The organism is Bradyrhizobium guangdongense (assembly GCF_006483445.1).
Taxonomy (GTDB): Bacteria; Pseudomonadota; Alphaproteobacteria; order Rhizobiales; family Xanthobacteraceae; genus Bradyrhizobium; species Bradyrhizobium guangdongense_A.
In genome coordinates, this window is the sequence record NZ_PPPT01000084.1 from 1 (window position 1) to 40855 (window position 40855).

General features: G+C 64.3%; 37 protein-coding genes, 1 tRNA gene and 1 pseudogene. 17 read left to right on the plus strand and 22 right to left on the minus strand.

Annotated elements, in window-relative coordinates; translation table 11 throughout:
- Positions 1 to 92: 92 nt before the first annotated feature.
- From murA to rpsT, 10 genes are all read right to left on the minus strand, one after another.
- Positions 93 to 1388 carry a UDP-N-acetylglucosamine 1-carboxyvinyltransferase gene (gene murA, locus C2U70_RS11890; RefSeq protein WP_140978201.1) on the minus strand — a complete coding sequence of 432 codons (1296 nt, stop codon included), beginning with the start codon at positions 1386 to 1388 and terminating at the stop codon, positions 93 to 95.
- A 129-nt stretch (positions 1389 to 1517) separates the two neighbouring features.
- The gene (locus C2U70_RS11895; protein WP_140978202.1) at positions 1518 to 1985 is read right to left on the minus strand and encodes a hypothetical protein; all 468 of its coding nucleotides are present in this window, start codon (positions 1983 to 1985) and stop codon (positions 1518 to 1520) included.
- 111 nt (positions 1986 to 2096) lie between these two features.
- Positions 2097 to 4532, minus strand: a complete 2436-nt coding sequence (gene gyrB / locus C2U70_RS11900; protein WP_140978203.1) for a DNA topoisomerase (ATP-hydrolyzing) subunit B — start codon at positions 4530 to 4532, stop codon at positions 2097 to 2099.
- A 282-nt stretch (positions 4533 to 4814) separates the two neighbouring features.
- Complete coding sequence (locus C2U70_RS11905) at positions 4815 to 5345, minus strand: hypothetical protein (protein WP_349629570.1); 531 nt, start codon at positions 5343 to 5345, stop codon at positions 4815 to 4817.
- 184 nt (positions 5346 to 5529) lie between these two features.
- A complete protein-coding gene (locus tag C2U70_RS11910; RefSeq protein ID WP_140978205.1) occupies positions 5530 to 7680 on the minus strand; it encodes a hypothetical protein in 2151 nt (716 codons plus the stop codon).
- Positions 7681 to 7788: 108 nt separating this feature from the next.
- The gene (gene recF / locus C2U70_RS11915) at positions 7789 to 8925 is read right to left on the minus strand and encodes a DNA replication/repair protein RecF (protein ID WP_140978206.1); all 1137 of its coding nucleotides are present in this window, start codon (positions 8923 to 8925) and stop codon (positions 7789 to 7791) included.
- 91 nt (positions 8926 to 9016) lie between these two features.
- Complete coding sequence (locus C2U70_RS11920) at positions 9017 to 9382, minus strand: endonuclease domain-containing protein (protein ID WP_140978207.1); 366 nt, start codon at positions 9380 to 9382, stop codon at positions 9017 to 9019.
- 128 nt (positions 9383 to 9510) lie between these two features.
- Positions 9511 to 10629 carry a DNA polymerase III subunit beta gene (gene dnaN / locus C2U70_RS11925; protein ID WP_140978208.1) on the minus strand — a complete coding sequence of 373 codons (1119 nt, stop codon included), beginning with the start codon at positions 10627 to 10629 and terminating at the stop codon, positions 9511 to 9513.
- Positions 10630 to 10892: 263 nt separating this feature from the next.
- A complete protein-coding gene (dnaA, locus tag C2U70_RS11930; RefSeq protein ID WP_140978209.1) occupies positions 10893 to 12311 on the minus strand; it encodes a chromosomal replication initiator protein DnaA in 1419 nt (472 codons plus the stop codon).
- A gap of 1322 nt (positions 12312 to 13633) precedes the next feature.
- The gene (gene rpsT, locus C2U70_RS11940; protein ID WP_140978210.1) at positions 13634 to 13900 is read right to left on the minus strand and encodes a 30S ribosomal protein S20; all 267 of its coding nucleotides are present in this window, start codon (positions 13898 to 13900) and stop codon (positions 13634 to 13636) included.
- A gap of 387 nt (positions 13901 to 14287) precedes the next feature.
- On the opposite strand from rpsT, the gene C2U70_RS11945 reads away from it, so the two are divergent.
- From C2U70_RS11945 to C2U70_RS11960, 3 genes are all read left to right on the plus strand, one after another.
- Positions 14288 to 14605, plus strand: a complete 318-nt coding sequence (locus tag C2U70_RS11945; RefSeq protein WP_140978211.1) for a hypothetical protein — start codon at positions 14288 to 14290, stop codon at positions 14603 to 14605.
- Between the two features lie 215 nt (positions 14606 to 14820).
- Complete coding sequence (gene msrA, locus C2U70_RS11950; RefSeq protein ID WP_140978212.1) at positions 14821 to 15477, plus strand: peptide-methionine (S)-S-oxide reductase MsrA; 657 nt, start codon at positions 14821 to 14823, stop codon at positions 15475 to 15477.
- 273 nt (positions 15478 to 15750) lie between these two features.
- A complete protein-coding gene (locus tag C2U70_RS11960) occupies positions 15751 to 16497 on the plus strand; it encodes a polysaccharide biosynthesis/export family protein (RefSeq protein ID WP_140978214.1) in 747 nt (248 codons plus the stop codon).
- A 151-nt stretch (positions 16498 to 16648) separates the two neighbouring features.
- Here the strand turns inward: C2U70_RS11960 and C2U70_RS11965 are convergent, their stop codons facing one another.
- From C2U70_RS11965 to C2U70_RS11975, 3 genes are all read right to left on the minus strand, one after another.
- Entirely contained in the window at positions 16649 to 17323 is a 675-nt protein-coding gene (locus tag C2U70_RS11965; RefSeq protein ID WP_140978215.1) for a dienelactone hydrolase family protein, read from the minus strand.
- Positions 17324 to 17501: 178 nt separating this feature from the next.
- Positions 17502 to 17840 (minus strand): hypothetical protein, encoded by a 339-nt coding sequence (locus C2U70_RS11970; protein ID WP_140978216.1) that lies wholly within the window; start codon positions 17838 to 17840, stop codon positions 17502 to 17504.
- 23 nt (positions 17841 to 17863) lie between these two features.
- Positions 17864 to 18628, minus strand: a complete 765-nt coding sequence (locus C2U70_RS11975) for an alpha/beta fold hydrolase (protein WP_140978217.1) — start codon at positions 18626 to 18628, stop codon at positions 17864 to 17866.
- 322 nt (positions 18629 to 18950) lie between these two features.
- On the opposite strand from C2U70_RS11975, the gene C2U70_RS11980 reads away from it, so the two are divergent.
- Both C2U70_RS11980 and C2U70_RS11985 read left to right on the plus strand, forming a co-directional pair.
- Positions 18951 to 19439, plus strand: coding sequence for a (2Fe-2S)-binding protein (locus C2U70_RS11980; RefSeq protein WP_140978218.1), 489 nt, complete (start codon positions 18951 to 18953; stop codon positions 19437 to 19439).
- Positions 19436 to 21718, plus strand: a complete 2283-nt coding sequence (locus tag C2U70_RS11985) for a xanthine dehydrogenase family protein molybdopterin-binding subunit (RefSeq protein WP_140978219.1) — start codon at positions 19436 to 19438, stop codon at positions 21716 to 21718. The genes C2U70_RS11980 and C2U70_RS11985 overlap by 4 nt, the downstream gene beginning before the upstream one ends.
- 116 nt (positions 21719 to 21834) lie before the next feature.
- Here C2U70_RS11985 and C2U70_RS11990 read toward each other — a convergent pair whose 3' ends face one another.
- Positions 21835 to 24420, minus strand: a complete 2586-nt coding sequence (locus C2U70_RS11990) for an autotransporter outer membrane beta-barrel domain-containing protein (RefSeq protein WP_186294201.1) — start codon at positions 24418 to 24420, stop codon at positions 21835 to 21837.
- 337 nt (positions 24421 to 24757) lie between these two features.
- On the opposite strand from C2U70_RS11990, the gene C2U70_RS11995 reads away from it, so the two are divergent.
- Positions 24758 to 25852 (plus strand): HD-GYP domain-containing protein, encoded by a 1095-nt coding sequence (locus C2U70_RS11995; RefSeq protein WP_140978221.1) that lies wholly within the window; start codon positions 24758 to 24760, stop codon positions 25850 to 25852.
- Between the two features lie 147 nt (positions 25853 to 25999).
- Here the strand turns inward: C2U70_RS11995 and C2U70_RS12000 are convergent, their stop codons facing one another.
- Positions 26000 to 27580 carry an AMP-binding protein gene (locus C2U70_RS12000; protein ID WP_140978222.1) on the minus strand — a complete coding sequence of 527 codons (1581 nt, stop codon included), beginning with the start codon at positions 27578 to 27580 and terminating at the stop codon, positions 26000 to 26002.
- Between the two features lie 234 nt (positions 27581 to 27814).
- Here C2U70_RS12000 and C2U70_RS12005 point away from each other — a divergent pair, with 234 nt between their 5' ends.
- The 4 genes and pseudogenes from C2U70_RS12005 to C2U70_RS12020 all read left to right on the plus strand — a co-directional run bounded on the left by C2U70_RS12005 (position 27815) and on the right by C2U70_RS12020 (position 30490).
- On the plus strand, positions 27815 to 28789 hold the full coding sequence (locus tag C2U70_RS12005) for a Bug family tripartite tricarboxylate transporter substrate binding protein (protein ID WP_140978223.1): 975 nt from the start codon (positions 27815 to 27817) through the stop codon (positions 28787 to 28789).
- Positions 28790 to 28940: 151 nt separating this feature from the next.
- Complete coding sequence (locus C2U70_RS12010; RefSeq protein ID WP_186294202.1) at positions 28941 to 29390, plus strand: ArsR/SmtB family transcription factor; 450 nt, start codon at positions 28941 to 28943, stop codon at positions 29388 to 29390.
- An 11-nt stretch (positions 29391 to 29401) separates the two neighbouring features.
- Positions 29402 to 29734 (plus strand): annotated as a pseudogene (locus C2U70_RS12015) (SRPBCC family protein); the annotation flags it as partial.
- Positions 29735 to 29755: 21 nt separating this feature from the next.
- Complete coding sequence (locus C2U70_RS12020) at positions 29756 to 30490, plus strand: DUF899 domain-containing protein (protein WP_140978225.1); 735 nt, start codon at positions 29756 to 29758, stop codon at positions 30488 to 30490.
- Positions 30491 to 30640: 150 nt separating this feature from the next.
- Here C2U70_RS12020 and C2U70_RS12025 read toward each other — a convergent pair whose 3' ends face one another.
- A complete protein-coding gene (locus C2U70_RS12025) occupies positions 30641 to 31885 on the minus strand; it encodes a S1C family serine protease (protein ID WP_140978226.1) in 1245 nt (414 codons plus the stop codon).
- A 193-nt stretch (positions 31886 to 32078) separates the two neighbouring features.
- Between C2U70_RS12025 and C2U70_RS12030 the strand changes: the two genes are divergently transcribed.
- The 4 genes from C2U70_RS12030 (at position 32079) to C2U70_RS12045 (ending at position 34454) form a co-directional block, all read left to right on the plus strand.
- Positions 32079 to 32696 carry a hypothetical protein gene (locus tag C2U70_RS12030; RefSeq protein ID WP_140978227.1) on the plus strand — a complete coding sequence of 206 codons (618 nt, stop codon included), beginning with the start codon at positions 32079 to 32081 and terminating at the stop codon, positions 32694 to 32696.
- Positions 32683 to 33057, plus strand: a complete 375-nt coding sequence (locus C2U70_RS12035) for a transcriptional regulator (RefSeq protein WP_140978228.1) — start codon at positions 32683 to 32685, stop codon at positions 33055 to 33057. The genes C2U70_RS12030 and C2U70_RS12035 overlap by 14 nt, the downstream gene beginning before the upstream one ends.
- Positions 33058 to 33087: 30 nt before the next feature.
- Complete coding sequence (locus C2U70_RS12040; protein ID WP_140978229.1) at positions 33088 to 33831, plus strand: di-trans,poly-cis-decaprenylcistransferase; 744 nt, start codon at positions 33088 to 33090, stop codon at positions 33829 to 33831.
- Between the two features lie 137 nt (positions 33832 to 33968).
- Positions 33969 to 34454, plus strand: a complete 486-nt coding sequence (locus tag C2U70_RS12045) for a Crp/Fnr family transcriptional regulator (protein WP_140978230.1) — start codon at positions 33969 to 33971, stop codon at positions 34452 to 34454.
- Here the strand turns inward: C2U70_RS12045 and C2U70_RS12050 are convergent.
- Positions 34393 to 35220 carry a metallophosphoesterase family protein gene (locus C2U70_RS12050; RefSeq protein WP_140978231.1) on the minus strand — a complete coding sequence of 276 codons (828 nt, stop codon included), beginning with the start codon at positions 35218 to 35220 and terminating at the stop codon, positions 34393 to 34395. The genes C2U70_RS12045 and C2U70_RS12050 overlap by 62 nt on opposite strands.
- A gap of 188 nt (positions 35221 to 35408) precedes the next feature.
- On the opposite strand from C2U70_RS12050, the gene C2U70_RS12055 reads away from it, so the two are divergent.
- Entirely contained in the window at positions 35409 to 36101 is a 693-nt protein-coding gene (locus C2U70_RS12055; protein ID WP_140978232.1) for a DNA-3-methyladenine glycosylase I, read from the plus strand.
- A 25-nt stretch (positions 36102 to 36126) separates the two neighbouring features.
- Here the strand turns inward: C2U70_RS12055 and C2U70_RS12060 are convergent, their stop codons facing one another.
- A complete protein-coding gene (locus tag C2U70_RS12060) occupies positions 36127 to 36600 on the minus strand; it encodes an Lrp/AsnC family transcriptional regulator (RefSeq protein WP_140978233.1) in 474 nt (157 codons plus the stop codon).
- A 126-nt stretch (positions 36601 to 36726) separates the two neighbouring features.
- Here C2U70_RS12060 and C2U70_RS12065 point away from each other — a divergent pair, with 126 nt between their 5' ends.
- Positions 36727 to 36960 carry a DUF6356 family protein gene (locus C2U70_RS12065; RefSeq protein WP_140978234.1) on the plus strand — a complete coding sequence of 78 codons (234 nt, stop codon included), beginning with the start codon at positions 36727 to 36729 and terminating at the stop codon, positions 36958 to 36960.
- Positions 36961 to 36988: 28 nt separating this feature from the next.
- On the opposite strand, the gene C2U70_RS12070 is transcribed toward C2U70_RS12065, so the two are convergent.
- Positions 36989 to 37354, minus strand: a complete 366-nt coding sequence (locus C2U70_RS12070) for a ribbon-helix-helix domain-containing protein (RefSeq protein ID WP_140978235.1) — start codon at positions 37352 to 37354, stop codon at positions 36989 to 36991.
- A 322-nt stretch (positions 37355 to 37676) separates the two neighbouring features.
- Between C2U70_RS12070 and C2U70_RS12075 the strand changes: the two genes are divergently transcribed.
- A complete protein-coding gene (locus tag C2U70_RS12075) occupies positions 37677 to 38276 on the plus strand; it encodes a cysteine hydrolase (protein ID WP_140978236.1) in 600 nt (199 codons plus the stop codon).
- 153 nt (positions 38277 to 38429) lie between these two features.
- Here C2U70_RS12075 and C2U70_RS12080 read toward each other — a convergent pair.
- The 3 genes from C2U70_RS12080 to C2U70_RS12090 form a co-directional block, all read right to left on the minus strand.
- A tRNA-Arg gene (locus C2U70_RS12080) sits at positions 38430 to 38506 on the minus strand.
- A 61-nt stretch (positions 38507 to 38567) separates the two neighbouring features.
- Positions 38568 to 39617, minus strand: coding sequence for a sensor domain-containing diguanylate cyclase (locus C2U70_RS12085; RefSeq protein ID WP_140978237.1), 1050 nt, complete (start codon positions 39615 to 39617; stop codon positions 38568 to 38570).
- Positions 39618 to 39619: 2 nt separating this feature from the next.
- A partial coding sequence (locus C2U70_RS12090; protein WP_140978238.1) for a putative bifunctional diguanylate cyclase/phosphodiesterase occupies positions 39620 to 40855 on the minus strand: 1236 nt, incomplete at its 5' end.

Here is a 40855-nt window from a genome sequence, read left to right on the forward strand (position 1 = left end):
GTGGCAGTTGGACTCGCGGAGGCTCCCCCTCACCCGGGTTGCATTTTCGATGCAATCCGGCCTCTCCCCGCACGCGGGGAGAGGCGAAGACCTCAGCCCTTCCGCTCCGGCACGCGCTTGATCTTGGCGCCGAGCGCGTTCAGCCGTTCGTCAATCCGCTCATAGCCGCGCTCGATCTGGTCGGCGTTGTTGATCGTCGAGGTACCCTCGGCGCAGACGGCCGCGAGCAGCATCGCCATGCCGGCGCGGATGTCGGGCGAGATCATCGACGCGCCGCGCAGGCGGCTGGGGCCTGCGATGATGGCGCGGTGCGGATCGCACAGCACGATGCGCGCGCCCATCGCGATCAGCTTGTCGACGAAGAACATCCGGGATTCGAACATCTTCTCGAACATAAGGATCACGCCTTCGCATTGCGTGGCGGTGACGATCGCAATCGACATCAAGTCGGCGGGGAAGGCCGGCCATGGCTGGTCTTCCAGCTTCGGCACGTGACCGCCAAAATCGTCCTGGATCTTCAGCGTCTGGTTGGAGGGCACGATCAGGTCGTCGCCCTCGACCCGGCAGACGATGCCGAGCCGCTCAAAACCCATGCGGATAGAGCGCAGATGCTCGACGCCGGCGCGCGCGATACGCAGGGGCGAGCGCGTCACCGCGGCAAGCCCGATCAGCGAGCCGACCTCGATATGGTCGGGCTGGATCGCATAGGTCGTCGAGCCCAACGTTGCAGGGCCATGCACGATCATGGTGTTGGTGCCGATGCCCTCGATCTTCGCGCCGAGCGCGACGAGAAAATTGGCGAGATCCTGCACATGCGGCTCGGAGGCCGCGTTGCGCAAGTAAGTCGTGCCTTCAGCCGCAACCGCTGCGACCAGCGCATTCTCGGTCGCGGTGACGCTCGGCTCGTCCAGGAACACGTCGGCGCCGGTGAGTTTGGGGCAGCGGAATTCCAGCCGGTCGGTCGCGGTGACCTTTGCGCCCAATTGCTCGAGCGCGAGCACATGCGTGTCCAGCCTCCGGCGGCCGATGACGTCGCCGCCAGGCGGCGGCAGCATCACCTCGCCGCAGCGCGCGAGCAGCGGGCCTGCGAGCAGGATCGAGGCGCGGATGCGCACGCAGAGATCGGGATCGAGATCGGCGGCGCGGATCTCCTTGGCGTGGATCACGAGCGTGTTACGCGCAGTCCATTCGGCCGACGCACCGACCGAGCGGATCAGCTCGACCAGCGTCTCGGTGTCGCGGATGCGCGGCACGTTCTGCAGCGTGACCGGGTGCGCGGTCAAAAGCGCGGCTGCGATAATCGGCAGTGCCGAGTTCTTGTTGCCGGAGGGCTCGATCGTGCCCGAGAGCCGGTGACCGCCCTCGACGATGTACTGAATGGGCGCCACGCGCTGTTCTCGCTGTTCTGTTCCGGTTGGGTCGGGCCGTTTCGGGGCGGAAACTAGCGAGAATCGGCCGCAGTATCAATTCTGCACTTCCCGGTGGTGCCGGCCATTTCGGGCTCGAAAAACGAGCCTTTAGAACCAATCGAAGATGTGCACGACCGCATAGATGATCGCGATCAGGATCAGCGCGCCGATCACGAAGAAGGAGAATTCGAAGGCGATGGCGGCGATACCGAGCGTGGCCGAGACGCCGGCCAACAGCTTCTCTTCGCGGCGGATCAGCGAAAACACCGAGAACGCGATGGCAAACAGCCCGAGCGCGATCGCGCCTGCGGCCAATTCACTGCTCAGCTGGGCGCCGGCCGACTTTTCCTGAATCGGGGCCTGATACTCGACGCCCTTGGCGCGTGCAATCAGGCGGTCCTTGAGGCGATGGCCGGTGTCGACGATGACCTTGTCCACTGGAGGTGGCGGATAGATCATCGGCAGCACCCAATGCGGCAACACGGCCGCGGTCAGGGCCAAGAGGCCGATGATGCTGCCGATGATGCCAAAATGGCGTGATCGGACCGCAGGCCTTGTCGTCGCAGATGCTGACATGACATGACGCTTCCCGGCCCCAATTGGCCGCAGGATTTACGTCACTTCGTCGCGGCGGGGGCCAGCGGGGTTCACCGGGTGCGCCAGCGCGCCACAGGCCGGTGTGGTGCGTTAAGTATCGATCGTCGCGCTGAGCGAATGTTCCTGGATGAAGTCGCGGCGCGGCTCCACCACGTCGCCCATCAGCTTGGTGAAGATGTCGTCGGCCTCGTCGACCTCCTTGACCTTCACCTGCAGCAGCGAGCGGACGTTTATGTCCAGCGTCGTTTCCCAGAGCTGCTCCGGGTTCATCTCGCCCAGGCCTTTGTAACGCTGCAGCGTAATGCCCTTGCGGCCGGCTTCGGTGACCGCGTCGAACAGCTCCACCGGGCCGTGGACCCCGTGCTCGGTATCCTTGCGCCGCAGCTTGCCGGGACGGGCATAGACGTCCTGAAGCTTCAGCGTGTACTCGTCGAGCTTGCGAGCCTCGGCGGAGCCGAGGAACGCGTCGTCGATGACGGCGGCTTCCTTGACGCCGCGCACGGTACGCTCGAACTGAAAGCCCTGGCCTTCCACGTAATGACCGATCCAGCCGCGCTCGACCTCTTCGGCTTGCGCGTCAAGACGTCCGGCGATGTATTGCGCCGCCGCACCGGCTTTCTCGGGATCGCCGTAGATCGCCTTGTTCAGCACGCCGGTGATGGCGGCCTGCTCGATGACCTTGCGATTGTAACGGCTGTGCAGGTTGCGCAGGACGCTGCGGATGGTGCGGGCATCGTCCACCAGCGCACGCAGGTCGCGGCCCGAACGTTCGCCGCCGGTTCCGGGCGTGAAGACGCAGTCGTCGAGGCCGGCGTCGATCAGATAGTCTTCCAGCGCGCGCTCGTCCTTCAGATACTGCTCGGACTTGCCGCGCGAAACCTTATAGAGCGGGGGCTGGGCGATATAGAGATAGCCGCCGTCGATGATGTCGCGCATCTGCCGGTAGAAGAAGGTCAGCAGCAGCGTGCGGATATGGGCGCCGTCGACGTCGGCGTCCGTCATCACGATGATCTTGTGATAGCGCAGCTTCTCGACCGAGAAATCGTCGCTGATGCCGGTGCCGAGCGCGGTGATCAGCGTTCCGATCTGCTCGCTTCCCAGCATCTTGTCGGTGCGCACGCGCTCGACGTTCAGGATCTTGCCGCGGAGCGGCAGGACGGCCTGGAATTCGCGGTTGCGGCCCTGCTTGGCGCTGCCGCCTGCCGAGTCACCCTCAACGATGAACAGTTCCGATTTCGCCGGATCCTTCTCCTGGCAGTCGGCGAGCTTGCCGGGCAGCGAGGAGACCGACAGCGGGCTCTTGCGCGTCAGCTCGCGTGCTTTTCGCGCGGCTTCGCGGGCCGCAGCCGCCTGGATCACCTTGCCGACGATGACCTTGGCCTCGGAGGGGTGTTCCTCGAACCAGGCCTGCAGTGCTTCGTTGAGCACGTTCTCGACCACGGGGCGCACTTCCGAGGAGACCAGCTTGTCCTTGGTCTGCGACGAGAATTTTGGATCGGGCACTTTCACCGAGAGAACGGCGGTGAGGCCTTCGCGGCAGTCGTCGCCGGTGAGCGCGATCTTTTCCTTTTTTGCGTTGGCCTCGGCATAGCCGTTGACCTGGCGCGTCAGCGCGCCGCGGAAGCCGGCGAGATGGGTGCCGCCGTCACGCTGCGGGATGTTGTTGGTGAAGCACAGCACGTTCTCGTGGTAGCTGTCGTTCCACCACAACGCGGCCTCGACGCCGATGCCGTTCATCTCCGCGCGCACCATGATCGGCGCGGGCACGATCGCCTTCTTGTTGCGGTCGAGATATTTGACGAATTCCTCGACGCCGCCGGAATAGTGCATCTCCTCGCGCTTTTCGACCGCGTGACGCATGTCCGAGAGAGCGATGTTGACGCCGGAATTGAGGAAGGCGAGCTCGCGCAGGCGGTGCTCCAGCGTCGCGAAATCATATTCGATGTTCTTGAAGGTCTCACCCGACGCCAGAAACGTCACCTCGGTGCCGCGCCGGCCCGGCGCGTCGCCGACGACCTTGAGCGGTGCCACCGCATCGCCATGGGCGAACTCGATGTAGTGCTCCTTGTCGTCGCGCCAGATGCGCAAGCCGAGCTTGCTGGACAGCGCGTTGACCACGGAGACGCCGACGCCGTGCAGGCCGCCCGAAACCTTGTAGGAATTCTGGTCGAATTTGCCGCCGGCATGGAGCTGGGTCATGATGACCTCGGCCGCCGAGATGCCTTCGCCCTTGTGGATGTCGACGGGAATGCCGCGGCCGTCGTCGCGCACGGTCACCGAATTGTCCGCGTTGAGAATGACGTCGACGCGCGTGGCGTGGCCGGCGAGCGCTTCGTCGATCGCGTTGTCGACGACTTCGTAGACCATGTGATGCAGGCCGGAGCCGTCATCGGTATCGCCGATATACATGCCCGGACGCTTGCGAACGGCATCGAGACCCTTGAGCACGCGGATCGATTCCGCGCCGTACTCATTTGCGTTTGAGGGCTCGTTTTCGGCAATTGGTTGCCGAGCAGGTTCTGTCATTGAGAGGCCTTCGAGGATGTCCCGAATCAGCGGCGCACGAGGGCGCTGATGTCAGCTATTTGTGCCACGAAAGGGGACTTGCGCCTAGCGCAAAGTCGCCTCCCGCAACCCTTTGATCAGATAGGGATTTTTTACCAACTTTCAAGGCGCCGGAAGGCCGATTCTGGGCGCTGCAAAAAGCCCGATTCGAGGGCCCGTTTTCGAGCCTCCGGAGACGTGGTTTTCCCGGGTATCGCGAAGCCCCTTTCGAGGCGCTCCGGGCGCCCCGGAACGAGCCACGGATCAGTAGACCTGGGACGGCTTCCTGTCGTCGTGCAGAGACCAGGCCTCACCTGAGGCTATGGTGACGGTATCGGTGCGCACCGGCCGGCCCGACACCAGCAGCTCGTACGAATACGTGCCGGGCGGCAGATCCAGCATTTGGGGATGATTTTCGCCGCCCGCGATCTTGATGGTTCGATCGTTGATCACAAGCGAAGCCACGTCTGGCACGAGATAGCCGAACACCAGCCGCGCTTGTCCGGAAATAGGCAGGACGTTGGCCTTGGCCGCGGCCTCCGCATTCCGCTGCACCAGGCTGACCTCGGTCTTGCCGTTGGTCTCTTGCTTGGCTCGCTCGAGCGTCAGCAGGGCCGGCCCCTTCGGAGACGTGAAGGCGAGCCGGACGCGATCGGCGGTGACAACAGCGTCATCCGGCTTTTCCTGCCAGTTACGCTTTCCGAGCTCCGCGCGGTAGAAGGCGAGCACGTCGCTGAGGCTCGCCTTCACGGTGCCTTTGAGCTCGAACCGGACTGGGGCTTCGATGTCGCGCATGCGCGTGCTCGTGAAGCTCATAGAGCTCTGCCGCGGTGCCGGCAATTCGGCGTTGGGATCTGCCGTCAGCGGCTCTTGCGAGCAGCTTGTGAGAAGAGCGAGGCCGCACAGGAGCAGACGCCATCGTGCCGGACCGATGCTCCTCTGTTTGACCCTCGACATCATCAAATCTCCAGGAAGGACCTCAGTACATCTGCAGCGGCAAGACCTCGCCGGTCGGCCCCACCATGAGGCCCCAGGCGTCGCCAGCAGCGATTTCGATGCTCTCGGTGCGGGCGGGACGGCCGGGCACGCGCAGCGCGTACTGATACTTGCCGGGCGGCAGATCCAGCATCGGGCCCTTCGGCGATTGCGGGCTCCCGGTGCCGGCCGCGATCTTGATCGTCTGCTTGTTGATCGTGAGCGAGGCTTCCTTGGATCCGATATTGCCGAGCATCAGCCTGGCCTGACCGGGCTTTGGCATGATGTCCGCCTTGGTCGCGGCATCCGGATTCTTCTGCGCAAGGTTGACGGTGGTCTCGCCCTTGGCGCGGCCGAGTTTCAGCACCGCCGGTCCCTGCGGCGAGGTGAACGCGATCTGCGCCTGGTCCGCGGAGACGGTCGCGCCGTCAGCCTTTTCCTGCCAGCCGAGCTTTGTCAGCTCCGTGCGGTAGAAGGCGAGGACGTCGCTGAGCGGGGCAGGGATGCTGGCCTCGAGCTCCCTGCGGAACGGCGCGGTGCTGCCGGGCATCTTGGTCGATGCGAGCGAGGTCGATGAGCGCTGCGTCGGCACCGGCAGCTCGGAGTCGGAGTCCGGCTTGAGCGGCTCCGCAGCCTTGGCTTGCACCTCGGGGCCAGCCGCAGGTTTGGCCGCGGCCATGACCAGACCGGTGCCGTCGGCGCGAACGCTCACCTTCGGACCCATCTGCATCACCGTGAACGAGATCGCCTTGCCGCCCTTGGAAAACTCCATCACCGCCATGTTGGGCTGGTTGATGACGGAGGGCTGCTCCTTCCAGCCCGCGGTCTTCAGCGAGGCCCGATAGAACGCGGCGAGCGCTTTGACGCTCGAGGCGGAGGAGAATTCGAGCTGGCCCTCATTGCCGGCGTACTTCACGGCCTCGGCGTTTTCGGGCAGCGGGACCGGCGTCTTGCTGTCGGCGAGGGCGTTGAGCGGCGCATCCGACAATGCCGCCGCCTGCACCTTGCGGCGCGCTTCGTCGGCGGCGATGACCTGCTTTGCCATCGCCTCGGCGTCCCTCATGAACTTGTCGTCGGCTTCCTTCTTGGCCTTGATGCGGGCGGCGAGTGCCGCTTCCGTCAACTGCGCGGTCAGGCTGACCATGACGAGGTCGTATTTGCGGCCGAGCCGCAGCACGCCGGTTTCTTCCGCCGAGGAAACCTTGATCGCCATCTCGTCGCCGGGGCTGAGCGGCGCATTGCCGTTTTCCTGCCAGCCGCGTGCGGCGAGCTCGCGACGATAGAAGGCGAGCACGACGGGCAGTTCCGCCATCACGGCGGCCGACGTTTCGCGCTTGGCCGAGCTCGCGCTGCCTTTGCCCATGGCCGTCTTGATCGAACTCGGCCGCGGCAGGCCGGCCAGCTCGCCGTCGGCTTTCAGCTCGGCGGGAAGCGCGAATGGCGCAACGCGGATGTCGACATTGGTCCTGCCGTCGTCGCGGTGCGTCAGCGTCAGCATGACCGGCTTCTGCTGATAAAACCCGTTTCCGTCGTCGTGCGCGAAAAAGGCGCGCACGCCGTTCGGAACGGTCGCGTTCAAATCGGCGTTCGGCCAGCGTGCAGCGGTCTCCGGCGTGAGTTTTTTCCAGCCGATCGCGGCCATTTCCTTTGCGTAGAAATCCGATGCGGCGTCGAGCGCAACAGGTGCGATGCAGCCGAGATAGGGTCTCGTGCCGTCGAACACGAGGTCGCTCGCGTTGTCGGGGAATGGCACATTCCCGTAGATGCGGTCGGTCGTGTAGTAGACCATTGACTGGTCGGGCCGGCCGAGGGCTTGCGTGAAACTGACGGAAAGGCCCTGCCGCCCCTTCTTGAAACTCAGGCGATCGCTCTTCTCTTCCAGCGGTCGCACATAGGGCACCCAGCCGGCGGCGCTCAGCATCTTCTTGACCGCGGGCGACGTCACCGCCTCCGGCGTCGGCATGCGATATTCGACGCGATAGGGATCCGGCTTCGAGGTGTCTTCCACCGCGCCTTCGAGCTGCGGCAGCGCGTGAACGTCGACAATGCCCTCGTCATTGGTCGCCGCGAGCGCGGAGCCCGTCATCAGAATCAGGCCGCAGGCAAGCAGCCGCCATCGTGCCGGGACTTTCGTCCCGCGCCGGACGTTCGACATTGTCATTCTCCAGGATCTCGCGCAGCGTCAACTCGCGCGCGATTGCAATGGCAGCGACACCGTCGGCGCGGCCTCTGGACAACTAGTCGCGGCAGGAACCGGAGAGGTTCAACGACGGGCCGCCACGCGCCCGTTCTCGACGTCGAAGATCGCGCCCGAGGCTGCAATCTCGACAAAAGCGGCCGGGTCCGCGCCCGTCAGCCACACCTGGGCACCGAGCTTTGCGAGCTCGCCGAACAGGGCGGTGCGCCTGTTGGGATCGAGATGCGCCACCACCTCGTCGAGCAAGAGCAGCGGCACGATGCCGGTCATCTCGGCGACCAGCGTGGCATGCGCCAGCACCAGCCCGATCAGCAGCGCTTTCTGCTCGCCGGTCGAGGCATCGCGCGCGGGCATGCTCTTCGGCGCATAGATCACCTGGAGATCGGTGAGATGCGGACCGTCGGTGGTGCGGCCGGCGATCGCGTCGCGCGGACGGTTGTCGCGCAAAATCTGGCGATAGCGGTCTTCGACCGCGGTCGCCGTTTCGTTCAACAGCGCGTTCTCCATCCAGCCGTCGAGCGCGATCTGCGCGGCTGGAAATGCGGAGGCCTCGCCTCGCGTGCGCAGCATCTCGGCGAGTTTTGCCGCGGTCTGGCCGCGGCTGGCCGCAACCGCAACCGCTAGCTCGGCGGTCTCGCGCTCGATGGCGTCGCACCAATGGTCGTCATAATTGCGGGTCTCGAGCAGCCGGTTGCGCGAGCGCAGCGAACGGTCGAGTGCGGAGACGCGGCTGGAATGCTCGCTGTCGATCGCGAGCACCAGGCGATCGAAGAACCGCCGCCGCTCCGATGCGGCCCCCATGAACAGGGCGTCCATCGCCGGCGTCAGCCACACCATGCGGATGTGATCGCCGAAAGCTGTTGCGGAATTCACGGGCTCGCGGTCGATGCGGCAGCGCCGGCTCACCGTCGTGTCGGCGCGCGGCGGGTCGATGCCGGTGCCGAGCGTGGCGAGGCCCAGCGCACCCTCGACCTGCGCGGACACCGCCCAGGAGCCGTCACCCTCGTTGTCGGCGACGTCTTCCAGTGTCGCCCGCCTTAAGCCCCGGCCTGGCGAGAGAAACGAGATCGCCTCCAGGCAATTGGTCTTGCCGGCGCCATTATGCCCGACCAGCGCCACCATATCGGCCTGCGTCTCGATTCCCGCCGCCCGATAGTTCCGAAAATGCGTCAGCGTCAGCCGATGGATGCGGGAAGGGGTCATTCTCAACTCGTCATTGCCGGGCAGTGCCTTCCCTCCCCCCTTGTGGGGGAGGGTGGCGCCTCACGAAGTGAGGCGACGGGTGAGGGGTATCTTACCGCCCGGCAAGCTTTGCAAGGATATCCTCCAATACAGAAGCGGGCTGCTGTAGCACGTCATTGTTCCAGTAGCGCAAAGTCCAAAACCCTTCGGTGGCGAGCATGGCCTCACGAGTCGCGTCTTTCTGTGATTCTCCGTGTTGGCTGCCGTCGATCTCGATCACGAGAGATTGCTCGAAGCATACGAAGTCGAGAATGTAGTTCTTGAACGGCACCTGTCGGCGAAACTTGAATTTCGAGAGGCGCCGATCCCTTAGCAAGCGCCACATTGCCCGCTCTGCGTCGGTCGGAGCGTGCCGCATATTCTTCGCAAATTGGCGGAGACGTTTGGGGACTGGCCGATGGGACGGCTCTTGCGGCACTAACCCCTCACCCAATCGAGCCTGTATCCGCTAGCGGAGCTGCCCTCTCCCACAAGGGGAGAGGGCATAACAATGCGCAACGCGCTTGGATCGTAGGATGTTGTTTGGCGTTGCCGTGGGGCCACGCCTCACACCCGCATCGGCATCAGCACATACAGCGCGCTCTTGTCGTCGCGGTCCTGCACCAGCGTCGGCGAGCCGGGGTCGGCGAGCCTCAGCGTTGCGACTTCGCCCTCGATCTGGGCGGCGATGTCGAGCAGGTAGCGCGAGTTGAAGCCGATATCGAGCGCGTCGGAGGCGTATTCGACCTCGAGCTCTTCGGTCGCACTGCCGGAGTCCGGGTTGGTCACCGACAGCACCAGCTTACCCGGTGACAGCGACAGCTTCACGGCACGTCCGCGCTCGCTGGAGATGGTGGAGACACGGTCGACAGCGGCCTCAAAATCCTTCTTGTCGACCACCAGTTCCTTGTCGTTGTTCTGCGGAATGACGCGGCCGTAGTCGGGGAAGGTGCCGTCGATCAGTTTTGAGGTCAGCACCACATGGCCGATGGTAAAGCGGATTTTTGCCTGCGACAGCTCGATCGTGACTTCGGCCTCGCTGTCCTCGATCAGGCGCTGCACCTCGCCGACCGTTTTGCGCGGCACGATCACGCCGGGCATGCCGGACGCGCCCTTGGGCTGCACCAAATCGAGCTGGGCGAGGCGATGCCCGTCGGTGGCGACACCGCGCAGCGTTGCGGCTTTCGCTGTGCCGGCGGCGTGCAGATAGATGCCGTTGAGGTAGTAGCGGGTCTCTTCCGTCGAGATCGCAAATTGCGTGCGGTCGATCAGCCGCTTGACGTCTTTGGCGGCCAGCGAGAACGAATGCGACATGTCGCCGGCGGCGAGATCGGGAAAATCGTTCTCCGGCAGCGTCTGCAGCGTGAAGCGGGAGCGGCCGGCGCGGATCGCCAGCACCGAGCGGTCGCCGTCGCCTTCCAGCACGATCTGCGAGCCGTCGGGCAGCTTGCGCACGATGTCGTAGAACATGTGCGCCGGCACGGTGGTGGAACCGGCGGTCGCGGTCTCGGCGGCGAGCGTCTCCGTCACCTCGAGGTCGAGGTCGGTCGCCTTCAGCGACAATTTTGCGCCCTCGGCGCGGACCAGCACGTTGCCCAGGATCGGAATCGTGTTGCGGCGCTCGACCACGCGGTGGACATGGCCCAGCGATTTCAGGAGTTGCGCGCGTTCGACCGTAACCTTCATTGCACTACCCGCCCGATCCCAAGGTGGAAAGACGATTGGAAAAGCCGGGCAGCCTGAGAGGCGCCACGGACCCCGCGAACCCGAGAGGCCGGGTCATCGGACGCCGATATGACCAAAGCCTTTTGGGTCGCGCAAGGTGGCGCGGAAAGCCGGGGGATTCAAGGGATTGGGGCCCAGTTCCCCACGATTTACCGGCCAAAAATGCCAAATCGCCCCGGCGTGGCCGGGGCGATTGAAGCGCAGTTCTGGAGGCGTCTAGGCGTTTATTCCTGCAACTGACGCTTCAGCGACTCGACTTCCTCCGAGAGCGCCGTGTCCTTGCTGACCAGTGCCTCGATCTTGCGCACGGCATGCAGCACCGTGGTGTGGTCGCGTCCGCCGAAGCGGCGGCCGATCTCGGGCAGCGAGCGCAGCGTCAGCGTCTTGGCGAGGTACATCGCCACCTGCCGCGGCCGGACCACGTTGGCGGTGCGGCGCGAGGAGAGCAGGTCGGAGCGGCTGACATTATATTGCCGTGCCACCACGCGCTGGATGTCCTCGATCTTGATGCGCTTGGGTTCCTGCGGCCGGATCAGGTCGCGCACCTCGCGCTCGGCCATCTCCAGCGTCACCGGCTGGTTGTTGAGCTTGGAATGCGCCAGCAGCCTGTTGATCGCGCCTTCGAGATCCCTGCCGTTATGGGTGATGGTGCGCGCCAGATAGGTGAGCACCTCCTCAGGCACGTCGAAGCTCGCATGATGGGCGCGGGCCGCGGCAACGCGCGACTTGAGAATGCCGAGCCGAAGATCTTCGCCGAGCGAGCCCATCTCGACGACGAGACCACCGGCGAGCCGCGAGCGCACGCGATCGTCCAGGCTCTCGAGATCGGACGGTGGACGGTCGGCGGCGATCACCACCTGGCGGCCGGCGTCGATCAGCGCATTCAGCGTGTGACAGAACTCGGCCTGCGTCGACTTGCCCTGCAGGAACTGCAGGTCGTCGATCACGAGCACGTCGATGCCGCGCAGCGCTTCCTTGAAGGCGAGCGCCGTCTGCGTCTTCAGCGCGGCGACGAAGCCGTACATGAATTTTTCCGCGGTGAGATAGAGCACCTTGCGCTCGCTGCCGGAATTGCCGGCCCAGGTCACCGCCTGCAAGAGATGCGTCTTGCCGAGGCCAACGCCGGCATGGATATAGAGCGGGTTGAACATCACGGGGTCGCCGCGGCGGCCTTCCGCGACCTGTCGTGCGGCTGCGTGCGCAAGGGTGTTGGCGCGGCCGACGACGAAGCTTGCAAAGGTCAGGCGCGGATCGAGCGGCGAGCCGCCGAGCGCGTCATGCGTGGCGGAGACCGGCGCGGTCGCGGTCGAGCGCAGCTCCTGCGCGGGACGGCCGTCCATGCGGCGCACTTCCACAGGCGCGGCCACTTCCTTGGGCTGCGCGATGGGGCGCACCGCGGAGCGAACCGTGAGATCGATCCGATGCACTTCCGGCATCTCGGCCTGCCAGCACGACAGCACGCGCTCGGCGTAATGCGCCTGGATCCAGCTCTTCAGGAACCGGGTCGGAACCGAAAGCCGCACGCTCTCGTCCTGCACCGCTTCCAGGTCCATACGCGCAAACCAGCTCGTATAGACGTCCTCGCCGACGTTCGAGCGCAGCCGGCTCTTCACGCGTGACCAGCGATCCTGTTCCGATGTCATTGTCTGAAAACTTTTCTGAATGAGTAAGGTTGCGTTACGAATGCCGTTGCATCTTTCTTGCCACGACACGACCTCGAGCGAGCCGACCTGAAGACATGGCTCGACCGTCCGGCGGAAACGCCGTTGAACGGATCGACAGCTTCAGGAATGGAAGGTTCGCGAGGTCAGCGCGTACTCAGCGCTCCCACGCACGTCGGGGGCTTGTCGCTAGACGGCTCTGAAACGGTATCGCTGGAGAAATGGATTTGAAAAAATACCGCGCTGAGTCCGTTAGACATGATGCCTCCCCGTCCTGCCGTGATTGCTCACGACAAGGTCCTGCGTGTACTCCAAGGACGGCTGCGCTGGAATTGAATCTTCCGTCGCGACGTCCTGCCCGTCTTTACTTGCTGTTCGCCCGGCTCGGCCTTCCAACGTGTCGGGGTGCTCTGGTTTTCTCTCCCGCTTGTTGCGGGGGAAACGCGAATGCCCCTCTTGGAGACATTTCGACATAGAGCTACCGTTCCCACACCGCTGTGGGTTTTGAACCGACAATCGCTTGGTAAAGCGTCGCCAACGTGCACACCGCCGCCGATTTGCACGCTCGCCCCGTTTCTAAAACCGCGCTGGTCTCAAGATCGTGGGCGCCGCGAACGTCTTAAGAGATACAGCATGCGCAGAGACTCGCAAGGCATTTGATTCACAGTCGAGCGATCAAAAAACGTCATCTGCGTTAACGCCGCGCGGGAGTTGTTCACAGACTTGAGAGCAACAGGTTGAATCGGAATGCAGAATCGAAGGAGCCGCGCGTCATGTGACAATTCTCCGACGCCGACCAAAAAATTTTTACAAATCCGTCACGCGAATGCCGTGCGGGCAAGTTTTTCAAACGCTGTTCGTCACTATGTGGATAAGTGATTATCGACGCATCGTTTTTCGAGACTCTTTTTGCAGGGTAACTCCTGCCGATCGTCGCAATGCACGCGTTTCGTGGAAACTACGGTGTGCACAATTCGAAGCGAGCTGCGCGCGCATTTTGATGCCGCAGCACAAGGGCCTTCGCAACTGCAACGAAGTTTCCGGTGTGGCAAAACAACAAGCAAGTAAAACTACGGAACGAAGCTGACAGAGACGAAGAATTTTTCCAAGGACTCTTTCCAAGGACTCTTTCGATTGCCTCTTTCCAAGGCCTCTTTCCAGGATCTGTTTCGCGAGGCCGCTTGCGACGTTCGTCGAACGTCAGTGTCGATGACACTGATGCATGACGTGCACAGCGCGCAAAAAAAGAAGCCCGGCAAGTGCCGGGCTTCAACGACGTGCGATCGGATTGGGTGGCTGACGGCTTACTTGCCGAGCTTGGCGATCTGCGCGGTGAGCCGCGAGACTTTCCGGCTCGCATTGTTCTTGTGAATGATGTTGCGCTGCGCGGCACGCATCAAGGCGGGCTCGGCATTCGCCAGCGCCTTCAGCGCGGCGGTGCGATCGCCGGTCTTGATCGCTTCTTCGACAGTGCGTACGGCGCCACGCATCTGGGTGCGGCGCGACTTGTTGACGGCGGTGCGGCGGGCAATCTTGCGCGTCGCTTTCTTGGCGGAAGTCGTATTGGCCATGGTCTCAAATATCCTCTGCAGCGACCGGTCGCTGATCGATCGGGGTGCGCCGGCTGCTTGACCGCGAAATCGACGCTGGGTGTTAGGGTGTTCGGTTGCAAGGCTGGTCCTGGAACAAGCGCGACAACCTTGCGGATACCCGAAGGAGCCTGCACTGCTCAAAGAACAGCGGCGGCAGGATTGCGCCCGCCGCCAGTTGGCGCCCTTATAGAGGGGGGTTGCGGCACCGTCAACGTCCCGGAGTGCCCAAAAGTGAGCTACGGGCGGTCCCGGGGTGTCCGTAACGTACTGATGAGGTTGAATTTCCGCCACCACCCCGGTATTGGCTGGCGGCATTGCGACCGGCCTGGGACTGAGTCTCGGCCGGACGGCCATATAAGGTGATGCATGATCCGCGGCTTTTTCCGACTGATTGGCCTGTTGCTGCTGGCCGGCGGTTTCATCTTCATGGTCTATGACGGCGCCCGCTGGGTGGCCGACCAGACCCTGCGGTTCACCCGTTTCGGCCAGTTCTGGAACGATATTCATCAGGCGAGCCAGAGTGCGTTCCGGACCTGGGTCGAGGCGAAGGCGCCCTGGCTCTGGACAACCGTGATCCGGGTGATTTTGGACCAGCCGGTCTTCGCGGTCCTTGGCCTCGTCGGCATCGTGCTGATGATCCTGTTCCGGCCGCGCAAGCCGCTGATCGGCTATTCGCGCGACTAAAGCGCGACAAATCGCGCTCTGGTTCCTTGTTTTGAGCATGGAGACCGCTGCGCACTTTGCGCTAACGCGGCCCTCCGGGTCCGGACCATGCGCGTACGGGGCGGCGTAACAGGGCTGCCCCCGGCAACGTAAATGCCTATATTCAACTGGTATCGCGAGCACGCTGGCTGACGCGCCTTGCTTTGGCGGTCGTGGCTCGCTTCGGAGATGAGATCATGCTGTTCATGCGCAAGACCACCGCATTGCCGAGCGCAGCAGACGCGCTGCCCGGCCGTGCGCAACCGATCCCGACTGCATCAACGCACTTCGTCAACGGCCACCAGCTCAAGGCGCCTTATCCCGCAGGGCTCGAGCAGGCCGTGTTCGGGCTCGGCTGCTTCTGGGGCGCCGAGCGCAAATTCTGGGAGCTCGGCGACGGCGTGTACGTCACCGCCGTCGGCTATGCCGGCGGCCACACGCCCAATCCGACCTATGAAGAGACCTGCTCGGGCCGCACCGGCCACACCGAAGTGGTGCTGGTCGTGTTCGATCCGAAGAAGATCTCCTATGAGCGCCTCCTGAAAGCGTTCTGGGAGAACCACAACCCGACGCAGGGCATGCGCCAGGGCAACGACGTCGGCACGCAATATCGCAGCGCCATCTACACCTTTGGCGACGCGCAGAAGAAGGCGGCCGACGAATCCAGGGCGGTCTATCAGAGGGCGCTGGCCGCGAAGGGCCTAGGCGCGATCACCACCGAAATCGCGCCGGCCGGCGAGTTCTATTTTGCCGAAGACTACCACCAGCAATATCTGGCCAAGAATCCGGCCGGCTATTGCGGTCTCGGCGGCACCGGCGTGTCGTGCCCGATCGGGGTGGGCGTCAGCGCGTAATCTTCGCCACAGGCGCGCTGCGACTCTTACCCTCCCCTGGAGGGGGAGGGTCGCTGCGCACGGAGCGAAGCTTAGTGCGGAGCGGGGTGGGGTGACGGTCTCTCCGCATCGAACACTGTTCGTATTGAGAGATCACCCCACCCCGCTCGCGCTGCGCGCGATCGACCCTCCCCCTCCAGGGGAGGGTGGGACACCCCGCCTACCACCCGAAACGCTTTATTAACCATAACCAGTGCAAGACTGGAGCCGTCTCGTTTCAAGGGATGGGCACCAGTGCGGGTAGCGCGCGCGTATCGATTGTCGGTCTTGGCGGCTTCTGCCGCGCTCGCCCTTGGCGGGTGCATGCAGACGGCCGGCCCGGTCGCCGTCGTCGCCCCGCCCCGCAGCGATCTCGACTACATGGCCTATGGCGCGCCCGGCGCGCCGCCCCCTGTGGTCGTTGCCGACACCTCCGGCGGCGGCGCCATCAGCGCGCTCCGCAGTTCCTTTGCCGCGGCGCCCGCGCCCATGCCGGTCGGCTATGCCGCACCGATGCCGATGCCGGTCGCGGCGCGCCATGACGCCTCCTACCGTCTCGATGCCGGCGACAAGCTGCGCGTCGTCGTCTACGGCCAGGAAGGTCTCACCAACACCTACGCGATCGATGCCGGCGGCTCGATCACGCTGCCGCTGATCGGCGCGGTGCCGGCCCGCGGCCGCACCACCGCAGGCCTCGCCGCCGACATCGCCGCACGGCTGCGCAACGGCTATATCCGCGAGCCCTCGGTGGCGGTCGAGATCGAGTCCTATCGCCCGTTCTTCATCCTGGGCGAAGTCACCGCGCCCGGCCAATACCCCTATGTGCCGAACATGACGGTCGAGAGCGCGGTCGCCATTGCCGGCGGCTTCTCGCCGCGCGCCAAGCGCGACGTGGTCACGATCACCCACAACGATGCCGGCGGCTCCATGCGCATGGTCGTGCCGCTCGGCACGCCGGTCGGCCCCGGCGATACCGTGTTCGTCGGCGAACGCTGGTTTTAGCGAAAGCTCAATCTCTCCTCCTCGTCATTCCGGGGCGCAACGAAGTTGCGAGCCCGGAATCCATTGCGCCACCAACTCCGCGGCCCGATGGATTCCGGGCCTGCGCCCTGTCGGGCGCATCCCGGAATGACGATGAGGAGAGAGTGGCGCGCTATTTCACAAGGTGCTTCGCAAAGAACGCCATGCTGCGCGGCCATGCGATGTCAGCGCTTGCCTTGTCGTAGCTCGCGCGTTCGTCGCAGTGAAAACCGTGCTGCGCGCCCGGATAGACGAACACCTCGACGTCCGGCCGCTTGCTCCTGATGGTCTCGACGTCGGTCAGGGGAATGCCGGCATCCTTCTCGCCAAAATGCAGTTGCGTCGGCACCTTTGGCGTCTCGTCGGCAAAGCGCACGACGGCGCCGCCGTAATAACCGATCGCGGCCTTCAGGCCCGACAGCCGTGTCGCCGCGACGAAGGCGATGCTGCCCCCGAGGCAGAAGCCGATGATGCCGACCGGGCCGACCGCCTTCACCGCATCGATCGCGGCTTGCGTGTCGCGCAGCATCGCGGCCCAATCGGGATTGGCAACGAACTTGCGCGCTTCCGCGATCTCGTCCGGCGTATAGCCCGACTGGAAGTTCGGCGTGGTGCGATCGAAGATCGACGGCGCGATCGCGACATAACCCTCGCCTGCGAGCCGGTCGCACACCGAGCGAATGTGGTGATTGACGCCAAAGATCTCCTGGATCACCACGACCGCGCCCTTCGGGTGGCCTGCGGGATCCGCGCGGTAGGCACTGAGCTGAAAATTGTCTGACGCGGAGAGTCTGATGTCTTGTCCCACGGGGATGATCCTTTGTTGTCCGTTGTTAATTCCGGGCCATCAATCTCACATCCAGTGCCGTAGCCCGGATGGAGCGTAGCGTAATCCGGGAAAAGCGTGCGCCGGATCAAGACTGATCCCGGGTTTCGCTCCGCTCCACCCGGGCTACGATCTTTGTTGTTTCAGCGAACAGCGCACGTCACTCCCACATCCAGTTCTCGCCATAGTCCTCTTTCCACCCGGCGAGCCGGCCGTGGCGGAATTGCAGGAACAGGCGGTGGCGATTGGACACCAGTCTGCTGCCGCCGATGTTGCGAAGTGCGAGAAAGGTCTCGTTGCCCGGGCGTCCCCGGACATATTGCAGCGGTTGCCCAAGTGCCTGCGCCGTTTCCTCGACATTCATGCCGAAGGCCAGCGGTGTGGTGTTGGAAAGCGTCGCGACAAAGGGCAGGCGCGGCGGGGCCGGTTGCTGGGCGAGCGCCGGGGCCGACATCGCCGCCAGCGCGATCAGTCCACCCGTCAGCATCGATCCCGTCATCGCCTCTCTCGTCCCTGTCCCGCCTATCGCGGCAAGTTCTTCAGGAAAGGCACGACCGCGTCAACAAAAGCCTGCGGCTGGTCGATGTTGACGGCGTGTCCGGCCGCCGGGATCACGGCCTTTTGTGCGCCCGGGATCTTTGCCGCCATGTAGTCGGACGCGGCGAGGAAGGGCGTGTCGTCGGCGCCGACCACGACCAGGCTGGGCACCTTGATGTCGGGCAGGCACTCGATCACCTCAGCATCGCGCTGGGTCAGCATGCCGCGCGCGGCGAGCGCGAGCCCCTTGGCGTTGCGATGGCTGACGCTGGAGCGTTCGCGGCTCGCCGATTTCAGCACGTCGAGCCCCTCGCGCTCGAACCGGTCGCCGGTGTCGTGCGCGCGCTTGTTCCAGACCTCGCGCGCGTCGTCCTTCTTGAAGCCCGGGCCGGTGTCGACGATCAGCAGCGCGCGCACGCGCTCTGGGTGCGTGCGGTAGAACGCCAGCGACATGTAGCCGCCGAGCGAGAGACCGCCGATGATGGCGCGCTTCGCACCGACGGTGTCGAGGATCGCGGCCATGTCGCCGACGGTCAGCGCTTCGCTATAGGCCTTGGGATCGTCAGGGTAGTCGGATTGGCCATGGCCGCGCATGTCCCACAGCACCAGTTGGTGATCTCTCGAGAGCGCATCGACCTGGCCGTGCCACATCGCCGAGGTCGAGGAGTAGCCATGCGTCAGCAGCAGCGTCGGGCCATTGCCATGCACCTCGTAATAGATGGCAACTCCGTCCCGATTGATCTTCGGCATCGCGCTCCCCCTGTTCGTTTCGTTCGACCTGTTCGCTTGTCGAACACCTTAGCGTCGCTGGTTACTTGGTGGAAACTGCCTGCCGACGATGGCTCGCATGCTTCAATCGCAGGCAATTATTCCACTGCGCGGTTGTGACAGCGCTCTTGTCGCAACGCACAACGGTTCGTCGTCGCGATTGTTTCGATCGATTCCAAATTGCAATTGCCTCTGTGCGCGAACGCGATCATTCTTGATCCCAAGGTTGACGCCAGCCCGGTGGGCGTCGGCCAGACAAGTTGCCGCCGTAAGCGGCTTCATGCACCGGCAGGGGAAGAAACCTATGCCTACTCTCAACATCAACGGGCGGAGTATGTCCGTGGATGCGGCAAACGATTCGCCGCTCCTATGGGCGATCCGCGAGCAATTGCAGATGACCGGCACCAAATTCGGCTGTGGCGCCGGATTGTGCGGAGCCTGTACGGTCCACGTCAACGGCGAAGCCGTGCGTTCGTGCCAGACCATGGTCGGCGATGTCGCCGGCAAGAAGATCACCACCATCGAAGGTCTCTCCGCCAAGGGTGACCATCCCTTGCAGAAGGCGTGGGTTGCCGAGCAGGTCCCGCAATGCGGGTACTGCCAGTCCGGGCAGATCATGCAGGCGGCATCGCTGCTTGCGAAGAATCCCAACCCGACCAAGGAAGAGGTCACGGCGCATATGGACGGCAACCTCTGCCGTTGCATGACCTATTCGCGGATCCAGAAGGCGATCCTGCGGGCCGCATCCGAGATGCGTACCGCATCCGCCGGCAACGAGCGGAGGGCCACATGAATAAGCACGTGAACAACGTCACTCCCGAAGCAACCGACCTCAGCCGCCGCTCCTTCCTGGTCGGCACGGCCGCAACCGGTCTCGTGCTCGGCTATGCCGGCGTTGGTGGCATCGGCGAGGCCGTTGCCGCTCCCTCAAGCTTCGATCCCAGCGTCTGGTATTCGATCACGCCTGACGGTCTCGTCACCGTGACCTGCGGCAAGGCCGACATGGGCCAGCACATCGCCTCCACCATGGCGCAGATCGTGGCCGAAGAGCTCGGCGCAAAATGGAGCGACATGCGGGTTCAGCTCGCCTCCAACGATCCGAAGTTCAACGACCCCGTGCTGGGCGCGCAGATCACCGGCGGAAGCTGGTCGACCATGATGAATTTCGACGCGATGAGCCGGGCGGGTGCGGCCGGCCGCATGGCGTTGACCGAAGCCGCTGCGAGCGCGATGGGCGTTCCCGCCGGCGAGCTCGTGGTGCGCGACTCCATGATCTCGCATCCGAAGTCGAAGAAGTCGATGTCCTTTGCCGAAATCGTCAAGAGCGGCAAGGCGACCAAGACCTTCACTGCGGACGAGCTGAAGGCGATCAAGCTGAAGACGCCGGATCAATACACCATGATCGGTGTGTCGGTGCCGCAGCTCGACATTCCCTCCAAGACCAACGGCACGGCGAAGTACGGCATGGACGTCATGCTTCCGGGCATGGCCTATGGCGCGATCGTCACGCCGCCGGTGCGCTTCGGCGCCACGGTGAAATCGGTCGATGACGGCGAGGCCAAGAAGGTGCCGGGCTTCATCAAGGCCGTCACCCTCGACGACAAGACCCAGACCACATCCGGCTGGGTCGTCGCCGTGGCCAACACCTACGCCGCGGCGAAGAAGGCGGCCGGGGCGCTGAAGATCAGCTACGACGGCGGTCCGAACGCAAAATTGTCCAGCGAGTCGCTGCTCGACGAAGCCAAGCGGCTTCAGAAGCTCGACGATTCCGGACAATACTTCGTCAAGGACGGCGATCCGAACGCTGCCTTCGGCACAGCGGCGAAAACGGTGGAGGCGGAGTACACCACCAGCATCAACATCCACGCGCCGATGGAGCCGATGAACGCCACTGCGGAGTTCAAGGGCGACATCCTGCACATCTATTCCGGCAACCAGTTCGCGACACGCTCCGGCGCGATCGCAGCGGGTGCCGCCGGGATCGATCCGAAGTTCGTCGTCATGCACCAGCATTGGCTCGGCGGTGGCTTCGGCCGCAGGCTGGATGCCGACATGATGGTGCCGGCGGTGCAGGCTGCGAAGGCCGTCGGCAAGCCGGTCAAGGTGATCTACTCGCGCGAGAACGACATGACGATGGATTTCTCGCGTCCGCTCACCTACCAGAAGATCAAGGCCGGCGTGGACGGCGACGGCAAGGTCGTCGCACTCAGCCACGACGTGGTCTCGGCCTGGCCGACCGCACGTTGGGGAATCCCCGATTTCCTGTCGCCGTCGGTGGACAAGAAGGGTCCGCTCGACAGCTTCACGGTGAACGGGTCGGACTTCTTCTACACCGTCCCCAACCACTATGTGCGGGCGATCAAGAACGAGATGGCGCACAACGCCACCCCGTCCGGTCAGCTCCGTTCGGTGGCGCCGGGTTGGACCTTCTGGGCCGTCGAAAGCATGATCGACGAGATCGCGGCGGCGACGGGCAAGGATCCCGCCCAGCTCCGCATCTCCATGCTCGACGGTGCAGGCAAGAACGACGGTGGCGCGCAGCGGCTGCGTAACACGCTGCTCGCGGCAATGGGCCTTGCCGGCTACGGCACCAAGAAGCTGCCGAAGGGCGAGGGCATGGGCGTGGCCTGCGTGTCGTCGCAGGAACGCGCCACGGCGAGCTGGACGGCGTGTGTCGCCCATGTCGCCGTCGCGCCGTCGGGTGCGGTGACCGTGAAGAAGCTCACGGTTGCGACCGACGTCGGCACGCAGGTGCATCCCGACAACATCCGTGCCCAGGTCGAGGGTGCGGCGCTGTGGGGCCTGTCGCTGGCGATGTACGAGAAGGCGACGCTGAAGGACGGTGGCATCGAGCAGAGGAACTTCGATAGCTACACGCCTCTGCGTATGAGCCAGGTGCCCGAAGTCGCGGTGGCCGTGATCGCCAATGGCGAGAAGGCCACCGGCGTCGGCGAGCCGGCGGTGACGGTGGTCGCACCCGCCATCGGCAACGCCATCTTCAACGCCTCGGGCGCCCGCGTCCGGTCGCTGCCGATCACGGCGGAAGCCGTGAAGGCGAACATGAAGGCGTAAGGCCGAACGTCGCGATCAAACGATCCGCCGGAGGGCAACCTCCGGCGGATTTTTTCATTGCTTGGAGGTCGTCATGCTCGGGCGGGTTTTGACCGAGACCGACACTCGTCAGGCGTCTACCGCTGATAGCGCAGCACACCCTTGCCGGCGTAGCTTTGCGTGACGTTGGAGAATTCGCCTTCGAACGTTGCCGCTGCCGACCAGCCGTTGAGCCATCTCATCTCGGCAGACGCCGTGACCAGCGCGGAGTCCGGCGCCTGCCTTGCGCCATTGACGACGAAGCTCGCGCCGGGCAGTGCCTGGAAGGTGGCGGCCGCCGCGCGGTCCGGGTTGAAGTCGTGCGCCCAGGCGAGCCGGCCGCGCAGCGTCACGATGCCGTCGCTGCGGGCAAAGGACTTGTCGTTCCGCAGGCCCAGCTCGGTGCGGGTATCGGTGACGCTCTTGGCGCCATAGGCCAGCGCAAACGTGCCGGCGCCGGAGACCACGCTCTCCGCATAGGCCGGCAGGTCGAAGGTGGTGAACTGCGCGGCCGCATAGGGCGTGAGGCCGATGCCGCCGATCCATGGCGCGACGAAACGGTAGCCGCCCTCGACCCGGCCGGACCATGCATTGGCGTTGAACTGGGCCCGCAACTGGTCGACGCCGGCGATCGTCACCGTGCGGTTGGTTGTGATGTCCTGCCAGCCATAGGCCAAAGCTGCCGAGATATAGCTCGCACCCGCCACGTGGCGCACATAGGCACCGGCCTGGAACAGATCGGAGCGGCCGGAGCCAAAGCCCGTGACGCTAAAGTTCGTGCCACCGCCGGCGAGCGCGAAACCGGCGATGGTGCGCGGCGAGAGCAGATAGTCCGCGCCGACCGCTGTGCCAAAGATGCTGCTCGTGGTGTTGTTCGAGCCCATCACCGTGTTGCCGTCGGTGCGCTGCGTGCCGCCGAACCCTGAGGCCCACACGCTCCAGCGCTGTGTGAAGGTCGCGGGTGGCGCCTTGGTGAACATCGCATAGGCCTCGCGTTCGGCCGTACTGCGCTTCTTCGCCGCGTAAGCCATCGCGCTCTCGCTCTCCTCGGCATAGCCGGGCGCGGCGGAGACGGGGGCGGATTCGCTGCCGCGATCGAGGAAGGGATCGGTGAGCAGGCCCAGGAACAGGCCCATGGCGTTGAAGGTCGGCTGCTGGGCGCCGGTGCCGAGCTCGCCCGAGGCCTGCGAGAGGCCGGCCGCGGAGAGCGCCGCATAGGTCACCGGAATCGAGCCGTTGCTGTTGAAGTAGTTGGTCAGCGCATTGCCGACGGCCTGCTGGTTGCCGTTCAAATTGCCCGGAATCGCAAAGTCGAGGATGAGGTCGAGATAGGCGTGGGTGGCATCGTAGCTGAGCGCGGTGTGGAAATTGGCGGGCAGATTGCTGTTGACCGTGCTGGGTGCGAACGTGCCGGAGACGCCGCCGCTCGCGCTCAGGATGGTGTGGTGCTTGGAGATGTAGCTGCCGGGCGCAAAGATGGCATTGACCGTCGCCCCGCCGAGTGTGGCCGTGCCAGTGACGTTGACGGAGGAGGCGGTCGCGGGATTGAGCGCGACGAGATAGAGCGCGCCTGACTGGAAGGCGAGATTGCCTGAGATCGCTAGCGAGGTGCCCGCGGTACCATTGCCGCCGAGCAGCGCGCCGCCGCTACCAACCGTCGTGCTGCCGACCGCGCCGGTGCCGGCGAGCGTGCCGCCGGCATTGACGGTCGTGAGCGAGGAGGCGATCGATCCGTCGACCACGAGCGTGCCGCCGTCGATCGTGGTCGGGCCCGTATAGGTGTTGGTGGCCGTGAGAATGGTGGTGCCGGCCTCGACCCGCACCGATCCGGCGCCCGAGATCCTCGGCGCGAACACATAGTTCGAGGCGGTGTGGTTGAACACGATCTGGCCGCTGCCGGCGCCGAATGCGATGGTGGGCGTGGTCAGCGTGCCCGGCGCTACGGCCGGCTGGCCCAAAGCCGCGCCGATGTTGAGCGTGCCGGTCGAGCCGGCCACGAGGGCAATCGACACGTTCGGAGCCGAGACGCTGCCGCCGTTCTGGACGGTCAGCGTGCCCGCACCGCCGATGCCGACAACGAGATTGCTGGAATTGGTCCAGGTCGAGCCGGCGCCGTCGACCGTCACCGTGCTGCCGGTCGAAAGTGGAAAGTTGCCGATGAAGCCACTGGCGTCGCTGACGCTGCCGCCGTTCCGGATGGTGAGCGTGCCGGTGCCGGAAACGCCGACAGTGAGATCGCTGGAATTGGTCCAGGTCGAGCCGGCACCGTCGACCGTCACCGCGCCGGTCGCACCAAAAGTGAAGCCGACGAAGCCGGTGATGTTGCTGACGCTGCCGCCGTTCCGGATGGTGAGCGTGCCGGTGCCATTATTGCCGACGTTCACGAGAAGGGCCTGCGCACCGGGCGCTGCGACCACCGCTGGATTGGGAGTGACCGTATCGACACGCGCAGGGGCGGCGGCGGTCGGAACACCGCCCGCCCAGTTGCCGGCCGTGAACCAGTCGGTCGAGACGGCGCCTGTCCAATCGCTGGCGCGCGAGGCTGTCGTGGACGCGAGCAGTCCGAGCGCGGCCAGGGAGGTGGTGCACAAGAGCGCGCGGCGAAGCAGCGTGGCGGCTGCCGGACGCCCTGACTCGGAGCCGATGCTCGAAGGCTTGACCGCGACGCGCACCTTCTCTTGCATTTTTGCCCCTCTGTCCCCTTGTTCCAAGACTTCGTCGCCGGCCGATCCAAAGTCAATGCGGTGCCATGCAACCACCACAACCTTTGACAGAGTGTGGCGCAAACGACGCAGATTCCCGGGACAAAAGCCGGCCATGACGGAGCAAAATTCCCCTTATCCCTCAACGCCCCTTCTACTTTGCATGGGGTTGTTCTCACTCCCTTTTGCAGCCTCGCCGATTCCCTAAACTTTTACCGATTCCCGTAGCTTCCCGTTCAGCACGCGTCTTAAGGGCCGGAGAACCTGATGTCGCTTAGGCTGGTGCAATCGACACGAAGTACACGCTGCTGGGGAAGCCATGACCGCGTCACCGAAATCCGCCGCCCAACGCCGGCTTCTGCTCGCCTCCGACCGGAGCGACAAGAGCACCGAGCTTGCCGACATCCTGCAAGCGGTCGGCGAGGTCTCGACGGTCTCGACCCAGGATATTCCCGACCGTCCTGGAAGCGACCTGTCCGGCATCGTCGTCGACGTCAATCTGCGTTCGCCCGAAAGCGTGCAGCGGGTGCGCAACAAGCTGCGCGGCGATGCCTATCGCGCGATGCCGCGGCTGTTCGTGCTGGCGGACGCGCTTCACCACGGCACCATGCAGGCCTGGGCGCTGGGTGCCACCGACACGATCTCGCGGCCGCTGCAGCCGGAGGCGATCCTGCAGCGCATCCGCGCCGCCTTCCCCGACACCACCACCTATGACGCGACCGATCGCGGCAAGACGCTGAACCGCGGCGTCGAGGCGGCGCATGCGGTGCTGGCAAAGATGTTCGAAAAACTACCGCTCGGCATTCCCCTGACCTTCGACGACGTCATCGCGGCCGAAAGCAAGATCCTCAAAGCCATCAAGCACTCCTCGCTGCGGGAGTGGCTGACCACCGTCGGCTGCCACCATGTCGGCAGCTACCGTCACTGCCTGTTCGTCACCGGCTTTGCGGTTGCCTTCGCGCAGCATCTCGGCATGCGCGAGGACGACCAGCGCCGCCTGACCCGCGCCGCGCTGCTGCACGACGTCGGCAAGGCCTTCGTTCCCTCAAAGCTTCTGGACAAGCCGGGCAAGCTCACCGACGAGGAGCTCGCCGAGGTGCGCCAGCACCCGCGCCGCGGCTACGAGGCGCTCGCGGCACAAGGCGGCTTCCCGCCTGAAATGCTCGACGTCGTGCTGCATCACCACGAATTCCTCGACGGCACCGGCTATCCGAACGGGCTGTCGTCGAACCAGATCAGCGACATCGTGCGGCTGACGACCATCGTCGACATCTATGCGGCGCTGGTCGAGAAGCGCGCCTATCGCATGCCCTTCACCCATTCGCGCGCGTTCGCGATGATGGAAGGCATGGGCGACAAGCTGGACCAGCAACTCCTGCAGGCGTTCCGCCCCGTCGCGCTCGGCTCGTTCTGACGCAGCAATCGCTGCTGCCGTAGGGTGGGCAAAGGCGCGCTTTTCGCGCGCCGTGCCCACCATCTTTCGATCATCGTAACAGACACGGTGGGCACACCATCGAACGCGCGTTCGCGCGTCCCGATGGTTTTGCCCACCCTACAGCACCTACTCCAGCATCTTCCGCAACTCTGCCTTCGCAACCTTCTCCAGCGTCGAGCGCGGCATGTCGTCGACGAGATGGACCTCGCGCGGCACCTTGAAATCGGCAAGACCTGCGCGGCAGGCGGCGATCACCTTGTCCTGCAAATCCCCGGGCGCCCCGGCTACGCCTCCTTGCGGGATGATGAACACGACGGGCACTTCGTCCAGCATCGGATGCTTCTTGGCGACCACGGCGGCCTCGCGCACGCCGGCGACGGTGATGACGACCTGCTCGATCTCGGAGGCCGCGACGTTCTCGGCGCCGACCTTCAGCATGTCCTTCGCGCGGTCGCCGAACCTGATAAAACCGTTCTCCAGGAGCGTGACGCGATCGCCGGTGATGAAGTAGCCGTGCTCGTCAAAGCTCTCGCGCGTCGCCTTCTCGTTGTGGAGATATTCGGCGAATAGCGACAGGCTGGGAATGCCCTTGATCAGGAGGTTGCCGGTGCCGCCGACCTCGGTCGGCCGTCCGTCATCGTCGGTGATGCGGATGGAATACTCCTGCGCGGCGCGGCCGATCGACATCGGAATGTTGGGTTGGTCCACCTCGCCGACGATGCCGTGGGTGATGGTCTCGGTCATGCCCCACCAGCCGATGATCTTGACGCCGAACACGGCGAAGGGCGGCGGTTCGTTCACGGCCGTGCCCCACAAACGGAATTTGTGGTTCTTCGGGATCTCGTGCTCGAGCAGCGCCTTCATGCAGAACGGGATCGTCGAGGTCCAGGTCGCGCCGTGCTCGAGCGCAACGCTCCAGAACCGGCTTGCCGAGAAGCGCGGCTGGATCACGCAGGTCGCGCCGACCCACAATGTCGCCAGCATGGAATAAGCGAGCGCATTGGTGTGGAACAGCGGCAGATAGGTCTGGTGCACGTCTATTGCATGCAGGTCTTCATGCGCGGCATTGATCTTGGCGCCCCATAGCGCGTTGGCGTGGGTCCACAGCACGGCCTTCGGGCGCGACGTCGTGCCGGAGGTGTATTGCACGCTGCACGGCGCGAACGGATCGGTCGCGCGCCGCGGCCGGTCGGCGCTATCTGCAAACAGCGCCTCGAACCGCTCGCCGCGCTCGACGGTCCGCGCTGGCGCCGCACCGGCGTCATGCGAGGTGACCGCGATCCAGCGCAGGTTGCGGCAGTTGGTGGCGATGATCTCGGCATAGGCCGGTTGCGTGATCGCGGCGACCGCGCCGCAATGGCCCGCAAAATATTCCATCTCGGCCGGAGCGGAGCGCGTGTTGGTGGTGACGGCGATGGCGCCGAGCTCGACGCAGGCAAACCACGCCAGCACGGCCTCGATGCAATTGTCCAGATGAATGAGCACATACTCGCCGGGCTTGACGCCGCGCCCGGCGAGGCCTGCCGCCAGCGCGCCGACCCGCTCGTGAAACTCGCCATAGGTCCAGCGCCGCGCCGGCGCGTCGAACGGCGCCCAGATCAGGAAGGGATGTGAGCTGCGCACCTCGGCCCGCATCTTGAGGAGCCAGGGCACGTCGAGCCCGGCAAAAGGTCCTACGATTCCCGGTGCTGTCTGTTGATTGGGCATGCGTCCTCCCGTGCAGCCTGCATCTTGGCGGCGGCTGCCTTCAGATTATTGCGTCTTCCTGCCACTGGATGGCCCGCGGATCAAATGCGCGCGGCATATAGCCGCCACGCGTTCACTGCGTGGTGCCTTATCCTTTGGTCGCGATGCATTGCGCGCACTTTTCGCGAGCCGCGCGCTTTGTTACAACCCGGCCCACGCAGCCTTCAAGAACAACAATTCGGGAGAAGACCTGAGATGATCACTCGCCGCTCCGCGCTCGGCCTGCTTGCCGCCGGTCCCCTCGCAGCCAGCCCGTTGTCGAAGGCCTTTGCAGCCGACTATCCGGCCCGGCCGGTGAAATGGGTGGTTCCTTATCCGCCGGGCGGCGCCACCGATATCATCGCGCGGCTGATCGGCCAGCGGCTGTCGGAAAAGCTCGGCCAGCAATTCATCATCGAGAACAAGCCCGGCGCCGGCAACAATATCGGCACCGAGTCCGTCATCAATGCCGAGCCGGACGGCTACACGATCCTGCTGGTCAATCCCGCGAACTACATCAACGCCACGCTCTACGCCAATCTCAAGTTCAACTTCGTGCGCGACATTGCGCCGGTTGCGGCCTTCAACCGCGTGCCGAACGTGATGACGGTCAACAAGGACGTGCCGGCGAAGACCGTCGCCGAGTTTATCGCCTACGTGAAAGCCAATCCCGGCAAGGTGAACATGGCGTCCTCCGGCAACGGCACCTCCGTGCATCTCTCCGGCGAATTGTTCATGGCGATGACCGGCGCCAAGATGCAGCACGTGCCGTATCGCGGCGCCGCACTCGCGATCACCGACATGCTCGGCGGACAGGTGCAGGTGATTTTCGATAATATGCCCTCGATCATCCAGCACATCCGTTCCAACTCGCTGCGTGCGCTCGGCGTCACGTCGACCGAGCGGTCGCCGCTGCTGCCCGATGTCCAGACCGTCGCCGAGACCGTTCCCGGCTACGAGGCGAGCGCGCTGTTCGGCATGGGCGCGCCGAAGAACACGCCGAAGGAAGTCATCGCCAAGCTAAATGGCGAGGTCAACGCGGTCCTGGCCGAGCCCGACATCAAGAAGCGCCTGGTCGAGCTCGGCGGCGAGCCCCTGATCGGAACGCCCGAAGCATTCGGCGACATGGTCAAGGCCGAAACCGACAAGTGGAAGAAGGTCGTCGAGTTCGCCGGGTTGAAAGTCGAATAACGAACCTCGGTCATTCGTATGAGGATCGAAGCCCCGCCGCGAGGCGGGGCTTTTTCGTGTGCCGGTCATGAGTCGCGATCACGCGCTTGTGCGAGGGAACGCCCGCGCGTTCCGGCTTGACGCCTTCGGGCTTGCGCATATACTAAACCTTATGGTTAAGTATCAGACAGAGACACTGGATCGCACCTTCGCAGCGCTGTCCGATCCGACGCGCCGCGCGCTGCTGGCGCGGCTCGGCAAGCGCGACGGCCAGTCGGTGAGCGAATTGGCCGAGCCGTTTCCGATCTCGTTGCCCGCGATCATGAAGCATCTCGACGTGCTGTCGGATGCGGGCCTGATCGTGCGCGAGAAGACCGGGCGGACGGTTGCTTGCCGGCTCACGGCGCAGCCGATGGAGCAGGCGATGGATTGGCTCAATCGCTACGCGCGCTTCTGGTCCGAGAAACTCGATCGCCTTGCCGCTTTTGTGGAGGAAGACCCATGGCCGTCAACCAAGCAGCCGCAGCCCGCCCCAGCGAGCGTCCGAGCCTCACCCTCACGCGGCGGCTCCGCGCGAAGCCGGAAAGGGTTTTTGCCGCGTGGACGCAAGCCGAGCAGCTAGCGCAGTGGTTCGGTCCGCCGAACATGAAGCCGGCGACGGTGCAGGCCGATCTCGACGTCCGCATCGGCGGCCGCTACCGGATCAGCTTTGTCCGCGACGACGGCGAATATTTCGAGGCCGGCGGCATCTATCGCGAGGTGGTGCCGAACGAGCGGCTGGTATTCTCCTGGGCCTGGCACTCGACGCCGGAGCGCGAATCGCTGGTGACGATCTCGTTCAAGCCGGACGATGGCGGTACGCTGATGATCTTTCATCACGCCCAGTTCTTCGACGAAACCGCACGCGACAATCATCAGCGCGGCTGGAGCTCGTTCTTCGACAAGCTCGACGCCTTCGTCGCCTGATCCCATCAGAGGAGAAGCCCGATGCCGCAACACCAGATCGTCTCGCGCGAAAAGTGGCTGGAAGCCCGCAAGGCGCACCTCGCGCATGAGAAGGAGCTTTCGCAGGCACGCGAGCGTCTCGCGGAGGAGCGGCGCGCCTTGCCCTGGGTCAAGGTGGACAAGGCCTACGTCTTCGACGGTCCGAACGGCAAGGTGACGCTCGCCGATCTCTTCAGAGGGCGTCCGCAGCTCGTGGTGCAGCATGTGATGTTCGCGCCCGATTGGGACGCGGCTTGCAAGAGCTGCTCGTTCTGGGCCGACGGTTTTGAGCGCATGGTGCCGCATCTCGCCGCGCGTGACACGACCATGGTCGCGATCTCGCTCGCACCTGTCGCCAAGCTCGAAGCCTTCAAGAAACGGATGGGCTGGACCTTTGACTGGGTCTCTTCCGGCGGCAACGACTTCAACCACGATTACGAGGTCTCGTTCACGCGCGAAGAGATCGCGAAGGGCGAACCAAAATACAATTTTGGCACCACGCCGTTCTATGGTCCCGAGCTCCCCGGCATCAGCGTGTTCTATCGCGACGAAACGGGCGCGGTGTTCCACACCTATTCCTGCTTCGCTCGCGGCCTCGACATGATGAACGCGGCCTATCAGTATCTCGATCTCACGCCGCTCGGCCGTCACGAGGACGGTTTGCCCTATCCGATGGACTGGGTGCGGTTGCGGGATCAGTATCAGCCGGGCGCGAAGGACGCGTGCTGCCACGGGTAGGGCGCTCGGGCCACAAGCGCTGCTGTCATCGCCCGACTCGATCGGGCGATCCAGTATCCCAGAGGCCATGGTTGTGTGAACGAATTCCCGCCGCGGAGTACTGGATGCCCCGGTCAAGCCGGGGCATGACAGCGAGTATGTTGCGACAGCCTACCGCTTCGCGTCCGCCTGCTCCGCCGCGTTGCAGGCGATCAGCATCGTATAGGCGCGCGCGTTACCGGCGATGTCGGTGGTCTTGAGCTCGCCTTTGGGCTCCGCGGTCTGGTAGGGTACGACGCTGTTGTCGAGGAAATCACGCAGCGCGCCGGTCTTGATCGCAAAATTGATGTTCTCGGGGATCGTTCCCGTCGCCTTGATCATCGTCCGCGCGTCGAGCTTTGCGACGACGACGCCGACGAGCTGGCCGGACGTATCGAACAGCGGTCCGCCGCTGTTGCCGGGTTGAACCGCCGCGCTGATCTGCAAATGGCGGGTGTCGTTCAAAATGCCGCTGAGCGAGCTTACGATGCCCGTGGTCACCGTGAAGTCGGACGTCAGTAGCCCATGATAGGGAAATCCGATCGCCACGATCGAATCGCCGGAGCGGATGGAGCGATCGCGGATCCTGACGTAATCCTTGAACGTCGTTGTCGAGGGAGCCTGGAGCAGTGCGAGGTCGTTGGTCGCGTCGCGCGACACCACCCGCAGCACGCTGGTGGCCTCGCCGGTGAGATTGCCCTTGATGTCGCCGACGCAGCCGTCGATCACATGATGATTGGTGACGATGTGGCCGTTGGCGCTGACCACGAAGCCCGTGCCGGTGGAACTGACCGTCTTGCCGGGTTTGCCGGCAGGCGGTGCGGCTTTGTCGGTGGCCGCCGGCTTGGCCGCCACCTTCGTGAAGTCACCGGCTTTCCCGAGCCCGTCGGCTTTGACTTTGGTCACGCAATTGGCAACCGCAGCAATCACCGGCGCGGTCGACGTCAACTGAAACTGAAGCGGCTTGCTGCCATTGACCGTCACCACCATCAGACTCGACTTCTGGAGCGTGCGCGCGACGTTGAGCGGCAGGATGGCCGTCATAGAGTTGGAGTTGTTGGCGATCGCGAACAGCCGCGCCTGTTCCTGGCCGTCGAAGATCACATCGATCGGCGCGCTGTCGCCCTTGTTCAGTCGAAAGCTCGGGCTGCCGAAGCCAAGAAGCCATGCACCCGAAGCATTCTGCCCGATCACGAGGACGACGCCATTGGCGTAGGGGGCGGTGGCTGCGCAATGCGAGAAGGCGCCCGTCTCGTCGTTGCTGAATGCGCCGCCGATCCAGTTGCCGATCGTAATTGTGCCGAACGGCCCTGCCGCGTGCGCCGGTCCAGCCAGCGCCAACTGCACCGCGCACGCAATACCCCACAACTTCCGCATCTCGACCCCCGGAACGCCCACGCGCCCGGCATCTTATCCGCGAGAAGGAGGGTGGGGCAACCGGCAGTTGTCCGTGCGCTTTCACGGTGCGCAGCGGTCTTGCTTTTACTTTGCGATGGCGTATACTTTGCAATACAAAGTTAATGCGAAGCCGCCATGGGCGGCAGGGCAGCGAGGTTTAAGCGTTTTGCAGATGCGCGATCTCGACAAGGCGCTGGCCGATATCGTGGCGATTCGCAGCCAGATCGCTGCCGGCACCGCATTTCGCGGCTACGGGCCGGCGACGATGGCGGCCACCGGCGCCGTGGCCCTGCTCACCGCGCTGCTGCAGGTCCTCCTTCTCGACGATCCGACCGGACAACCCGTCGCCTTCTTTCTCGGCTGGGCGGTCGCGGCCGCGCTGTCCGGCACCATGATCTGGGTCGAGATGCGCGCGCGGTCGCAGCGGCATCATTCAGGCCTGGCGGATGCGATGATCCATCAGGCCATCGAGCAGTTTTTGCCCGCGGGCGTCGCCGGCGTGCTGCTCGCCGTGGTGATGTGGAAATTCGCGGACGAGACGCTCTGGCTGCTGCCCGGCCTGTGGCAGATACTTGTGTCGCTCGGCATCTTCGCCTCCGTCCGCTCATTGCCGCGGACCGTGGCGCTGGCGGGTGCCTGGTATTTCGTCTCGGGATTCGTCGTCGTGGTGCTGGCGAGCCACAGCCACATGCTTTCGCCCTGGACCATGGGACTGCCCTTCGTGATCGGGCAGTCGGTGATGGCCGGCATTTTGCATTTCGCGTCTGGAGACAACGATGTCGAACACTGACAGCGCGCCGTTTTCCTATGAGGGGCTCGACCGCGTCATTCATGAGAAGGCGCGGCTCGGACTCCTGACCTCGCTGATGGCGCATCCGAAGGGACTTGCGTTCGCCGACCTCAAGCAGCTCTGCGGTTTGACCGACGGCAATCTCTCCAGGCACCTCGCCGTGCTGCAGGAGGCCGGTCTCGTCGACGTCATCAAGGGTTACGAGGGCAACCGCCCGCACACCACCTGCCGTCTGACCAAGGCCGGCCGCCGCCGCTTCCTCGATTATCTCAGCGTGCTCGAGCGGCTGGTGCGCGACGCCGCCAAGGCCGCCGGCCGCGAAGCGCCGCCGCTCGGCCGCCTCGGCATTCTACCGACCTGATTGCCCCCTTTTTTGATTGGAGACTTTGCGATGCAAAGTGACGTCACGACCAAGCAAGCCAAGCTTCAGGAAAAGCTTCACGTCGGCATCATCATGGATGGCAACGGCCGTTGGGCCACGCGGCGCGGCCTGTCGCGCGCGCGCGGGCATGAGGCCGGTGTCGAGACGATCAGGCGCATCGTCGAAGCCGCACCCAAGCAGGGCATCGGCACGTTGACGCTCTACGCGTTCTCGACCGACAATTGGCGCCGGCCAAAGACCGAGGTCGCAGCGCTCATGACGCTGCTGCGCTTCTATCTCGCCAACGAAGTCGCGAGCCTGGTCAAGAACGGCGTCCGTCTCACCGTGATCGGCCGCCGCGATCGCCTGCCCGAGGGGATCGCAAACGCGATCGCGCGCGCGGAGCAGGCGACCGCCAATGGCGATGTCCTCAATCTGCGTATCGCCGTGGACTACTCCGCGCGCGACGCCATCCTCAATGCCGCCGCGAAGGCGGCCGCGCTGACGAGCCTGACCCGCGAAGCGTTTTCGCAGCTCGTCACCGGCGAGGCCGGATTGCGCGACGTCGATCTCATCATCCGCACCAGCGGCGAAAAACGGCTATCGGACTTTTTGCTCTGGGAAGGCGCCTATGCAGAGCTGCACTTCACCGAGCGGATGTGGCCGGAATTCGAGGCCGTCGATCTCGCCGAAGCGCTGGCATCGTTCCACGGCCGCGAGCGTCGCTTCGGCGGCCTGCAATCGATGCCGCTGGAGCCGGCGCCAAGCCTTTGACGTCAAGCCTTTGATGTCAAGCCTTTGACGCGATGCGGAATCCCGGCGGTGCCGAAAATTTGAGCAGCGCGCCATATTAATCCCTTCGACGGCCACCGCGCCCGTGCCTAGTCTCCTACGCATTGGGGGTGACGTTCATGCGCGCAGTTCTGGATTATTGCTCGGGCGGGACGGAGCGGCAGATCAAGGCCGGCGAGCTGATCCTCACCGAGGGCGGCTCCACCGGCCATCTCTATGTGCTGATGGACGGCAAGCTCGAGGTCATCAAGGGCGGCACGGTGGTGGCGACCATTGCCGAGCCCGGCGCCGTCTTCGGCGAGATGTCGGTGCTGCTGGACCGGCCGCACACCGCGACGGTGCGGGCCTCCCAGGACTCGACCATCTACGAATTTCAGGATGCCGCCTCGTTCCTGATCCAGGAGCCGGCCGTGGCGCTGATGCTCGCGCGGATGCTGGCGCAGCGGCTCAACGTCGCGAACACCTATCTCGCCGATCTCAAGCGGCAATATGCCGGCCACGGCACGCATCTCGCGATGGTCGGCGATGTCCTGCAAAGCATGATCAACCTGCCGCAGCTTGAGGTCGAGCCAGGCTCGGATCGGCAATCCGATCCAAGGATGTGAGCCAGTCCGGCGGTTCGACGACCGGATGCGCGGGCCGCAGCAAGGGCGCATTGAGATCGATCCATTGCGCTTCGCCGGCCGCAAGCCAGTAGGCGCGGTTTACGTCGAGATCGAGCACGATGTGCGTCGGCGGCCTGCCATGCTGCAGGCCGGTGTTGAACACCCAGGTGTCGCCGAGCCGATCGAACCACGAGCCGTCGGGGATGAACGGCGACTGGTGCACATGGCCGGAGATCACCATCGACGGCTTGTACTCGCCGATCCATTGCACGAGGTCGACATCGCCGAAGAAGCGCTTGCCGCCCCAGCTCGTCGGTGAGTTCGCCGGCGGCGCGTGATGCGCCCAGACCCATCGCTGCGGACGGTTGGCGGCGGCTTCGCGCAACTGCTCGGTGAGACGCTGCTTCACGAGCGGCCCGTCCCACCACGGGCACACCGTGAACAGCGTGTCGCCCAGCGTGAAGCCATCGCCGTCGCAGGCGATCCCGAGTTCACGCACCTCGGCGATCCAGCGCGAGATCTTTTCGCCTTCGGCACTGCGCTCGTCGAGATCGTGATTGCCCGAGCACAGGATCACTCGCGTCTGGCTCGCGAGCAGCGCAAGGTATTTTTTCACCACCACGATCTGCGCGCGGAAATCGACCATCGATCCGACATCCAGCGCATCGCCCGCGAAGATAACGAGATCGAATTGCGGCGCGGCGCTCAGCAGCCAGTCGAACTGTGGCAGCGAGTAATGCAGGTCGGCAACGACCAGGCAGCGCATTGAAAATCCATTGGGTCAGTCAATGAAAAGAGTGCAAATTCCGCGAATTTGCAAGCAAGAAGCAGACCATTGCTGCGGCCTTACGAGCGACCAATCGGTCCGAAGTCATGCTGCGGCGCAATCCAGGGGGAAGGCTGGACGTCCCCGGCCAAGTCTGGTGTCGTGGTGGCTCAACGCCCGGGGACGCCATGACCACCTTCAAATCCATTCGCGCCAGAGCCGAGAAACGCAAGGGCGGCCCGAAGGCGCTGGACAAGCTGATGCCTGAGAAGCCGGACTTGAAGCGCCTCGCAAGACTCGGCGACGACCGCATCCTCGCCGAGATGACCAAGCGGGTGTTCTGCGCGGGCTTTGCCTGGAGCGTGATCGAGAACAAATGGGAAGGCTTTGAGGAGGCCTTTCTCCACTTCGAGCCGGCAAAACTCAGCTTCCAGCCCGAGGATTATTGGGAAGACCTGCTGCGCGACGCGCGCATCGTGCGCAACGGCGCCAAGATCATGTCGGTGCGCGAGAATGCCGCCTTCGTGCAGGCGATCGCAAAAGAACACGGCAGCTTTGGAAGATTTTTGGCGAAGTGGCCGTCGTCAGACGAAGTGGGCTTGCTCGATCTCCTCACCAAGCGCGGCAGCCGTCTTGGCGGCAACACCGGCCAGATGCTGCTGCGCTTCATCGGCTGGGACGGCTTTGTCACCTCCAAGGACGTCGTCGCCTGCCTGCGCGATGCCGGCCTCGACATCGCCGAAGAGGTGAAGTCGAAAGGCGATCTCGCAAAGGTGCAGGCGCAGTTCAACGCCTGGGCCAAGGAGAGCGGCTTGCCCTACGCCCACATCTCGCGCATCTGCGCGCTGTCGGTGGGAGAGAATCGGAGCGAGAAGCCTTGAGAGACGACATGTGCAAGCCGCGGCCTCACTCGCCTCGCTCCGGCGCGTAGTCGAGCGGCAGCACCGTCGTCGTCTTGATCTCCTCCATCACGAATGACGATGACACGTCCGCGAGCGTGATCCGCCCGATCAGGCGCTTGTAGAGCTGGTCGTAGGCGGCGACATCAGGAATGACGGCTTGCAGCAGATAGTCGACATCGCCGGTCATGCGGTAGACGCCGATGATCTCCGGAATGTCGCGCACGGCCTTCGAGAACTGGTCGAGCCATTTTGCGCTGTGCTCGGTGGCGCGCAGCGTGATGAAGGCGGTCAGGCCGACATTGATGCTGCTGGCATCGAGCAGCGTCACGCGGCCCTTGATGATGCCGTCATCCTCGAGCCGCTTGATGCGGCGCCAGCAGGCGTTGCGGGACAGCCCCGCCCGTTCGCTGAGCTCGTCAAGCGAGAGGGCCGCGTCGCGCTGGATCAGGTTGAGGAGTTTTCGATCGGTTTCGTCCATTGTCCCAAATATAGTTCGAATCATCGTCCAAATTCAACCATACCCGTATAAATGGTGTGATATTTGGGACATCTGCTCAGCCCGAATCCTCAAAGATTGCAGGCGAACCGCCCCTTGGAGCTTCGCATGCCATCGACCCTGCACCGGCTATTCCTGTCCCACCCCGAGAGCGTCGACGAATCCTACGGCGAGCATTTCCTGTTCGCGCTCGGCTTCGCCGCGCGCCTGTTCGGCGCCGCATTGGCGGCCCTGGTGCACGCAATCATCCCCTGCCTGTTCGAGACCACCGCAAGCCGCATGATCCGCCAGATGCACGACCGCATCGCGCGCCGCGGCCACACGCTGCTGGCGGCGGAGTAACGGGCGTCGCGATCACGTCGAGCGGATGTCAGATCGCCGGAAGCTCGAGCGCAAGCGGCTTGCTCCGTGCGAGCACGGCATCCGCGTCCAGCGAACGAATGGGAATCGAGACGTCGCTGGGAATGCCGCCCGATATTTGCAGTGACAAATAGCGCAGGCAGCACACGCGAAGGAACGATGTGAAGTTCCGAACCTCGCCGCGGGCTTCGCTGATTTCATCGTAGAGCTTGGTGATGAGCTGGTTGACGCTCATGCCGTCGCGTCGGCCGATTTCATCCAGCACCTGCCAGAAATGGTCTTCCAATCGGATGCTTGTCACGACGCCATGCAACCGCAGCGATCGCGTGCTGGTCTCATAGAGGGCTGGGTCGGCGCAAACGAAAATCTTGCACATGAGCTCCTCCACTCCCCGCATGTATCGATAAACCGCGAGTTTGGAATGACCTTAGCTTCCTCACAAGCGTGTCGCCACATCTTTCCTGCCCAGGCGCCTCGCTGACGGCATCAGGCCGGGTCGTTCGGCTGCCTCTCTCGTAGTAACGGATTACTACGCGGTGAAGTGTCGGGGGGCTTCATGAGCGTCATCCCGTGACTGCCGTAGCAACCGGTTGTTACCAGCAGCGAAACGATCCGACGTAGCTTGGCTCGCCTTTCGGCAGTCGGACCACGCTCATGGGCGCGGGACAGTCCAGGCGGGAAACAGCAGGAGCAAGATCATGAATCCGAAAACCACAGCCGTCGTGTTGATCGAATACCAGAACGACTTCACGTCGCCCGGGGGCGTCTTTCACGACGGCGTCAAAGGCGTGATGCAATCGAACAACATGCTGGCAAACACGGTCGCTGTGGCGACGAGGGCGCGCGAGGCTGGCGCAGTCATCATGCATGCGCCGATCACCTTCGCCGAAGGGTACGGCGAACTGAGCGGCAGTCCCTACGGCATCCTGAAGGGTGTCGTCGACAACAAGGCATTTCGCAAGGATACCTGGGGTGCAGCTATCGTCGATGTCTTGAAGCCGCATCCGGGGGACATCGTGATCGAAGGCAAGCGTGGTCTCGACGCATTCCCCAGCACCAACCTCGACTTCATCCTGCGCAGCAAGGGGATTCAGACCGTCGTGCTGGGTGGCTTTCTCACCAATTGCTGCGTCGAATCGACGATGCGCAGCGCCTACGAGCGCGGGTTCGACGTCGTCACTCTGAAGGATTGCACGGCAACGCTGAGCCAGGAGGCGCAGGACATGGCGCTGACCCACAATTTCGGAATGTTTTCGCATCCGATGGATCATGGCGAGTTCCTGAAACTTCTGTCCTGAGACAGGATGCCCGTATCCTGAGAACATCCGCGCGACGTCGGAAACGCGCGTCGCGTGGACTGCCCGTGATCGTACAGCAAACTTGTGAGAGAGATGGAACGCCACGGACGGGCTTCGAACGCAGAAATGGAGGGCGTCCGTTTCGAACCGAAGTGGCGCACCCGACACGATTCGAACGTGTGACCTTTGCCTTCGGAGGGCAACGCTCTATCCAGCTGAGCTACGGGTGCAGTGACCGCTCATTTAGCCGATTGGCGGGAGGGCGGCAACCTCTCGCGGCGGGATATCGCTTCAGGCCGATTTGCGCGACTTTGAGCCCGGAACCTCCGTCGTATCGCGGTCGAGACGGGCGAATTCGGCCAACATCTGTTCGGCCGAGATCACCCGGTTGCGGCCGAGGCGCTTTGCGGCGTAGAGCGCCTGGTCGGCCGATCCCAGCAGGCGATCGGGGCGGTCGTCGGCCTCGGCGGGAATGTGGCTGGCGACGCCGACGCTGAGCGTGACGTGCTTGCCGGCGCCCTCGGCGCCATGGGCGATCTGCAGGTCCAGGATCGCGTTGCGGATCGCTTCGGCGACCGCGCAGGCCTCCTCACTGCTCATCTCCGGCATGACCAGCGCAAACTCCTCGCCGCCATAGCGGGTGGCGAGGTCGAGCGGGCGCCAGGCGTGCCGGCTGACCACGCCGGCGACCGCGCGCAGGCATTCGTCACCGGTCTGGTGACCGTGCCGGTCGTTGAACAGCTTGAAATGGTCGACGTCGAGGAACAGGAGCGACAGCGGCTGTTGCGTGCGCTGGGCGCGCGACCATTCGGTCATCAGCTTCTGGTCGAAGGCGCGGCGGTTGGAGAGACCGGTCAGCCCGTCCTTGGTGGCGAGCTCCTTCAGCGCCATCTCGGCGCGCTTCTGGTCGGTCAGGTCGCGCAGCGTCTCGACCACGGCGATGAGGTTGCCGACCTCATCATGGATCGGGCCCGCATCGATGGCGAGATAGAGCTGGTTGCCGAGCTTCGGCATCACGCACCAGTTTTCGGCGCTGAAGCCGAGGCCGTTATGGCCCCGTGCGGCATATTCCGAGTAGAGCTCCGGCAATTGCTCGGGCAGGTCGAGCGCGACGAGGTCGGCGAGGCAATGGCGCTTGGTCCCGTAAAAGGCCTGCCAGTGTTTTGTGGTGCCGATCACCTCGGAGGCGGCGACGCCGGTCAGGCGTTCGCAAGCCCGGTTCCAGATCACGACGCGGCGCTGCGGATCGATCACGAAAGTCGGGACGACCAGATGCTGCATCAGCCGCACCGCGTAGGAATGCGCGACGTCGAATTTCTTCGGGGAGCGGGGTTTTGCCATGGTCAGGCCACCGCCGCGATCTGCGCGGCGCTTCCGCCGAACAGCTTTCGGACGTCGGCCGCCGCCTTCGGCGCGCTGAACAGATAGCCCTGCATCTCGGTGCAGCCGAGATTGCGCAGCATCTCGCGTTGCGCCTCGGTCTCGACGCCTTCGGCCACCGTCGTCATGTTGCTGGCGGCGGCGATGTTGACCACGGCCTGCACGATCACGGGGGCGCCGCCTTCGTCGGCGATATCGGCGACGAAGCAGCGGTCGATCTTGATCTTGTCGAACGGGAAGCGCTTCAGATAGCTCAGCGACGAATAGCCGGTGCCGAAATCGTCGAGCGCGATGCGGACACCGATCGAGCGCAACTGGTGCAGGATCGACAGCGCGGCCTCGTCGTCGCGGATCAGCACGGCTTCCGTGATCTCGAGCTCGAGCCGGCGCGGGTCCAGGCCGGAAGCGGCAAGCGCGCCGGCGATCTTCAGCGCCAGGGTCTCGCATTTGAGCTGCACGGGAGAGACGTTGACGGCGACGCGGATGTTGGACGGCCAGTTCGCGGCTTCCATGCAGGCCGTGCGCAGCACCCAGTCGCCGAGCTCGGTGATGAGGCCGGTGTCTTCGGCGACCGGAATGAATTCGGCCGGCGAGACCATGCCGCGTTCGGGATGCCGCCAGCGCAGCAGCGCCTCGCAGCCGGCGACCTCGTTGCTGCGCAGATTGACCAGGGGCTGATAGTGCAGCTCGAAACCGCCGTCGATCATGGCCTGGCGCAAATCCTGCTCCATGGCGAGGCGCGCCTTGGCGCTCGCGTCCATCGCGGGCACGAAGAAGCGGTACGTGCGGCGTCCTTCGGCCTTAGCGCCGTACATCGCGAGGTCGGCGTTCTTGATGAGCTGGTCGAGATCGGCGCCGTCCTGCGGTGCCAGCGCGATACCGATGCTGGCATCGGTCGAAAGCTGGTGGCCGAGGCAGTGATAGGGCCGGCGGATGGCTTCGTGGATCCGCGTCACGAAGGTCAGCGTGTCGGCGGAGGATTCGATTCCGGTCTGGATCACCGCAAATTCGTCGCCGCCGAGCCGCGCGATCAGATCGCCCGGCTTGAGGCAGTTGCGGATACGGCTCGCGACCTCCTTCAGGAGTTCGTCGCCGACATGGTGGCCGAGCGAATCGTTGATGCCCTTGAATTCGTCGATGTCGATATAGAGCAGGGCGAACTGGTGGCCTTGCGCGACCTTCGCGAGCTCGCGCTCGAT

Excerpts from the sequence above, each read along its gene's own strand:
- C2U70_RS11990 (WP_186294201.1), bottom strand. The coding sequence starts at position 24,420 with ATGCAAGAGAAGGTGCGCGTCGCGGTCAAGCCTTCGAGCATCGGCTCC.
- C2U70_RS12060 (WP_140978233.1), bottom strand. The coding sequence starts at position 36,600 with ATGGACGAAACCGATCGAAAACTCCTCAACCTGATCCAGCGCGACGCG.
- C2U70_RS11995 (WP_140978221.1), top strand. The coding sequence starts at position 24,758 with ATGACCGCGTCACCGAAATCCGCCGCCCAACGCCGGCTTCTGCTCGCC.
- rpsT (WP_140978210.1), bottom strand. The coding sequence starts at position 13,900 with ATGGCCAATACGACTTCCGCCAAGAAAGCGACGCGCAAGATTGCCCGC.
- C2U70_RS12050 (WP_140978231.1), bottom strand. The coding sequence starts at position 35,220 with ATGCGCTGCCTGGTCGTTGCCGACCTGCATTACTCGCTGCCACAGTTC.
- C2U70_RS12020 (WP_140978225.1), top strand. The coding sequence starts at position 29,756 with ATGCCGCAACACCAGATCGTCTCGCGCGAAAAGTGGCTGGAAGCCCGC.
- C2U70_RS12000 (WP_140978222.1), bottom strand. The coding sequence starts at position 27,580 with ATGCCCAATCAACAGACAGCACCGGGAATCGTAGGACCTTTTGCCGGG.
- C2U70_RS11910 (WP_140978205.1), bottom strand. The coding sequence starts at position 7,680 with ATGTCGAACGTCCGGCGCGGGACGAAAGTCCCGGCACGATGGCGGCTG.
- gyrB (WP_140978203.1), bottom strand. The coding sequence starts at position 4,532 with ATGACAGAACCTGCTCGGCAACCAATTGCCGAAAACGAGCCCTCAAAC.
- C2U70_RS11980 (WP_140978218.1), top strand. The coding sequence starts at position 18,951 with ATGCCTACTCTCAACATCAACGGGCGGAGTATGTCCGTGGATGCGGCA.
- C2U70_RS12085 (WP_140978237.1), bottom strand. The coding sequence starts at position 39,617 with ATGGCAAAACCCCGCTCCCCGAAGAAATTCGACGTCGCGCATTCCTAC.
- C2U70_RS12035 (WP_140978228.1), top strand. The coding sequence starts at position 32,683 with ATGTCGAACACTGACAGCGCGCCGTTTTCCTATGAGGGGCTCGACCGC.
- recF (WP_140978206.1), bottom strand. The coding sequence starts at position 8,925 with ATGACCCCTTCCCGCATCCATCGGCTGACGCTGACGCATTTTCGGAAC.
- C2U70_RS12005 (WP_140978223.1), top strand. The coding sequence starts at position 27,815 with ATGATCACTCGCCGCTCCGCGCTCGGCCTGCTTGCCGCCGGTCCCCTC.
- C2U70_RS12055 (WP_140978232.1), top strand. The coding sequence starts at position 35,409 with ATGACCACCTTCAAATCCATTCGCGCCAGAGCCGAGAAACGCAAGGGC.
- dnaN (WP_140978208.1), bottom strand. The coding sequence starts at position 10,629 with ATGAAGGTTACGGTCGAACGCGCGCAACTCCTGAAATCGCTGGGCCAT.
- C2U70_RS11970 (WP_140978216.1), bottom strand. The coding sequence starts at position 17,840 with ATGACGGGATCGATGCTGACGGGTGGACTGATCGCGCTGGCGGCGATG.
- C2U70_RS12075 (WP_140978236.1), top strand. The coding sequence starts at position 37,677 with ATGAATCCGAAAACCACAGCCGTCGTGTTGATCGAATACCAGAACGAC.
- C2U70_RS12040 (WP_140978229.1), top strand. The coding sequence starts at position 33,088 with ATGCAAAGTGACGTCACGACCAAGCAAGCCAAGCTTCAGGAAAAGCTT.
- dnaA (WP_140978209.1), bottom strand. The coding sequence starts at position 12,311 with ATGACATCGGAACAGGATCGCTGGTCACGCGTGAAGAGCCGGCTGCGC.
- C2U70_RS11975 (WP_140978217.1), bottom strand. The coding sequence starts at position 18,628 with ATGCCGAAGATCAATCGGGACGGAGTTGCCATCTATTACGAGGTGCAT.
- C2U70_RS12065 (WP_140978234.1), top strand. The coding sequence starts at position 36,727 with ATGCCATCGACCCTGCACCGGCTATTCCTGTCCCACCCCGAGAGCGTC.
- C2U70_RS11945 (WP_140978211.1), top strand. The coding sequence starts at position 14,288 with ATGATCCGCGGCTTTTTCCGACTGATTGGCCTGTTGCTGCTGGCCGGC.
- C2U70_RS12045 (WP_140978230.1), top strand. The coding sequence starts at position 33,969 with ATGCGCGCAGTTCTGGATTATTGCTCGGGCGGGACGGAGCGGCAGATC.
- msrA (WP_140978212.1), top strand. The coding sequence starts at position 14,821 with ATGCTGTTCATGCGCAAGACCACCGCATTGCCGAGCGCAGCAGACGCG.
- C2U70_RS11905 (WP_349629570.1), bottom strand. The coding sequence starts at position 5,345 with ATGCGCGACATCGAAGCCCCAGTCCGGTTCGAGCTCAAAGGCACCGTG.
- C2U70_RS11895 (WP_140978202.1), bottom strand. The coding sequence starts at position 1,985 with ATGTCAGCATCTGCGACGACAAGGCCTGCGGTCCGATCACGCCATTTT.
- C2U70_RS12070 (WP_140978235.1), bottom strand. The coding sequence starts at position 37,354 with ATGTGCAAGATTTTCGTTTGCGCCGACCCAGCCCTCTATGAGACCAGC.
- C2U70_RS12010 (WP_186294202.1), top strand. The coding sequence starts at position 28,941 with ATGGTTAAGTATCAGACAGAGACACTGGATCGCACCTTCGCAGCGCTG.
- C2U70_RS12030 (WP_140978227.1), top strand. The coding sequence starts at position 32,079 with ATGCGCGATCTCGACAAGGCGCTGGCCGATATCGTGGCGATTCGCAGC.
- C2U70_RS11985 (WP_140978219.1), top strand. The coding sequence starts at position 19,436 with ATGAATAAGCACGTGAACAACGTCACTCCCGAAGCAACCGACCTCAGC.
- C2U70_RS12025 (WP_140978226.1), bottom strand. The coding sequence starts at position 31,885 with ATGCGGAAGTTGTGGGGTATTGCGTGCGCGGTGCAGTTGGCGCTGGCT.